Origin of the sequence: Peribacillus sp. AS_2 (assembly GCF_026891895.1) — a bacterium.
Classification (GTDB): domain Bacteria; phylum Bacillota; class Bacilli; order Bacillales; family DSM-1321; genus Peribacillus; species Peribacillus frigoritolerans.
This window is the reverse complement of record NZ_JAPTGA010000005.1, coordinates 1-57,446: the sequence shown is the minus strand read 5'-3', so window position 1 is coordinate 57,446 and position 57,446 is coordinate 1. Positions and strand designations below refer to the sequence as shown.

The 57,446-nt window shown below is 41.6% G+C and carries 59 protein-coding genes, 1 pseudogene and 3 riboswitches (1 of these 63 running past the window's edge); of the genes and pseudogenes, 11 read left to right on the top strand and 49 right to left on the bottom strand.

All coding sequences use genetic code 11. From position 1 onward, the window contains the following. The 6 genes from OTG27_RS10480 to OTG27_RS10455 form a co-directional block, all read right to left on the bottom strand. Positions 1–964: the 5' portion of an acyl-CoA dehydrogenase family protein gene (locus OTG27_RS10480; protein WP_057277806.1), read on the bottom strand. 212 nt of this gene lie to the left of the window's left edge; the window shows 964 of its 1,176 coding nt (coding positions 1–964); its start codon is at positions 962–964; the stop codon falls past the left edge of the window. Between the two features lie 26 nt (positions 965–990). Then, positions 991–2,142 carry an acyl-CoA dehydrogenase family protein gene (locus OTG27_RS10475; RefSeq protein ID WP_268936858.1) on the bottom strand — a complete coding sequence of 384 codons (1,152 nt, stop codon included), beginning with the start codon at positions 2,140–2,142 and terminating at the stop codon, positions 991–993. A gap of 45 nt (positions 2,143–2,187) precedes the next feature. Further along, positions 2,188–3,783, bottom strand: a complete 1,596-nt coding sequence (locus OTG27_RS10470; protein ID WP_268936857.1) for a long-chain-fatty-acid--CoA ligase — start codon at positions 3,781–3,783, stop codon at positions 2,188–2,190. Positions 3,784–4,096: 313 nt separating this feature from the next. Beyond that, entirely contained in the window at positions 4,097–6,541 is a 2,445-nt protein-coding gene (parC, locus tag OTG27_RS10465; RefSeq protein WP_057277809.1) for a DNA topoisomerase IV subunit A, read from the bottom strand. Continuing rightward, positions 6,531–8,516: a DNA topoisomerase IV subunit B gene (gene parE / locus OTG27_RS10460; protein ID WP_241588750.1), complete on the bottom strand. Its 1,986-nt coding sequence runs from the start codon at positions 8,514–8,516 to the stop codon at positions 6,531–6,533. The genes parC and parE overlap by 11 nt, the downstream gene beginning before the upstream one ends. 382 nt (positions 8,517–8,898) lie before the next feature. Next, positions 8,899–9,309, bottom strand: coding sequence for a CoA-binding protein (locus tag OTG27_RS10455; protein WP_063576383.1), 411 nt, complete (start codon positions 9,307–9,309; stop codon positions 8,899–8,901). A 491-nt stretch (positions 9,310–9,800) separates the two neighbouring features. Here OTG27_RS10455 and plsY point away from each other — a divergent pair, with 491 nt between their 5' ends. Then, positions 9,801–10,388, top strand: a complete 588-nt coding sequence (plsY, locus tag OTG27_RS10450) for a glycerol-3-phosphate 1-O-acyltransferase PlsY (protein ID WP_268936856.1) — start codon at positions 9,801–9,803, stop codon at positions 10,386–10,388. Positions 10,389–10,508: 120 nt separating this feature from the next. Here the strand turns inward: plsY and OTG27_RS10445 are convergent. Further along, a pseudogene (locus OTG27_RS10445) lies at positions 10,509–10,987 on the bottom strand (protoglobin domain-containing protein). Between the two features lie 324 nt (positions 10,988–11,311). Between OTG27_RS10445 and OTG27_RS10440 the strand changes: the two are divergent. Next, on the top strand, positions 11,312–11,461 hold the full coding sequence (locus tag OTG27_RS10440; protein ID WP_268565585.1) for a YycC family protein: 150 nt from the start codon (positions 11,312–11,314) through the stop codon (positions 11,459–11,461). Between the two features lie 253 nt (positions 11,462–11,714). Here the strand turns inward: OTG27_RS10440 and OTG27_RS10435 are convergent, their stop codons facing one another. Then, positions 11,715–12,200 (bottom strand): NUDIX hydrolase, encoded by a 486-nt coding sequence (locus tag OTG27_RS10435; RefSeq protein ID WP_145505818.1) that lies wholly within the window; start codon positions 12,198–12,200, stop codon positions 11,715–11,717. 90 nt (positions 12,201–12,290) lie between these two features. Here OTG27_RS10435 and OTG27_RS10430 point away from each other — a divergent pair, with 90 nt between their 5' ends. Next, positions 12,291–12,587 (top strand): HesB/YadR/YfhF family protein, encoded by a 297-nt coding sequence (locus OTG27_RS10430; protein WP_034312410.1) that lies wholly within the window; start codon positions 12,291–12,293, stop codon positions 12,585–12,587. Between the two features lie 36 nt (positions 12,588–12,623). Here OTG27_RS10430 and OTG27_RS10425 read toward each other — a convergent pair whose 3' ends face one another. From OTG27_RS10425 to acnA, 7 genes are all read right to left on the bottom strand, one after another. Continuing rightward, positions 12,624–12,917: a hypothetical protein gene (locus OTG27_RS10425; RefSeq protein WP_063576387.1), complete on the bottom strand. Its 294-nt coding sequence runs from the start codon at positions 12,915–12,917 to the stop codon at positions 12,624–12,626. Between the two features lie 24 nt (positions 12,918–12,941). Further along, complete coding sequence (locus OTG27_RS10420) at positions 12,942–13,373, bottom strand: acyl-CoA thioesterase (RefSeq protein WP_034312417.1); 432 nt, start codon at positions 13,371–13,373, stop codon at positions 12,942–12,944. Positions 13,374–13,530: 157 nt separating this feature from the next. After that, positions 13,531–13,776 carry a small acid-soluble spore protein Tlp gene (gene tlp / locus OTG27_RS10415; protein WP_098865528.1) on the bottom strand — a complete coding sequence of 82 codons (246 nt, stop codon included), beginning with the start codon at positions 13,774–13,776 and terminating at the stop codon, positions 13,531–13,533. A 66-nt stretch (positions 13,777–13,842) separates the two neighbouring features. After that, a complete protein-coding gene (locus tag OTG27_RS10410; protein ID WP_048678620.1) occupies positions 13,843–13,986 on the bottom strand; it encodes an acid-soluble spore protein N in 144 nt (47 codons plus the stop codon). Positions 13,987–14,115: 129 nt separating this feature from the next. Continuing rightward, positions 14,116–14,244, bottom strand: a complete 129-nt coding sequence (locus OTG27_RS10405; RefSeq protein ID WP_072272906.1) for an FbpB family small basic protein — start codon at positions 14,242–14,244, stop codon at positions 14,116–14,118. 558 nt (positions 14,245–14,802) lie between these two features. After that, entirely contained in the window at positions 14,803–15,336 is a 534-nt protein-coding gene (locus tag OTG27_RS10400) for a redoxin domain-containing protein (RefSeq protein ID WP_053534825.1), read from the bottom strand. Between the two features lie 204 nt (positions 15,337–15,540). Continuing rightward, positions 15,541–18,252 carry an aconitate hydratase AcnA gene (gene acnA / locus OTG27_RS10395; RefSeq protein ID WP_063576390.1) on the bottom strand — a complete coding sequence of 904 codons (2,712 nt, stop codon included), beginning with the start codon at positions 18,250–18,252 and terminating at the stop codon, positions 15,541–15,543. 384 nt (positions 18,253–18,636) lie between these two features. On the opposite strand from acnA, the gene sspO reads away from it, so the two are divergent. Continuing rightward, positions 18,637–18,789 (top strand): small acid-soluble spore protein O, encoded by a 153-nt coding sequence (sspO, locus tag OTG27_RS10390; RefSeq protein ID WP_034312428.1) that lies wholly within the window; start codon positions 18,637–18,639, stop codon positions 18,787–18,789. A 162-nt stretch (positions 18,790–18,951) separates the two neighbouring features. Here sspO and OTG27_RS10385 read toward each other — a convergent pair whose 3' ends face one another. Beyond that, on the bottom strand, positions 18,952–19,215 hold the full coding sequence (locus OTG27_RS10385; protein WP_034312430.1) for a hypothetical protein: 264 nt from the start codon (positions 19,213–19,215) through the stop codon (positions 18,952–18,954). Positions 19,216–19,331: 116 nt separating this feature from the next. Between OTG27_RS10385 and OTG27_RS10380 the strand changes: the two genes are divergently transcribed. Beyond that, positions 19,332–19,475: a small acid-soluble spore protein P gene (locus OTG27_RS10380; protein ID WP_063576391.1), complete on the top strand. Its 144-nt coding sequence runs from the start codon at positions 19,332–19,334 to the stop codon at positions 19,473–19,475. 190 nt (positions 19,476–19,665) lie between these two features. Here OTG27_RS10380 and OTG27_RS10375 read toward each other — a convergent pair whose 3' ends face one another. Genes OTG27_RS10375 through tenA form a run of 9 tightly spaced genes read right to left on the bottom strand, consistent with a single transcriptional unit; the run spans position 19,666 to position 26,983 of the window. Continuing rightward, the gene (locus OTG27_RS10375) at positions 19,666–20,685 is read right to left on the bottom strand and encodes a thiazole biosynthesis adenylyltransferase ThiF (RefSeq protein ID WP_268936854.1); all 1,020 of its coding nucleotides are present in this window, start codon (positions 20,683–20,685) and stop codon (positions 19,666–19,668) included. Continuing rightward, positions 20,682–21,449, bottom strand: coding sequence for a thiazole synthase (locus tag OTG27_RS10370; protein WP_057275905.1), 768 nt, complete (start codon positions 21,447–21,449; stop codon positions 20,682–20,684). Before OTG27_RS10370 ends, OTG27_RS10375 begins: the two co-directional genes overlap by 4 nt. A 1-nt stretch (position 21,450) precedes the next feature. Continuing rightward, entirely contained in the window at positions 21,451–21,654 is a 204-nt protein-coding gene (gene thiS / locus OTG27_RS10365) for a sulfur carrier protein ThiS (protein WP_034312438.1), read from the bottom strand. A 14-nt stretch (positions 21,655–21,668) separates the two neighbouring features. Further along, on the bottom strand, positions 21,669–22,793 hold the full coding sequence (gene thiO, locus OTG27_RS10360; protein WP_268936853.1) for a glycine oxidase ThiO: 1,125 nt from the start codon (positions 22,791–22,793) through the stop codon (positions 21,669–21,671). A gap of 1 nt (position 22,794) precedes the next feature. Then, positions 22,795–23,406: a thiazole tautomerase TenI gene (gene tenI / locus OTG27_RS10355; protein ID WP_268936852.1), complete on the bottom strand. Its 612-nt coding sequence runs from the start codon at positions 23,404–23,406 to the stop codon at positions 22,795–22,797. A gap of 40 nt (positions 23,407–23,446) precedes the next feature. Further along, positions 23,447–24,223 (bottom strand): energy-coupling factor transporter transmembrane component T family protein, encoded by a 777-nt coding sequence (locus OTG27_RS10350; RefSeq protein ID WP_268936851.1) that lies wholly within the window; start codon positions 24,221–24,223, stop codon positions 23,447–23,449. Next, positions 24,224–25,687, bottom strand: coding sequence for an ABC transporter ATP-binding protein (locus tag OTG27_RS10345; protein ID WP_268936850.1), 1,464 nt, complete (start codon positions 25,685–25,687; stop codon positions 24,224–24,226). It lies immediately after the preceding gene. A 12-nt stretch (positions 25,688–25,699) separates the two neighbouring features. Continuing rightward, entirely contained in the window at positions 25,700–26,284 is a 585-nt protein-coding gene (locus OTG27_RS10340; protein ID WP_268936849.1) for an ECF transporter S component, read from the bottom strand. Between the two features lie 15 nt (positions 26,285–26,299). Continuing rightward, positions 26,300–26,983, bottom strand: a complete 684-nt coding sequence (gene tenA, locus OTG27_RS10335; RefSeq protein ID WP_034312447.1) for a thiaminase II — start codon at positions 26,981–26,983, stop codon at positions 26,300–26,302. Between the two features lie 135 nt (positions 26,984–27,118). After that, positions 27,119–27,250: riboswitch (TPP riboswitch) on the bottom strand. A gap of 169 nt (positions 27,251–27,419) precedes the next feature. On the opposite strand from tenA, the gene OTG27_RS10330 reads away from it, so the two are divergent. Continuing rightward, positions 27,420–27,602 carry a hypothetical protein gene (locus tag OTG27_RS10330; protein ID WP_268936848.1) on the top strand — a complete coding sequence of 61 codons (183 nt, stop codon included), beginning with the start codon at positions 27,420–27,422 and terminating at the stop codon, positions 27,600–27,602. Positions 27,603–28,067: 465 nt separating this feature from the next. Continuing rightward, positions 28,068–28,796 (top strand): protein kinase domain-containing protein, encoded by a 729-nt coding sequence (locus tag OTG27_RS10325; protein ID WP_268937056.1) that lies wholly within the window; start codon positions 28,068–28,070, stop codon positions 28,794–28,796. Here OTG27_RS10325 and OTG27_RS10320 read toward each other — a convergent pair. The 17 genes from OTG27_RS10320 to OTG27_RS10240 all read right to left on the bottom strand — a co-directional run bounded on the left by OTG27_RS10320 (position 28,793) and on the right by OTG27_RS10240 (position 43,921). After that, positions 28,793–28,960: a hypothetical protein gene (locus tag OTG27_RS10320; protein WP_153246085.1), complete on the bottom strand. Its 168-nt coding sequence runs from the start codon at positions 28,958–28,960 to the stop codon at positions 28,793–28,795. The genes OTG27_RS10325 and OTG27_RS10320 overlap by 4 nt on opposite strands. A 347-nt stretch (positions 28,961–29,307) precedes the next feature. Further along, positions 29,308–29,580 carry an HU family DNA-binding protein gene (locus OTG27_RS10315; protein ID WP_034312477.1) on the bottom strand — a complete coding sequence of 91 codons (273 nt, stop codon included), beginning with the start codon at positions 29,578–29,580 and terminating at the stop codon, positions 29,308–29,310. Between the two features lie 173 nt (positions 29,581–29,753). After that, positions 29,754–31,271 carry a cobyric acid synthase gene (locus OTG27_RS10310; protein WP_268936847.1) on the bottom strand — a complete coding sequence of 506 codons (1,518 nt, stop codon included), beginning with the start codon at positions 31,269–31,271 and terminating at the stop codon, positions 29,754–29,756. Positions 31,272–31,283: 12 nt separating this feature from the next. Beyond that, complete coding sequence (locus tag OTG27_RS10305) at positions 31,284–31,820, bottom strand: cob(I)yrinic acid a,c-diamide adenosyltransferase (protein WP_048678477.1); 537 nt, start codon at positions 31,818–31,820, stop codon at positions 31,284–31,286. 14 nt (positions 31,821–31,834) lie between these two features. Next, positions 31,835–32,398 carry a nitroreductase family protein gene (locus tag OTG27_RS10300; RefSeq protein WP_057275916.1) on the bottom strand — a complete coding sequence of 188 codons (564 nt, stop codon included), beginning with the start codon at positions 32,396–32,398 and terminating at the stop codon, positions 31,835–31,837. Continuing rightward, positions 32,377–33,186, bottom strand: a complete 810-nt coding sequence (gene cobA / locus OTG27_RS10295) for a uroporphyrinogen-III C-methyltransferase (protein ID WP_063593325.1) — start codon at positions 33,184–33,186, stop codon at positions 32,377–32,379. Before cobA ends, OTG27_RS10300 begins: the two co-directional genes overlap by 22 nt. Positions 33,187–33,224: 38 nt before the next feature. Continuing rightward, a complete protein-coding gene (locus OTG27_RS10290; protein ID WP_106026515.1) occupies positions 33,225–34,616 on the bottom strand; it encodes a cobyrinic acid a,c-diamide synthase CobB in 1,392 nt (463 codons plus the stop codon). A 14-nt stretch (positions 34,617–34,630) separates the two neighbouring features. Continuing rightward, a complete protein-coding gene (locus tag OTG27_RS10285) occupies positions 34,631–35,755 on the bottom strand; it encodes a cobalt-precorrin 5A hydrolase (RefSeq protein WP_268936846.1) in 1,125 nt (374 codons plus the stop codon). Then, positions 35,752–36,528, bottom strand: coding sequence for a precorrin-4 C(11)-methyltransferase (gene cobM / locus OTG27_RS10280; RefSeq protein WP_048678465.1), 777 nt, complete (start codon positions 36,526–36,528; stop codon positions 35,752–35,754). Before cobM ends, OTG27_RS10285 begins: the two co-directional genes overlap by 4 nt. Further along, positions 36,525–37,232 (bottom strand): precorrin-2 C(20)-methyltransferase, encoded by a 708-nt coding sequence (cobI, locus tag OTG27_RS10275; RefSeq protein ID WP_057275921.1) that lies wholly within the window; start codon positions 37,230–37,232, stop codon positions 36,525–36,527. The genes cobM and cobI overlap by 4 nt, the downstream gene beginning before the upstream one ends. Next, positions 37,225–38,439 carry a precorrin-6y C5,15-methyltransferase (decarboxylating) subunit CbiE gene (gene cbiE / locus OTG27_RS10270; RefSeq protein ID WP_268936845.1) on the bottom strand — a complete coding sequence of 405 codons (1,215 nt, stop codon included), beginning with the start codon at positions 38,437–38,439 and terminating at the stop codon, positions 37,225–37,227. The genes cobI and cbiE overlap by 8 nt, the downstream gene beginning before the upstream one ends. Next, positions 38,423–39,535: a cobalt-precorrin-5B (C(1))-methyltransferase gene (locus OTG27_RS10265; protein ID WP_268936844.1), complete on the bottom strand. Its 1,113-nt coding sequence runs from the start codon at positions 39,533–39,535 to the stop codon at positions 38,423–38,425. Before OTG27_RS10265 ends, cbiE begins: the two co-directional genes overlap by 17 nt. A gap of 5 nt (positions 39,536–39,540) precedes the next feature. Beyond that, complete coding sequence (locus OTG27_RS10260; RefSeq protein ID WP_034312499.1) at positions 39,541–40,188, bottom strand: precorrin-8X methylmutase; 648 nt, start codon at positions 40,186–40,188, stop codon at positions 39,541–39,543. A gap of 12 nt (positions 40,189–40,200) precedes the next feature. Then, a complete protein-coding gene (gene cobK / locus OTG27_RS10255; RefSeq protein ID WP_063576404.1) occupies positions 40,201–40,971 on the bottom strand; it encodes a precorrin-6A reductase in 771 nt (256 codons plus the stop codon). Continuing rightward, positions 40,968–41,882 carry a sirohydrochlorin chelatase gene (locus OTG27_RS10250; protein WP_268936843.1) on the bottom strand — a complete coding sequence of 305 codons (915 nt, stop codon included), beginning with the start codon at positions 41,880–41,882 and terminating at the stop codon, positions 40,968–40,970. Before OTG27_RS10250 ends, cobK begins: the two co-directional genes overlap by 4 nt. A gap of 18 nt (positions 41,883–41,900) precedes the next feature. After that, positions 41,901–43,538, bottom strand: coding sequence for a precorrin-3B C(17)-methyltransferase (cobJ, locus tag OTG27_RS10245; RefSeq protein WP_268936842.1), 1,638 nt, complete (start codon positions 43,536–43,538; stop codon positions 41,901–41,903). A gap of 14 nt (positions 43,539–43,552) precedes the next feature. Further along, complete coding sequence (locus OTG27_RS10240) at positions 43,553–43,921, bottom strand: (2Fe-2S) ferredoxin domain-containing protein (RefSeq protein ID WP_098866412.1); 369 nt, start codon at positions 43,919–43,921, stop codon at positions 43,553–43,555. A 152-nt stretch (positions 43,922–44,073) separates the two neighbouring features. Continuing rightward, positions 44,074–44,263, bottom strand: a riboswitch (cobalamin riboswitch). Between the two features lie 201 nt (positions 44,264–44,464). Then, a riboswitch (cobalamin riboswitch) is annotated at positions 44,465–44,660 on the top strand. A gap of 177 nt (positions 44,661–44,837) precedes the next feature. Between OTG27_RS10240 and OTG27_RS10235 the strand changes: the two genes are divergently transcribed. From OTG27_RS10235 to OTG27_RS10220, 4 genes are read left to right on the top strand one after another with little or no spacing between them, the layout of a single operon-like run. Further along, a complete protein-coding gene (locus tag OTG27_RS10235; RefSeq protein WP_034312513.1) occupies positions 44,838–45,581 on the top strand; it encodes an energy-coupling factor ABC transporter permease in 744 nt (247 codons plus the stop codon). A gap of 1 nt (position 45,582) precedes the next feature. Next, a complete protein-coding gene (locus OTG27_RS10230) occupies positions 45,583–45,894 on the top strand; it encodes an energy-coupling factor ABC transporter substrate-binding protein (RefSeq protein ID WP_034312516.1) in 312 nt (103 codons plus the stop codon). Beyond that, on the top strand, positions 45,881–46,657 hold the full coding sequence (gene cbiQ / locus OTG27_RS10225) for a cobalt ECF transporter T component CbiQ (RefSeq protein WP_268936841.1): 777 nt from the start codon (positions 45,881–45,883) through the stop codon (positions 46,655–46,657). The genes OTG27_RS10230 and cbiQ overlap by 14 nt, the downstream gene beginning before the upstream one ends. Before the next feature lie 18 nt (positions 46,658–46,675). Then, positions 46,676–47,521, top strand: a complete 846-nt coding sequence (locus OTG27_RS10220) for an energy-coupling factor ABC transporter ATP-binding protein (protein ID WP_268936840.1) — start codon at positions 46,676–46,678, stop codon at positions 47,519–47,521. 104 nt (positions 47,522–47,625) lie between these two features. On the opposite strand, the gene OTG27_RS10215 is transcribed toward OTG27_RS10220, so the two are convergent. From OTG27_RS10215 to OTG27_RS10185, 7 genes are all read right to left on the bottom strand, one after another. After that, entirely contained in the window at positions 47,626–47,838 is a 213-nt protein-coding gene (locus OTG27_RS10215; RefSeq protein ID WP_268936839.1) for a YozQ family protein, read from the bottom strand. 166 nt (positions 47,839–48,004) lie between these two features. Then, positions 48,005–49,432 carry an alanine/glycine:cation symporter family protein gene (locus OTG27_RS10210; RefSeq protein ID WP_268936838.1) on the bottom strand — a complete coding sequence of 476 codons (1,428 nt, stop codon included), beginning with the start codon at positions 49,430–49,432 and terminating at the stop codon, positions 48,005–48,007. Between the two features lie 404 nt (positions 49,433–49,836). Continuing rightward, positions 49,837–51,411, bottom strand: a complete 1,575-nt coding sequence (locus tag OTG27_RS10205; RefSeq protein WP_268936837.1) for a class I adenylate-forming enzyme family protein — start codon at positions 51,409–51,411, stop codon at positions 49,837–49,839. A gap of 27 nt (positions 51,412–51,438) precedes the next feature. After that, positions 51,439–52,611 carry an acyl-CoA dehydrogenase family protein gene (locus OTG27_RS10200; RefSeq protein WP_034312532.1) on the bottom strand — a complete coding sequence of 391 codons (1,173 nt, stop codon included), beginning with the start codon at positions 52,609–52,611 and terminating at the stop codon, positions 51,439–51,441. Positions 52,612–52,779: 168 nt separating this feature from the next. Beyond that, positions 52,780–53,685: a LysR family transcriptional regulator gene (locus tag OTG27_RS10195; protein WP_268936836.1), complete on the bottom strand. Its 906-nt coding sequence runs from the start codon at positions 53,683–53,685 to the stop codon at positions 52,780–52,782. A gap of 84 nt (positions 53,686–53,769) precedes the next feature. Then, the gene (locus tag OTG27_RS10190; protein WP_268936835.1) at positions 53,770–55,008 is read right to left on the bottom strand and encodes an MFS transporter; all 1,239 of its coding nucleotides are present in this window, start codon (positions 55,006–55,008) and stop codon (positions 53,770–53,772) included. A 229-nt stretch (positions 55,009–55,237) separates the two neighbouring features. Next, on the bottom strand, positions 55,238–57,229 hold the full coding sequence (locus OTG27_RS10185) for an alkyl/aryl-sulfatase (RefSeq protein WP_268936834.1): 1,992 nt from the start codon (positions 57,227–57,229) through the stop codon (positions 55,238–55,240). Positions 57,230–57,446: the final 217 nt, after the last annotated feature.

Sequence of the window (57,446 nt, the reverse complement as noted above, 5' to 3'; positions counted from 1 at the left end):
CCATTGAAGCTAAATGGCGGTTGTCTTCTCCATTATCAAGTGTAAAAGCCGCATTCAATACAAGCCATCTAGCAGCTTCAATTTCTACGGCCGAATCAGCTATCTGCCATTGAATGGCCTGGCGCTCAGCGATCGGTTTACCGAAAGTTACTCGTTCTTTAGCGTATTCTATAGCCATTTGCAGCAATCTTTCTGCAGAACCGACAGCACGTGCGCCCACGATCCATCTTGCAAACCCAATCCATTCCAAGCCTAGTTTATAACCGCCATGCACTTCCCCCAAGATGTTTTCTTCGGGTACCCTGACATTATCAAAAACTAAACCGGCCGGTCCCCATTCTCCCATCGTATTGATATATTCTGATCTCCAGCCCATATCACGGTCTACAATGAAACAGGTTACCCCTTCCGTCCCGGTTGCTTGATGACGTTCTTTGTCAGTTACGGCAATGACCATGACGAAATCGGCATCATTTCCTCCAGTGATGAATGTTTTTTCTCCGTTAAGCACCCATTCATTTCCTTCTTTTACTGCCGTCATTTTAATATTTCGCGTATCGGACCCAGCCCCCGGCTCCGTCATGGCAAAACAGGACTTTTTCTCACCATTAATAGTAGGGATCAGATATTTCTGTTTCTGTTCTTCATTTGCATAATAAAGGATGTTATCAGCCGAACCTCCAAAGCTGAATGGTACAAACGTTTTTGACACTTCCATCAAGACAATTGCCATCATGAGCTGACCTAGGTCTGCCCCGCCATATTCCTCCGGGGTATTGATGCCCCAAAACCCCGCTTTTTTTGCTTTTTCCTGTAAATCTTTCAATGTCCCCTCTGGTAAACTAGGTTTCCCTGCCATTTCATTGCGAAGCACTTCATTTTCCAATGGAATCAATTCATTTTCCACGAACTTGCGTATTGTTTTTTGTACCATTTTTTGTTCATCTGATAGACGTAAATCCATATTAACCCCTCCGCTTTCCAATTAGACTAGTTTTGATATTTTCTCTTCAATTGTCCGGTAATGATATTTTTTTGGATTTCGGACGTACCTTCATATATTCTGGTGATTCGGGCATCCCGATAGAAACGTTCAACTGGATAATCCTTCATGTATCCCATCCCGCCATGAATCTGTACGGCTTTATCAGCGACACGATTATATACTTCCGAACCATACAACTTAAGCATGGCCGCTTCTTTAATGATTTTTTCTTTCTGATCGACCATCCATGCGACCCTGTATGTGAATGAGCGAAGTGCTTCTATTTCCATTGCCATCTCGGCAATCATATGGGATACGGCTTGATGATCAATGATCGGGACATTGAATTGTTCACGTTCTGTGGCATATTTGGTAGAAAGATCGAGCAGGTATTGACAGGACCCCAAATTACGGGCAGCAAGGCCTGCCCGGCCATTTGCAAGGATTTTCAAGGCATTTACATACCCTTGGCCGACGTCCCCCAGTACATTTTCAGCAGGAACCTCGCAATCTTCAAAAAATAATTCGGCCGAATGTGAGCCTCGAAGACCCATCTTCCTTTCCAGGCTACCAACTCTAAAACCCGGAAAATCCTTTTCTACTATGAATGAGGTGATCCCTTTCGCCCCTTTATCTTTGTCCGTAACGGCCATAACTGTAAAAATATCTGCTACATCTGCATTCGTTATATAATGCTTGGTACCATTTAAAATATATTTATCTCCATTTTTGACCGCCGTCATTTTGAGATTCGTAGCATGGGACCCCGCTGCAGGCTCAGTTAAAGCAAAAGCGCCAATTCTATTACCGCTTGCCATATCTGGTAGATACTTTTCCTTTTGCATTTCATTGCCCATTTCAACTATCCCTACCGTCCCTATACCGGTGTGGGCCCCTATCAGAGTGGTATATCCATTATGTGTTTTGCCGATTTCCTCATATAAAGCACATTTTCCCACCATCCCGATTCCGAGTCCGCCATACCTTTCCGGGATACTAAGTCCGAATAGCCCGATTTCCTTCGATAAATTTATGATCGATTCCGGGATATGATCATCATCCTCTATCTGCATGGAAAATGGATCGATTTGTTCTTCGATAAACTGGCGTATATTTTCTTTAAGTAGCAGGATGTCTTCATCTAAACGAAAGTCCATTTGCATTCCCCTTTATCTGCGAATTGGTTGTTAACGCTTTCATATTTAGTTCGAATGAGCGATATGTTTTTCTAGAAGCTTGCGTTTTAAAATTTTACCGACCGCCGTCTTCGGAAGTTCACTTTCAAATGTGATTGCTTTTGGGACCTTGAAGGCAGCGAGCTGCTTTCGGCAATAATCCTTCAATTCGTTTTCAGTTATTCTTTCACTTGGTTTAAGAACTACCGCTGCATGTACCGTTTCACCGCGATATTGATCGGGAACGCCAAAGACGGCAGCTTCAAGTACCTTAGGGTGGCTGTATAGTATATCTTCAATTTCAATTGGATAAATATTGAATCCGCCTGCGATGATCATCTCTTTCTTCCGTCCCACAATGTAAAAGAAGCCATCTTCATCCATTTTGGCCATATCACCGGTATGCAGCCATCCGTTTTGAATCGTCTTCTTCGTCTCTTCAGGCATGCCCCAATAACCTTTCATCACCTGTGGACCCTTTATGACCAATTCACCTGGTGTATCAACCAAGAGGGCTGGCTCTCCTGTAATGCTGTCAATTATGGCGGCATCCGTATTTTGTATGGGAATCCCGATACTTCCTGGTTTTTGCAGGCCGCTGACTGGATTCCGGTGCGTGACTGGTGACGCCTCGGACAATCCATAGCCCTCAGCAATCTTTGTTCCACTAAGTTCGCTGAACCTTGACAATACATTCAATGGCAATGGTGACGAACCCGAAACGCAAGATGTCAAAGTATGCAAATCAAATGGATGGGACTGGTAATATTGTAATAAAGCAATATACATCGTCGGTACCCCTGGAAAAATAGTCGGTTTAAGATTAGTGATAATATCGACGATCTCCGTTACCTGAAATCGGGATACAAGAATTAATTCCCCGCCATTATAAAACGTCAGGTTCATCCCTGAAGTCATGCCGTAAACATGAAATAATGGGGAAACGCCCAGTACCCTTTCCTTCCCCTTTTGAGTATTGATTCTTGAAGTGGCTGCACTTTGCAGCGTATTGGCTACGATATTACGATGGGTTAGCATCGCGCCTTTAGAACGCCCTGTCGTTCCCCCAGTATATTGGAGGACGGCGACATCTCTAGCAGGTTCAATCTTCACAGTGAAATCCGCCTCTGTTACAGATAGCAGTTTTTTTGACATTTCACATTTGCCCTTTTCCAGCGACACGCTCAGCACCTTTTCTACATCGGTTTCAGCTATGACAGCTTCAACTATGGGCAATAAATCGTCGAGTACAATGATGTGCCTTGCACCTGAATCTTTCAGGACATGCATTAATTCGTTCGCCTTATACATTGGATTGATTTGGACAACAATGGCTCCATTCAAAAGAGTTCCAAAAAAACCAATAGGATATTGGGGACAATTAGGAAGCATGATAGCCACACGATCTCCCTTTCCAATCCCTTCATCAGCAAGCAAGCGGGCACATTTTTTCACTAACTTCCCCAACTCTGAATATGTATACCTTTTCTCCATGAACGTTATCGCTGTATTATCCGAATACTGTTCGACTGATTGAAAAAAAAGTTCAGTCAATGAAATTTCAGGAATATCAATCTCTATTGGATTTCCGGACGGGATATGCTTTATCCAAGGTCTATCCATTTGTCCTCCCCTTTCTTCATTCAAAAATAAAGAAGTCATACTAACAACATGCAAGGAGTGTGCCAAAAATAAATCGTTTTGATACGTTGATTCAGTTAATGCTAAAATTCAAAATTGAATTATTTGCTGCGTTCTTAATAATTCCAGGTTCATAATACTAGGATTTAAATTTGACTCAATAACTCATTTTTGAATTAAGACATTGCTTTCGTATAAAGGCCCAACTGTAGTACTGGCCTGTGGATATACTGATCATTTTCAAGAAAATAAAACGGGATGCTGATCAAGGTCAGCATCCCGTTCAAAAAGTGATTCACTGCTCCATGGCGGTGTCATCTTCCAATGATATTTTCCATAATTCTTTCGCTTTTCCACTAACCGTTTCATCAAAAACAAATGATCCATTCGTATATCGATCATGATTTTTTAATGAAGCGGCATGAATCGTTTCAATGGTTCCCTTTTCGGAAAGAATGAATAGACTGTCGGTTTTGTTAATGATATCGAAACCAATGACCCTATGAGGATTCGATTTCAATTCCCTCAAGACCACGACTCCGCGTTTTGCCCGGCTCGTTTTTTCAAACTCGGTTAATTTCATTTTCTTAATGGCCCCGCGCTGTGTAACGATAAAGATCGATTCTTTACTATCCTTGGCCAAAACCTTTCCGCCAATGACATAGTCATTTTCTTTCAAGTTAATCCCTTTGACTCCCGCTGCCCGGACACCGACAACACTTACTTCTTCTTCATCAAACCATAAACCATAGCCATTATGAGTGACTAGGAAAAGGTCAGCCTGTCCATTCGTATGATGGACATCGACCAGTTCATCGTCACCTTTTAAATTGACACCAACCAGCGGTTTTGAATGACGCTGAGCTTTATAGGAAGCTAATTCTGTCTTTTTCACCATACCATTTTTCGTGATGAAAACTAAGAATTCCGGCATGGTAAAATCTTTGATTGGAATCGCTTTTATGATTTGCTCTTCCCTGTCGATTGGAATGATGTTAGCGATATGCTGACCGGTTTCCTTCCAGCGAATATCAGGAAGCTGATGAACTGGACAATAGAGGTAGTTCCCTTTGGACGTGAACAGCAACAGGACATCTGTTGTATTCATCTCCAGCCTCTGGAGCAGGCGATCGGAATCCTTCATGCCAAAATCAAGCCCTCCTGACGCTGCATAAGATCGTAACGATGTCCGTTTGACATAGCCTTCTTTCGTCACGGTAACCATTACGTCTTCACTCGCAATCAAGACTTCAAGATTTATTTTGATTTCTTCAATTTCTTTTTCGATTTTGGAACGCCGTCCGTCATCAAAACCCTTTTTAATGAATCGAAGTTCTTTTTTAATTACTTGAAGAAGAACCTTTTCACTTCCAAGAATCTTTGTCAATTCTTCAATTTTGTCCTTCAATTCCGCTGCCTCTGCTTCAAGTGCAGTAATATCCGTATTTGTCAGCCTATATAACTGCAAGGAGACAATGGCTTCAGCTTGCGCTTCTGTAAAAGCAAATTTAGCTATGAGGTTATCTTTAGCGTTCCGTTTGTCTTTGGATGCCCGGATGACAGCGATGACTTCATCTAATATGGATAAAGCTTTCACTAATCCATCGACGATATGTGCCCTGTCATGTGCCTTTTGCAGCTCATAACGTGAACGGTTCACGATTACCTCTTTACGGTGTTCGATATAAGCATCGAGCATTTTAGGCAGGCTCATCAATGTTGGCCGCTTTTTATAAATTGCAACCATATTGAAATTGTAGGCAATTTGGAGATCGGAATTTTTATATAAATAATGCAGGACTCCATTTGCATCTGCTTCTTTTTTCAGTTCGATGACAATGCGCAGTCCTGTACGGTCGGTCTCATCCCTTACTTCGGCGATACCTTCCACTTTCCGGTCTAGACGGAATTCATCCATTTTCTTAACAAGGTTTGCTTTATTGACTTCATATGGGATTTCAGTGATGACGATTTGCTGTTTGCCGCCCCGAATCGTTTCCACTTCCGCCAACCCGCGAATGATTATTTTCCCTTTACCTGTTTCATAGGCCTTACGAATGCCCTCAATTCCTTGAATGATACCGCCAGTAGGAAAATCCGGCCCTTTAATGACAGTCATTAAATCAGCGACTGTCGCTTCCGGCTTATCGATTCGCATAATGGCAGCATCAATGACTTCACCTAGTTGATGTGGCGGGATTTCAGTGGCATAGCCGGCTGAAATTCCTGTAGAGCCGTTTACAAGCAGGTTAGGGAACATTGCAGGCAAAACAATGGGCTCTTCAGAAGTATCATCAAAGTTCGGTACAAAATCGACCGTCCTTTTTTCAATATCCCGCAGCATCTCGGAGGCAATCGATGAAAGCCTCGCTTCCGTATACCGCATCGCAGCAGGCGGATCACCATCAATGCTACCATTGTTTCCGTGCATTTGGACCATTACCTTCCGCAGCTTCCAGTCTTGGCTCATCCGAACCATTGCCTCATAAACGGATGAATCTCCGTGAGGGTGATAGTTACCAATTACATTACCGACCGTTTTTGCGGATTTTCTGAATCCTTTTTCCTGAGTATTTCCTTCGACATGCATCGCATACAATATCCTGCGCTGCACCGGTTTTAAGCCGTCCCTTGCATCAGGAAGTGCCCGATCTTGGATGATATATTTACTATAACGCCCGAAGCGGTCACCAATTACCTCTTCTAGCGGCAAATCTCGAAACGTTTCTTCAAATACCATCGTTAATGACCTCCTCTTCAATCGACATATTTTCATTATCTAAAATATTCGATTCCTCTTCGAGACCAAAAGCGACATTGGCTTCAATCCACTTACGACGCGGTTCAACCTTATCTCCCATCAACGTTGTCACACGTCTTTCTGCACGTGCTCCATCATCGATCTTCACACGTATCAATGTCCTTGTTTCCGGGTTCATGGTGGTATCCCATAATTGATCGGCATTCATCTCACCCAGCCCTTTATAGCGCTGAATCATATAGCCTTTCCCCACCTTGTCTATCGCTCCCTGAAGTTCCTCGTCGCTCCAAGCATATTCAATGACTTCTTTCTTGCCTGTCCCTTTGCTCACTTTATATAAAGGGGGCAAGGCAATGTAAACCTTTCCAGCCTCTATTAACGGCTTCATATAGCGATAAAAGAATGTCAGCAGCAGCACTTGGATATGGGCACCATCCGTATCTGCATCAGTCATGATGATCACTTTATCATAGTTAGTGTCCGGCGTATTGAACTCCGCCCCGACACCCCCGCCGATGGCATGGATGATCGTATTTATTTCCTCGTTCTTAAAAATATCCGCCAGTTTTGCCTTTTCCGTATTGATAACTTTACCCCGCAAAGGCAGAACTGCTTGGAAACGGCGATCCCGCCCTTGTTTAGCCGATCCCCCAGCAGAGTCACCTTCTACAAGATACAATTCATTTCGTTCGGGATTTTTCGATTGGGCCGGTGTTAATTTCCCGGAAAGGATGGCATCGGATTTTTTCCGTTTCTTCCCGCTTCTTGCGTCTTCACGGGCTTTGCGTGCCGCTTCCCTTGCCTGGAACGCTTTAATCGCTTTTTTAACCAATAGGGTACTTGTGGTCGGATCTTCTTCAAAAAAGTAGGCTAGGTGCTCTGATACGATGGAATCGACTGCAGAACGGGCTTCGCTGGTTCCAAGTTTGCTTTTGGTTTGTCCTTCGAATTGAAGAAGTTCTTCAGGGATGCGCACTGAAATGATTGAAGACAAGCCTTCACGTATATCGGTACCTTCGAGGTTTTTATCTTTTTCCTTTAATAGCCCCATTTTTCTGGCATAATCATTGAATGCCCGTGTCATGGCCGTTTTTGCACCAATCTCATGGGTGCCCCCATCTTTTGTACGAACGTTATTCACGAAGCTTAGAATATTTTCTGAATAACCATCGTTGAATTGAAAGGCAAGTTCGACTTCGATCCCATTTTGTTCCCCTTCTAAGCTGACTACACTATGGAGTGTCTCTTTCTCTTCATTTAAATAATCGACAAACGCTTCAATGCCATTTTCATAGTGAAAAATTTCATTATGGTCGTTACGCTCATCCGTCAATTCTATCTTCATGCCTTTTAAAAGAAAAGCTGATTCGCGAAGGCGCTCACACAGGATTTCATAATTAAAAGTCGTCACCGAAAATATTTTAGGATCGGGCTTGAAGTGGATTTTGGTCCCAGCTTGATTTGTTTTGCCGATTTTCTCCAGTGTGGTTTCTGGCTTTCCGCCATTGAAAAAACGTTGTTCGTAAATAAACCCGTCCCTCTTGATTGTCACGACAAGCCATTCAGACAACGCGTTAACGACCGAAGCACCGACTCCATGAAGGCCTCCGCTCGTTTTATATCCGCCTTGTCCAAATTTACCTCCAGCATGAAGAATCGTTAAAATGACCTCAGGCGTCGGTTTACCTAATTTATGCATGCCAATAGGCATTCCACGCCCTTTATCGGACACACTTACACTGTTATCTTTATGTATTTTCACACTAATTTGGTCTCCATATCCAGCTAAAGCCTCATCTACGGAGTTATCTACAATCTCGTACACTAAATGATGAAGTCCGCGTGCATCAGTACTGCCGATATACATACCGGGACGTTTTCTGACCGCTTCGAGTCCTTCCAGTACCTGAATTGCATCATCATTGTACTCGATTGTTTTTACTTTCTTTGCCACAGAAATTCCCCTTTCCTTACTAAACACAATTTCCGGGCCAAATCATACTGCAATGAAATGACTCACTAGCTTAACAAATCCATTAATACGTTATTATCATTATAACAAGTATAATACTTTCACGAACAAAGAACAAGTGTTCTATTTTTTTGTCCTTTTTATTAGCGTTAGCACATTTGTGTGGAACAAAACGTATCATAGCTACCATTCTAATTGTAGCGGTAAATTTTCATTTGGCAAATATACTTTTATATTTAAATCAAATTAAGCTTTAATGGCTTAATTTTGCCCGACCGCTCAATGCCCGCTATGGCTGCCTTTCAGTTTTTCTCCAGAAATAAAGCGATACCTTAAAAAAAGAGCGGAAGTTCCGCTCTTCATTTTACTTAGTAAGGGCGTGTTCGACTTTTATACATCGATTCATGATGACAGTATGTCCTTTTTCTTTCAAAAAATTATAGGCTTCTTCATTTTCCACTCCTAGCTGCGCCCAAAAGATATCTGCATCGATTTCTGCAAATTCCTTGGCTATCTCCGGAAGGAACTCTGAACGGCGGAAAACATTGACGATATCGACGTGCCCTTCAATATCTTTCAGGGCTTTTACTGCCTTTACACCCAGCACTTCAGCTACAGCAGGGTTTACCGGGATGATTTCGTATCCGCTATCCTGCATGGCCTTCGATACCATATAAGAAGTGCGCTCAGGGTTATCAGATAAACCGACGACAGCGATGCGCTTCGATTTTTTCAACATCTTTCCCATTTCTTCCCTGCTTGGATTTTCTATCATTCTTTTCAATCCCCTTTTATAATAAAATGTAATATTTGATTAAAGAGTATTCCTAACAAAGGTATTTTACAGAGAAAAGCTGTTTATTACCATTATTAAGAAAAATCATTATACAAGAAAGAATAAGTTTAGAAAAGGCATGACTCACTTAACTTTCTTATGTTCATACAGACTACCACGTATTGTAACAATTTATACAAGGAGGCATCGTTCATTATATATTTACGAAAATAAGGAAGTCTGAACCTTTTACCGTTCATGAACTTAACGTATATCAAAAGATGTAGGTCCATCAAGGAAAATTCATTTTTTTAGTGGATTTTTTTTGGACAGCCGTACCATTTTGTCACGAAAATGTTACAATAAGAGAAGCTTAACAGGTATTTCAGGGCTGTTTTTAGCTATTTCTACACGTTTATTTTTGAAAAAGGGAACAATCTTCCTTAAACGTGATAAAAAAAGAAGATTTTTCTTAAAGAAAGGGTAATAGAATGCTTACATTTATCACTATACTGGCTGCCTACCTGATCGGTTCGATTCCGTCCGGTTTAATAATCGGTAAAACATTTTACAAAATCGACATCCGGGAGCATGGCAGTAAAAATCTAGGCGGGACAAATACCTTCAGGACACTTGGTGTCAAGGCAGGTCTAACCGTTACTATCATGGATATACTTAAGGGTACCCTAGCAACTTATCTGCCGTATATGCTAGGCGTGGAAATGCATTTATTGCTAGCCGGAGTTATTGCGGTAATCGGTCATATGTTTCCCATTTTTGCAAATTTTCGGGGCGGAAAAGCCGTGGCAACTTCTGCTGGTGTCATTCTTGCTTATGAACCATGGTTTTTTGTCTTTGCCGTCATCATTTTCTTTATATCCTTATACATATCCAAATATGTCTCGCTTTCATCCATGATTGCTTGTCTACTTGCTCTCATCTACAGTTTAGTTTTTCATATTAAAGATTTGCCGCTCATTATTGTAATCAGTTTAATAACGATTTTCATTTTTTACCGGCATCGCGCAAACATCAAGCGGATTATCGATAAAACTGAACCTAAAGTAAAATGGTTATAAGAACATGTGCATTACCATGTGAAGATAGGCCCGTATGCAAGGGCCTATTTTCCATTCTACAATTCATTTGTAAGTCATGCCTCGAAACCTTTTCACTAATTGCTGTTCGAGATTGAGTATCTATCCTATCGCTGATATTAAAGCCCGCTGCTCATCTTCATTCTTGGTTTGTTCAAAGACGATTCTTTGCAAGTGATTCTTTACATTTTGAAAACCGGGTGAATACCACCGGGGCTGTAAGCCAATACAATAATGAGTCTTCGCCACTTTGTCCGCAATTTAACAAAATCATCGTCAATCACACCATTGAATAAAGATAACATATGAGTAATTAACGTTTTTCTCAATCTTCCCACTGTGCTGTGCACCGTTATAATCCCTTTCAATTCAGGAACCTGCAGAATTTTGATAAAAGGCATCAACAACTCCCTCGACCTGGGGTTCGATTGCCTCTCTAAAATATTGATCAGCTTTAAAACATATTCCGTTAAATAGATGATATTAACCTGAAGTTTCACCTGTTCACTGCTTACATCCAATATGCCATCTGTTTCATTTGCTTTTTGAAACCAGTGCTTCACTTTTATGAAAATCCCCATATCCCACTCCCCGGATTTTGAAAATCACGACAAAGCTAATCCATTATACCTGACAATAAAATGAGATCCTTTATACCTATTTAATTGAAATTAAGTCAGGTTACCCTCGAAAAAGCGATTCTTTTGGTCTATTTATATTTCATTCTGGACTCCACACGATTCTTTTGTCAAGGTAAAAGGGCCTGAGTCATTTCTACATTAACTTCCAAACGAATAAATCGTTTGGAATTCGTTTAGTGGAGAAAGAGTCAAGTAAGGATTGAATAATTGTTTAACAGGGGCTACACTGGAACTAGTTATTACATATCGATAGGAGAAAGTGCCATGAAACCATTGCAAATATCACCGGAAACTGCATTAAAGTTATCCAATTCACTAAACTTGCCTTTAGAGCAAATCATGCATATGCCTACACCAGTCTTGCTGAAAAAGCTTGCCGAGGCTGAAGCAAAAGAAAAAGGCAATACAAAATAGCTGCAGGAATCTGCAGCTATTTTTGTGTGTGCTCATATGGGTACGAAACGATCTTACGGGCAATACCATTTCCGGATTTCCTTTTTCAAGCCCCGACTTTATGAGGAAATTAATTAGATGGATTTCGTTTTATCCTAACAATATATAATTTCAGAGTCTTGCTTAACTCATAAATATATCAATATTCCGAATATTCCCCCGCCGCTTTGGCTCAGGAATCAAAAAGGCAAAAAAAACCGCAAATGGGCGGTTTTCAATTGAAAGTCAATTCTTTTGCCATATCATGCAGAGGCTTCTTTTTGACTGATATTAATTGTTCATTTTCATAGGTACATGCAAATTCTTGTGGTGGTTCATCCTGTAATATATCTTTCAGGTAATACTTTATGTTGGACACAACTTCACTTGCCTCCATAACCCATTGAAATGGCTTCCAGGCAAGTTCCCCTTCATCACAGGCAGATAGCCCTCCCCCTTCATCTTCAGCTCTGTAAACATACATTCCACCTGTTTCATTCCATGTCACGATTCCTCGAAAGCTCATCCCCCTTACTTTCAATCCAGTTTCTTCAAGAATTTCGCGTTCCATCGATTCATCGATGGTTTCACCTTTTTCTATTTTCCCGCCTATGCCATTCCATTTATGCCGATTGGGATCCTTTTGGCGAAATAGCATCAACACTTCGACTTCGTTGGATCTTTTTCGAGTTATGAAACAAATATTGTATATAATATCCATTGTTATTTCCTTTCTTAAACGCACATTATTCGCATCTACCGCATAATTACTTTATACTTAAATAACGAACCTCTAGGAAGGAGAATGAGTATGAAACTGACCATTTCCGATCAAGCAGCTAAGTGGTATATTGATGAACTGGGGCTTCAAGAAGGCTCTCATTTGCGCTTTTATGTAAGATATGGCGGACATAGTACCGTCCAAAGCGGCTTTTCATTAGGTATCATGCAAGAAGAACCGGAAAATGCAGCGGCCGCAACGACTATGAACGAGATTAATTTTTATGTAGAAGAAAAAGATTTATGGTACTTTGATGGCCACGATTTACTTATTACTTTTAATGAAAAACTGACTGAACCAGAATTTCAATATGAAAAGAGTGCTTGACAATAAAGCAGCGGTGTAAACTGCTGTTTTTTTTGTTCAATCGAGCAGGCGCTCTTCAATATCCTCCGCCCTAAGAATTTCCGCTTGTTTATCCCCTAAAAGATCAAAATGAGAATAGCCATCCTTCCTGTGATGAATCCACTCTTTTTTTAGCCCGTATTGCTTACCCCACTCCGCTAAACGCCTTAAATCCCTGCATCCGACTTTTGTTACCGTCTTGCAACCGGGAAATCGGTCATCCAGCCAATAATGAGTTAAAAAAGCTATTTGGCCTTGATCGATTTTCTGCTTCCAGGCTACGATGTCTACCCGTTTAATCCCAAAAGCCATTTTTGATCACCTCAATAATTGTAATTAAACCAATTCATCCTGCTTTTTATTTTTCTCATAGGCCTCATGCCATTCAGGATACATGCGTTTAATGGATATTGGGCGGAAGCTCTCCTTTTTAACGCAAACGTGGGAAGAATGACCTGTAGCCGCCACTTCATTTTTCCCATTAACGATCTCATACCCATAAACGACGCGTAAACCGTCATATTTTTCAATCCAGGTTTTAATTTTCACCTTATCACCATATCTAACAGGGGTTTTATACGAAGCTTGAATATCCATAACAGGTGAGAGGATGCCATCCGCTTCCATATCAGCATAATAAAACCCTAAATCATTTATCAATTTTGTCCTGCCTAGTTCCATCCATATTAAATAATTTGCATGGTAAACAACACCCATTTGATCTGTCTCTGCATACCGCACTTCAATTTCGTTTTCAGCTATGAACATTTTGTTTCCCCACTTTCATTTCTCTTGCAATAAACATTTTACCATAACAATTGTGCAAATTTCATTTAAGCTGTCTTTATAGACTGTTTCCCTTCATTGAACCTAAAATGAAAGGGGAGAAAGATTTCTCATCTCTTTCTCCCCTTTACCTAGTTGTTTACATATTATCGTTACTATAACCGTTTTCCCGTGCTTCCTGCTCATCTTGCATTTCTTCCTTCATTCCATCAATGCTCTTTCTTCTTCGTTCATTTTTATCCTGAATTGCCTGCTTTTCTTCCCCTGAAGAAAATGATAACGTTTCATTTGCAGCGATTATGTTTTCTTCCGTATTTTCTATTGCATCTTGAATTTTTTCAACATTATCCAAACGATTATCCGGATTGTGCTTATTTGCGCCCATTATTTTCACCTCATGTTATTTATTTACATAATATTATTACGATTACTTTATAAGCTTGTCCCTTGATTACTCGCCTTTAGTTTGAATGACCTGAGCATGTTTGCCTGATTTGTCCTGCATTTTCTTACCATTGTTCCCGCCCGCTGCTATTGGCTGTGTTCCTTGATGGCTCGGTCTAAAGTGTTTGGAATCTTTTTTTGGATTACCCATTCTATCGCCTCCTTCTCTTATCATGGATAAAAAAGAGGAAATTCATGAATGCCAGTTTTTGAAATAGTTATGAAAAAAGAGCCAGCACCTTGAAGGGACCTCATGGCACTGACTCTTTTTAAGCAAAGACTATTCAGCCTTTTGCATATGTTTTTTTTCAAGACGTTCTTCAAGTCTTTCCATTTGTTTAACGTCCATCAATAATTCCCTTTTATTTTCTTTAATTAATTCTTCAAATGTCCTTTTTCTTTTCTTCATGCTTTTCACCTACTTATTTTTAATATACAATTCAGCATTGCCAAATTAACGTAAAATTATGACTATATGGTTTCCATCCCTTTAATTGTCATAATTATCAGATTTTTAATCTGATAAAAATTCCATATCTCCACTCTTACTTTAACCCTTTTTTCATAAACTTTAACCATAATTTTTTAATTTTTTTGATTTTTCCATAAAAGTTTGACAACTTTGTTAACATACATGAAAACGGAACCTCATAAGGTTCCGTCCAGACTGTAGACAAACTCGCTGAAAATCGAGTTTGTCTATTTTTATGGCTTGTACAATTTGGACGTTAATTGGAACGTAGGGCATTCGCTTTCCGCGGGCGGTCGGCCCTCGGCTTTCGCCTGCGGGGTCTCCCCTAGACGCGCTTTTCTAAGCAGGAGTCTCGTACACCCGCTCCAATCAACTTTGTTTTAACTTATTTTCCGTCCGACTGCCGCCAAGTCTCCTAGCCCCATGCATCTAGCCGGGTTTGGGCACCGAGTTTCGCTAATTCCTTCAATACTATTGGAACTTCATAAAGTTACCCTACTGCATACTATTTATATTTCGTTCCATATCTTTTAAGGTCATGGCCGAAATTACCTTATTCCTGATAATGCCTTTTTTGTCGATGAAGTAAGTTGTCGGTATGCTAAGGATTTTGTAGCGCTCATTCACTGGATTTTTTGCACTTTGACTATCCAGCGGTATGGTAAAAGTAATTCCATTATCCTCCACAAATGCTTGTACATCATTTTCAGGGTCAATATTGACTGCAAGTACGACGACATCATCACCCGCTTGTTGTGTGTATTTCTCCATATCCGGCATTTCCTTCTTGCAAGGCGGGCACCACGTTGCCCAAAAATTGAGCATTACCTTTTTTCCCTCATAATCCGATAATTCAACTTGTTTACCATCCAAAGTTTTCAGGGAGAAATTCGGTGCTTTAGCTCCAATTTTCAATCCGCCCAAAGCATCTTTTTCGTCATTTCCCTTTGATTCATTATCCATCGCCTGCACGATCGCTACAGTAATAAGTGATAGTAAGGCCACCGAAGCAATAATTTTTTTAAGCATACTCGTCCTCCTAGTCCCATTACAATAAAAATATTAGTCCATTTCCAGAATTAGAACAACTTCCCTATTCCATCTTAACAATAAAAGGGTATGCGGAAAAGTGCAATTCCTATAAATCATATCATGATATCTCATTGTTTCATAAACCCGACACAAAAAAAGCGGTAAACCTATAATAGGTTTACCGCTTCCTAAAAGCTGAAATTAGCCTTTTAATTTATTACGTAATACCATTTGAAGAATACCACCGTGACGGTAGTAGTCGATTTCGATTTCGGAATCGAAACGAACAAGTACATCAAATTCTTTTACGTTTCCAGCTTCATCAGTAGCTGTAACTTTTACGATATCACGCGGTTTAACCGTTTCGTCGATTTTAACTGCGATCGCTTCTTTACCAGTCAATCCAAGCGTTTCAGCGTTTTCGCCTTCTTTGAATTGAAGTGGAAGAACACCCATTAATGCAAGGTTAGAACGGTGAATACGTTCAAAGCTTTCAGCGATGACTGTTTTGATGCCAAGAAGGTTAGTACCTTTCGCAGCCCAGTCACGAGAGCTTCCCATACCATAGTCTTTACCAGCGATTACTGCAAGACCTGTTCCATCAGCTTTGTATTTCATACAAGCATCATAGATAGCCATTACATCGCCTGTTGGCCAGTAAGTAGTGTAACCACCTTCTGTACCTGGAGCAACTTGGTTACGGATACGGATGTTTGCGAATGTTCCGCGCATCATCGCTTCATGGTTACCACGACGAGAACCGTAAGAGTTAAAGTCACGCGGTTTCACACCGTTTTCGCGAAGATAGATACCAGCTGGTGTATCTTTACCGATTGCACCTGCAGGAGAAATGTGGTCAGTTGTAACTGAGTCACCGAATTTACCAACTACACGCAAGCCGGAAAGTGGGTTAACTGAACCCGGTTCTGGTGATAATCCTTCAAAGAATGGAGGATTTTGAATGTAAGTCGATTTAGAATCGAAAGCATAAATCGCTTCGTTGCTTGTTTGGATTTCATTCCAACGTTTGTTATCGTTGAATACTGTTTCGTATTCTTTACGGAATAATTCCGGTGTAACTGTCGCTTTAACAGCAGCGTTAACTTCTTCTTGTGATGGCCAGATATCAGCAAGATATACATCGTTACCATCTTTATCTTTACCAAGTGAATCATTGTTAAGATCGAAGTCCACAGTACCAGCAAGTGCATATGCAACAACCAAAGTTGGAGAAGCAAGATAGTTCGCTTTAACTAGTGGATGAATACGACCTTCAAAGTTACGGTTACCAGAAAGTACTGAAGTTACTAGAAGATCTGCCTCAGCAACAGCTGCTTCGATTTCGTCAGCCAATGGACCTGAGTTACCGATACATGTTGTACAGCCGTAACCAACTACGTTGAATCCTAATTGATCAAGGTATGGTTGAAGACCTGCATCACGAAGGTAACCAGTAACAACTTTAGAACCTGGTGCCAATGATGTTTTTACATAATCCGGAACAGTCAAGCCTTTTTCAACTGCTTTTTTAGCAATAAGACCTGCTCCAAGCATTACGTACGGGTTAGAAGTGTTCGTACAGCTTGTGATTGCAGCAATTGCAATCGCACCTGTTTTCATTACCGTTTCTTTGCCATCGGCAAATTTAACAGTTACTTCTTTATCCAATTCAGAATTGTCCATGCCAAAACCTTGGTTGCCCATAGGTGCATTGATTGCGTCATGGAAAGATTTTTTCATTTGAGAAAGTGGAATCAAATCTTGCGGGCGTTTAGGGCCTGAAAGGTTTGGTTCAATCGCTGAAAGGTCGATTTCCACAACATCATTGTATGCTGGATCTTCGTTTTCAGGAGAGTAGAACAAACCATTTTCTTTGCAGTATGATTCAACCACTTTAATTTGTTTTTCATCACGGCCTGTTAAACGCATGTAATCGATCGCTTCTGCATCAACAGGGAAGAAACCAACTGTAGCACCGTATTCAGGAGCCATGTTAGCGATTGTTGCACGGTCAGCAAGTGGAAGGTATCCTACTCCTGGGCCGTAGAACTCAACGAATTTACCAACTACGCCGTGTGCACGAAGAACTTGTGTTACTTTCAATGCAAGGTCAGTAGCTGTTGTACCTTTAGGAAGTTGGCCAGTCAGTTTAACACCAACGACTTTTGGAACTGGGAAGTAAGATGGCTGTCCAAGCATGCCTGCTTCTGCTTCGATACCGCCGACACCCCAACCAAGAACACCAATACCGTTGATCATTGTAGTATGTGAATCTGTACCGAAAACAGAATCAGGGAATACTTCGAAGTCTCCGTTTGGAGTTTCAACAGCATGAACCACGTTCGCAAGGTACTCTAGGTTAACTTGGTGAACGATACCAGTTGCCGGTGGAACTGCACGATAGTTGTTGAATGATTTTTGAGCCCAGCTTAGGAACTGGTAACGCTCTGCATTACGTTCGAATTCAAGATCCATATTGGCATCTAGGGAATCCATTGTACCTGCTTTATCAACTTGTACAGAGTGGTCAATTACAAGGTCAACCGGGATTTCCGGGTTGATTTTGTCAGGATCTCCACCAAGTGCCGCGAAAGCATTACGTAAAGAAGCTAAATCAACAACAACTGGAACACCAGTGAAATCTTGTAGGATTACACGTGAAGGCTTGAACGGAACATCTATATCTTGTTGCTCGCTTGTTCCCCATTTAGCAAGGTTCGCAACATGTTCTTTTGTGATTACTCTTCCGTCTACTTGGCGAAGGACCGCTTCAAGTAATACTTTAATGGAATATGGAAGGCGTGATACTTGGCCATCCCCTGCTTTTTCAATAGCGTCTAGGCTGTAGTAGTTGTAGCGTTGCCCTTCAATTTCAAAGGACTTACGCGCTTGGTATACGTCATTTTTCGTCATGAATATTACCCCCTATTAAACTGTCAGAACGTATTCTGCACATGAAAGTAAAACCTGGTTCACCGAAACCATGTTTACTATAAATATAAGTAAAAAAGTTAGTTTGTCGAATTTTCTCTCTCTTCTCCCACCCTAACTCTTCCTTCAACTTAATACTAATATAGAAATGAGTATAAGTAAATAACAAGAAAGTTATTGTTTTTGATAAGTTTCTCTTATAGAAAAAAATCCCCCACATGGTAAAGTGCATTTAAGAAGACTTGCTGATATGCATTTTCTTGAAAACCCCCTATTTGCGGCCTGATAAATTATTCCATCAAAACATATTGACACTTCATACATAATCATTCGACATTATCACATTCTATGGGTGGAGGTGTCGAAATGACAAAACAAAAGGCAAATCATGTTATACCAGGTATGAATGCAGCAAAAGCGCAAGGTAATGGGGCTGGATACAATGATGAACTGGGAAATGAACCGCCATTATCGGAAATGCAAAGGCAAAACAATAAAAAAAGAAAGAAAAACCAATGATTCCCCTCATTTTTAGACTTTAAATAGGATAGGCTTTTTGAAATGGCAGATGTCCTGCATTTTTCAAAAAGCCTATTCCTTTCTAAAATCAATTAACGCACAAGTAAAACGCGCAAAACCCAAGACTAATGCGCATGGACTCATGACGAAATAACCTGTCACTCAATAGTCCTCAGAATTGACCTCATTGACGATTGCCTGGATATCCTGTTCGAATTTTTTCAATTGTTCTTTCTGGTGTTCGGAAGCGGTGACTAAAGCAGATTGTATTTGTTGGTAGGCCTCGTTCACTTCCTGTTTCACATGTTTCAATTCCGTTCCGTAATTCGGTGCGTTTTTCTCAATGGATGAGTATACATCAAATACTTGTTGATAACTTTGCTGGGCTTCCTGAAAAGACCTTCGCTTATCTTGTTTATCCTGCATTTGGATTCAGCTCCTTAAATATGGTGTCCATCCATAGCATGTACGAGGTTTGCAAATATATGTATGTGAATAAAATTTCACGGACTGATTATCTTAAGAGATAGGAGGGATCGAACATGAACAAAAACGATGGTAAAGATATGCGAAAAAATGCTCCTAAAGGAAATAACCCAGGTCAACCAGCACCGTTAAGCGGTTCTCATAAGGTGAAAAACAGGCAGCACTCCCGTCAGAAGCATAATAGCAGTCATGATATGTAAGCTGCTTAAATAATCGTTCCATAACAAAGCGGTGCCGCCCCAAAAAGGCAGACACCGCTTTCGTTTTATATTTCTGAAGCAAATAAGCCACATTGGGAAAATGTTCGATACCTTCCTATTATAAGGGCATCTTTTTTTTGGCACTCTTTCACGGGTATAAACGTGAATTGCAAGTCGGTGCCATTCCATTTCAGCCAAAATAACGATGATATAACGTTTTTGCTTCTGCAATATCTTTTGTTCCATGAATCAACGCCCGCCCGTCTTTAAAAACGACCAACCGATGGGCTCCAATGGTAAATGAAAGTAAATAAGGATTCCTGTCGATCTTACCACCTTGTGGGATAAGATTATTTTCGAGTTCCGCTAAGTCTCTTTCAACCCTCATTGCCGGCCGGATTTGGACGGAATCCCTACCGCATAAAACGGCGGTCTTTGTTCGATTTGAATAAGAGAGGTGGGGATACGTTCGATTTGACCCACATGACAAACAAGTATCCTTTTTTAATTTCGCTACATTTATCGATGAATGTTCATTTTTCCAAAGATCAAATGAAACGATTTTGTTTCTCAGCGATTCGTGATCTTCGACAAGGATTTTTAAAGCTTCCGCCATTTGATGGGCAACGACCGTTTGAACGGCAGGACTGATGATTCCCGCCGTATCACAAGTCAGTCCTCCAATCGGGACCGTTTCCAGCAAACAATTCAAACATGGTGTCTTCTCTGGGATCACCGTGTAACTTATCCCATAACTCCCTACACAGGCACCGTAAATCCAGGGGATTTTATATTTTTGTGCAGTATCGTTAATAAGCATCCTTGTATCGAAATTATCTGTGGCATCCAATATCAAATCCACGCCTTCAACAAGCTTCGCCAATTCATCAACCGAAACATCCGCCACATGTGATTTTACGATTACATCCGAATTTAGCGCAATCAGGCGATTCTTCGCTGCAACTGCTTTCGGTATTCTTTTTTGTGCATCATCTTCACAATAAAGCTGTTGTCTTTGAAGGTTGCTCCACTCTACATAATCCCTGTCAACAATGGTGAGTTTCCCAATTCCGGCTCGAACAAGGCCTTCCGCAGTTCCCGTACCGAGAGCACCCGCTCCAATCACCAAAACGTGTTTTTGGCGAATTTTCATTTGCCCTTCTTCCCCAATAGGACCAAAAAGTTCTTGACGTGAATAACGCTCATTCATCCAATGCTCAATCCTTCAACTGGGCTGCTTGCGATCGCGTAATCATTTTTTTCGATTCTTCCTGCTTCATACCCCAATCGCCCTGCCTCAATGGCAAGTTTCATTGCTCTCGCCATTTTGACCGGGTCTTTCGCCCCGGAAACAGCAGTGTTAAGCAATACGCCATCCGCCCCCAATTCCATGGCGATCGCTGCATCAGAGGGTGAACCAATCCCTGCATCAACAATTACCGGCACCTCTGATTGTTCCATGATGAACCGTAAGTTCAGCGGGTTTATAATGCCTTGACCAGAGCCAATTGGTGAAGCTCCGGGCATGATTGCATGGCACCCCACTTCTTCCAGGCGTTTAGCGAGCAAGACATCATCCGAAGTATAAGGTAATACGGTGAATCCCAGTTTCACTAATTCTTCAGCAGCTTTCAATGTTTCAATCGGGTCAGGCAGCAGTGTTTTTTGACAGCCAATGACTTCAACCTTAATCATGTCACATAAGCCAGATGCCTTTGCAAGCTGGGCTATGCGCACTGCTTCTTTGGCTGTTTTAGCTCCTGCCGTATTGGGAAGGAGTGTGTATTTCTTCAAATCAAGCTTTTCCAAAAAATTGGGCTGACTGGCTTCAAAAATGTTCATTCTCCGGACCGCGAATGTTAATATTTCCGTCTCCGAAACCTCCACTGATTGTTTTTGAACATCGAAATTTGGATATTTCCCAGTACCTAATAATAATCTTGAAGAAAATTCATAAGAACCAATCTTTAACATATCATCCGCCTCCTACAAAATGTACAATCTCTACCTTGTCTCCATTTGACAAAAGTGTTTCACTTAGACTTTCTTTTGCTAATATTTCATCATTCAATTCAACGATCACTACTTTTTGATGTAGATTAAAGTGTTGTAAAAGCCCTGTAACAGTTGATTCTTCAGCAGGAATCCGTATTTTTTCCCCGTTAATAATCAATTCCAATTCATCCACCTCCATCAAGAAAAAAGGGGCTGTATCGAACGGTCCAATCGAAAAGGGGACCATTCGGGATTTGCCTTCCTTTCCAAAATATCCGCTATAAGTACACCTGTAATTGGAGAAAGCAAGATGCCATTCCTATAGTGCCCCGTTGCAATGAAAAGTCCTTTGCATGCAGGATGTTCACCGAAGTACGGTAAGCCGTCCCCAGTTTGGGGGCGTATACCTGCCCATGTCTTTTCCAATTCGGTTCCTTTAATCGCCGGAAGCAATTGCTTTGCTCTTTCTATTAACGTAGAAATCCCCTCAAGACTTACCTTTTGATCGAAAGTGTTCGCTTTAACCGTTGCCCCGACAATGATTCTTCCACCAACTTTGGGCACAAGATAGCAGCCATGTGAAAAAATTGTCTTTTCAAGCAATGGACGATCGGTCAGGACGGAAAAGCACTCTCCCTTTACTGGATAACTGTCGAGTATGATCCCTGATTTTTCTAGGAGGAAAGCACTCCAAGCGCCACCTGCCACGATGACATTTTCACTTGAAAATCTACCTATGTCCGTGACAACTCCCGTTACACATCCGTTTTCCGTAACCAAATCGGAGACATGAACAAATTCCTTTATATCCACACCAAGGGCAGCTGCAGATTCAGTAAAAGCGAGCGACAGTCTTGTGGCTGAAACTTGTCCATCATTCGGAATGAACATGGCTCCTTTTATCTCATCCGATAAAAGCGGTTCCGTTTTCCTTATTTCGGCAGTCGATAGCCATTCAGCCTCAAGTCCGGCATTTTGCTGGACTTTGATCATGTTCTTCAACTCGGCTACTTGATCACTTGATAGCGCCACCTTATACATGCCCTTATTCACTAATTCGATGTCTATTCCACTTATGTCTTTTAATTCTTCCGCCAGTGCAGGAAACATCGCCCTGCTTCGACTTGCCAATGTAAAAAGGGGATTATCAGGATCTAACTCGGATTGTGCCCCTAACATCCCAGCTGCAGCACTGGATGCTTTACTGGCAAGTCTGTCTTTTTCCAATAAGAGAACCTTCTTACCTCGCTTGGCTAATTGAAAGGCAATGGATCCACCTATTACTCCTCCCCCAACAATGATTGCATCATATATGGAATTCATATTATGTCTCCTTTCCCAAAGACTTCGCATATTCTTTAACGGCTTCAATCGGATTTTCAGCTTCAAGCACACCTGACATGACCGCAATTCCGTGTGCCCCCGCATCCAGCACGTCTTGGCAATTGAAAGGTGTTATTCCTCCTATCGCAATTATCGGAAGATCGACATTTCTTGTGATTGCTTGAAGCTCCTCAACTCCCCTAGGAGGAAGGCCAATTTTTGAAGCCGTTTCAAAAACATGTCCATAAATCGCGTAATCGGCCCCCTTGCTGAATGCGGCTTTCGCTTCATCCATGGAATGGATCGAACAGCCTACATTCATTCCTGGAAAAGCTCCTTTTACGACTTCTGCATCTAAACTATGAAAAGCCAATTGCACACCAAATGCTTTGTGTACCCAGGCTACATCCACCCGGTCATTAATGATGATCTTAGAAAGCGGAATCTTATTATCATGTAATAGCCTCACTGCTCGATAGAGTTCCGAAGCACTCCTATGCTTTTCCCTTAGATAAAAGAAATCAACATGTTCCTGAATGTTTGAAGCGATTTCCACAAACTTTTCAATTGGCTGTTTCCCAGTGGAAATTATATGCAATTCATGTGCATTCATACTAGAACCCCCAACTAGTAAAGTTACAATCTCATAAAAATCAAATAGATACTAACGGGAATTGAATCGATAGGTAAAAGCCGGCCAACAGCAGGATGATAAAATACAGAATGAAACCATGGTCCATTTTTGAAAAACCAAATTCATAATAGTATGTTCGATCCCGAGTGTCTGTAAATCGCTTTGCCTCCATCGCAACCGCGATTCGGTGAGCACGTCTGATGCTTCCGGATAACAACGGGATGGAATAGGCTTTCATTTTAAAATAGACCGACCTTATCCCTTTTCCTCTTTTGAAACCGCGTACCTTCATCGCGTTTCGTATCGTTTGGAACTCCTCCATCATGATGGGAATCAGCCTTAATGCCGCCATGAAACTATAGGCATATTTCGGTTTAAGCTTAACTTGCTGCATTAACGAATAAAACAAGTTCACTGGTCTCGTCGTTAAGGAAAAAGTTAAACCAAGGGCCGCAAAGAACAAAGCTCGAAAGCCTACCAGTAATCCCCTCATGAAACTTTCTTCCGAAATCGATATGAGGCCCCACTCAAACCAAAGCGTCTCACCTTGCCCGAATAATATCATTGCAGAAGAGGTGGATATAAAAATGAAACAAAAGGGAATCGACAAAAGCAGGATGCGTTTTATCGAATGCCCGGTAAAAAACAAAAATAATATCAATACGCCAATGGTGATGTTCATCATATAATTCAGGTCATGAATGAATAACGCCACGATGCATAATACAATCAGTACACCAAGTTTAAGGCTTGGATTAATTCCATGGAGCCATGTTTCTGCGTTTGAAACATTCATCTACATGACACTCCTTTTAACTTTGGTCTCGACAAATCCGGCTTGCGCGATGTTTTTATCACTTATTACGTTTCCGCCCTTAACCGTCCAGATCCTGGTTGCAAAGTTTTTTGAAATATGTTCGTCATGAGTTACCATGATCACGGTTATTCCGCGCTTTCGATATTCCTCGAACCATTCCAATAATGCAAAGGTATTTTTCGAATCTTGGCCAAATGTCGGCTCATCCAGGAGAATGATTTTTTTGTCGATTACGATTGATGCTGCTACGCTTAAGCGACGCTTTTGACCCATTGATAATTGAAACGGATGTTTATCCCGATGTGCCTCAAGGCGGAACACTTTAAGCAATGAGCGGACTCTCTCATCTATTTCTTGTTGCGGCCTTTTATCAATACGCAATGAATAAGCAATCTCTTCATATACAGTATTTGCAACGAACTGAAACTCAGGATTTTGAAAGACAAACGTCATATGATCCGTTGGATTTTTCACCATTTTAATGGGGTTCCCCAATAATTCATACGTACCTTTCGTTTTTATGAACTGCATCAATGCATGCAAAAGTGTACTCTTGCCCGCGCCATTTTCTCCCCTTATCACAATCCATTCTCCTGAATGGACCTTCAGCTCTTCAACCTTGATTTTTTCCTCTTTATTCCGAAAACCGCTAAATCCTTGCACATCCAGAAGGGGTAAACAATTTGTAAATTGGTGTTCCCTAGTGGGTGCATACTTCTGTATATATTCATCCCAAACACCAGGGAACCAAATTCCATGTTCTCTCATTTCATTTTTATATAGGGAAAGAATGGTGTCTCTTGGACCATCAGCTATGATTTGACCGTCATCGTTTAAAAGCACGATTCGTTCGATGAATTCTAAAACATGGTCAATTTTATGTTCGACGATAATAACCGTTTTGTCTTTTCCGACTTCCTTCAACAAGTCCCAGATTTCTTTCGTTCCTTCCGGATCAAGCATGGCTGTCGGTTCATCTAAAAATAGCACTTCTGGTTCAAGGGCCAATACTGAAGCGATTGCCAGACGCTGTTTCATCCCGCCTGATAATGTTTCTATACTTGTATGCCCTAGGTTCAATCCTACATTACGGATTTGATTTTCAATTTTCTCTTTCATTTCTTCTTTAGGGACGGAAAGATTCTCAAGGACAAAGGCAATTTCCTCATCGGCAAATGGCATGCAAAACTGGCTATCAGGGTCTTGAAAAACATACCCCCATGAAGAAGGGCATTTCAATTTCTCCGCTTTCATCGGGACTTCGATGGAATTCGGAATCAATCCGCTTAACACTTGCAACAGAGTGGACTTACCACATCCTGATGGTCCCAACAATAGCACTTTTTCTCCTTGATCAAACGATAGTGATAGGTCCTTGAATATCAAAAATTCATCACCGGGAAATTTCATTCTTAACTTTTCAACAGAAACGATTGGTTCCATGGCCCTCAACCTCTACTTTTGATCCAGTTCTGCATAATCTTTATTGGAAACCGGACGCACAAGATTTGTTACTCCTGTTGCTTCCAGGACTTTAACTAGATAATAAGCGGTCACACCTGCAAATAATATGGAACCCACAAACCTCGCTATCATGAATAACGATAGATTCCAAGTTGAAAGCGCACCTATTTCCCCGTATGCAAAATCCATGATAACTGATGCCAGGCAGGAAGCTATCGCAGCTAAAACGGCCACCGGCATATTGAATTTTTTATATTTGAAAGTCATGAACACCAGTTCCGCTAACAAACCTTGGACCACCCCATATAACAGTACGGTCAGCCCCCATGGTGAACCAAGGAAGAACTCCCCGGAAGCTGCAGCTATCTCCGCCAAAAGTGCCACACCCGGTTTCCGTAAAATTAAGAAGGCGACGGGGCCAGCTATAAACCACATTCCATAAATAAGTTGATCCAGATGTAATCCTAATGGTTTAACGGAATAATAAATCGAACCCCAAAGGATATAAACGATTCCAAATGCTACCGCAATCACGATCGTGACTAATATATCCGTTAATTTCAATCCTTTTTTCATTGTTTCATTCTCCTTTTATACTTCTAATGTTTCCTTATGAACGGGCCATGTCTCTAAACGATAAGCCATTTCCCAAAATGAGTATTCATATTGGCTGCTGAGAATAAAATGCTCTTTCATTCTCGCCTTATCTTCTTCAGTTACTTTTTCAGCTATCTCATCCAGCCTCGCAATTTGTTCTTCCACCAAAGTGCGGAACCACTCTCCTCCGTAAGCCGCTATCCATTCTTGATAAATCGGCTCTTCGGGCATGCACCCTTGCAGCTTTTCACCTATCTCATAATACAGCCAGTAACACGGCAAGATAGCTGCAATAACATCTCCTAAATGTCCCGAATATGCCGCACGATACATATGGGAAGTATAAGCATAGGCAGTCGGGGCAGGCTTGAAATTTTCCCGTTCTTCTTTTGTGATGCCTAATCTCTCGGAAAAATTCTCATGAAGCTTCAACTCCGCTTCATATGTTCCTTGTGCATGGCCGGCAAGCCTGCTTGTTGTATGTAAATCCGTAGCTTTGACTGCCCCTAAGGCTTGAACTCTAGCAAAATGAGATAAATAATAGGCATCTTGCATGACATAAAAACGGAAACACTCCAATGGCAATGTGCCATCTCCTATTCCTGCAACAAAAGGATGATTAAAACTAGCTTCCCAAATGTGATCAACTTCCTTACGGATTTCCTCTGAAAACTTCATGTCCATTACCTCCAAATTGTATTTTTTCATTGAACGTTACAGAAAAAAACACTTATCACCCCTTTTTTTGCAAACAAAAAACCACTTTCTTAAACGTAAAGAAAGTGGTTGTACTTGAAATAATACGGAAATGTATAGTTCCAGACCCCACTTCCCTACGCTGGTATAAACCAGATCAGGTTCTAAGGGTCTTAAAGTCATACTTCAATCTCAGCTTTTGTGGGTAAAAAATCAACTTTTACCTATAAAGCACCCCTAGTGGTACAAATTGTATATTAAATTCATTTGCCTTTATATTAACACGATAAATCCAATTGTCAAACGTATTAGAAAAGTTTTCTTGATTTAGGGTTACTAAACTTTCAATCTTCCATCCCCTCTTTTCCCGTAGCCTTCAAAGAATTTGATCAAAGGGAGCTCAGTTAGTAGTTTACTCGTGAGTTTTACCGGTTTACTCGTGAGTTTTGCAATTTTACTCGTGAATATAATGGTTACTCGTAAGTTTTACCGGTTTACTCGTGAGTTCTACAGTTTTACTCGTGAATTCTACTACTTTACTCGTGAGTTTTGCCGGTTTACTCGTGAATTCTGCTGTTTTACTCGTGAATTGGCCACTTGACTCGTGAATTCAGCTGCTTTACTCGTGAATTTAATGAATTCACAGTAATCCCCTTTTGAACTTTCCATCAATCCAGCTCACTATTATGACGCCGGTTAGGGATTTCCCAAAGCAACTTCTCAACTCGCGCCCATCCACCTCATCACCTCCTACTCTTTTATTATGAATTCATTATAGTAAACTTAATATTTTTAAAAACCATATAATTTCATAATGTGAAATTATATGAAAAATTTATTTTTAATTGTGAACTATCAAAAGATCGCCCCGAAGAAATGACTTTCATTACCGCATTATCAAAAATCAGTGTTAAACTATCCATGTTCATTCATATTTCCAGCTTAATTAATAACGGCCTTTTTTTGTTCTTGACTTGAATAGATGAAAGTGGTGAGGAAAGTTTCAATTTTGCGTACATTTAGAAAGTTATACCAATTTTTTGTGGATATTCCTTTAAAAAAGAGTGTGGTTTTGAATTACCGCTACGAGGTAAAAGCTGTAATCGGAACAGGAAGCTACGGTATTGTTTATCTTTGCAATGATTTGAAAATGAATGAAAATATAGTGATCAAACAGCTCCGGAAAAGTAAACGCCGCAGTAAAAAAGAGCTGAAACAATTTGAAAATGAAATTTCCATATTACGAATGTTAAACCACAGAAATATCCCTAAATTTCACGAGAAATTTTCGCAAGATGGAAATGTTTATTTTGTGATGGATTTCATAGAAGGGAATAATTTAGAAGACCATATTTTCTCGAATCAATTAACGTTCAATGAGAAAGAGTCTCTACATTTTCTGGTTAAGCTGGTCGATTTAGTATGTTATCTACATGAGCATGACATTTTCCATCAAGATATACGTATACCGAATATTCTACTTAAGAACCATCAGCCCATTTTGATAGACTTTGGTTTGTCCAAGATGATCAATTCCGCCAACCTCGCAAAAGAATCCATTTTGCAGCTGAAAAGGCAGGATTTTTACGACTTGGGGGAAATACTTCTATATGTACTTTATACGACGTACGCTTCCAAAAGTAAAAAAGCACTTCCTTGGACAGAAGAGCTTTCGTTAGAAAAAGAAACCGTGCATATACTGAAAAGGTTATTAAGCATCCAAGAACCTTACTCAAATATTAAAGATATCTCAATGGACCTTCAGGCAGTATTGAAGTCAAAGAATTGGAATTAGCTGCTGCTGCCCCGCCCTTTTCTTTTGTAGCGGTCACTTCCACTCATGGGATACCTTTTGTACCCCCGGCTGCTGCTGCTGCTGCCTCGGCGATAATGCCCATGTCTTCGCTCACTGCTGCCTTGGGAAAGCTGTTTGATTTTTTTCATTATTTTCTTCAGCATTTCTTTCACCTCTTTTATTTTGGTTTTAAAGCCTGTTATTCATTTAGCCTAACATAGTCACAGTATAAACCTTATTAATAAGTACTATAATTTTTTTTCATTTGTGTTACAATCCATTACTGCTTCATAGATTCGGCTTTTTTCATTGTTGGTCATGGGAACGCCCTGATCCCTTTAATTTATGAAACTCCAAATGGCTCTTACAACATACGAATCGATGACAAAGTCGATTTTTTATCTTTCCCATTTCTTAGTTACATTCGGAATATATTATCTGTTTTTCGAATCAGTCAGTAAAAAAAACCTGGCGCATATTTCATCGCCAGGTTTTTTTCTTCGTTCACCTTTTATTTTACAGCTTCTTTTAATTCCTTTCCTGCTTTAAAAGCAGGTACTTTACTAGCTGCAATTTGTATTTCTTCGCCAGTTTGCGGGTTTCTTCCTGTACGGGCAGCACGGTCACGCACTTCAAATGTACCAAAACCAACTAATTGGATTTTTTCATCTTTAGCAAGTGTAGCCGTGATTGTTTCAAACAATGCATCCACTACTTTTTTTGCTTCGTCTTTTGTCAGTTCAGCTTGTGCTGCAACACTGCTCACTAATTCTGTTTTATTCATATGAACACCTCATCCTTTTATTTTGTATAAAATATGTAGAGAAGACAACATAACATATCTTGTATGCCTCTGTCACTTATTATGGCTAAATAAAAGGAAATGCAGCTCAAAATTGATCTTTCTTGCAAATAAAAGGGCCTTGATCAACATACTAAGCACGGTCTGACTCTTGTTCAACTTTCTGCAGTTTCGAGCTGCAGCCATTGATAGACGGTATCCATATCAATGTTTTCTTCCAGATGAGAAGCCAAAAGATTATACGCTTCCTCCCTGCGCTCCGAGTCGCTTTGAACGTTTTCCTTCACTTCATCCAACCCCTTGTTCCGTCGAATTTGGTTAACCAGTAATCTAGTGAACAAGCGATTATGGAATATTCCATGGAGATATGTTCCCATAACTTGGTTGTCATTGGAAATGGCTCCATCCTCTCTTCCATCCTTCAATAATAGAAAGGGCCTTACTTGTGACTTCAATGTCGTTCTGCCTAAATGTATTTCGAAACCGTTAAGATTCATTTGACTTTCCATTATCCCAGCAGAAAGGACACCTTCCATTTGTACCGTCTTCTTTTCTGCTTGAAAGACGGTTTCCACCGGAAGAAGCGAAAGCCCTTCTGCGTTCTCACCATCACCCTCGATAGCATCAGGATCGAAAAGTTTAGTCCCTAGCATTTGAAAACCGCCGCATATGCCGAAGATCATCGTTCCTTGTTTCCGCCGTTCATCGATGGCCCGATCAAATCCCATACGTTTCAACCACTCTAAATCTTCCATCGTGTTTTTTGTACCCGGCAAAATTAGCAGATCGGGATTACCTAACTCATGGACACTGCTAACAAGTCGGACACCTACTCCCGGTTCGTCGAAAAAAGGATCCACATCTGTAAAATTGGAGATCCGCGGAAATCTCAGGACGGCTACATCGATCGGAAACTCAGCCTTTTTAGGTTTTTTAAAACGTAAGGAAGAGAGGGCAAGTGAATCTTCCGCTTCAATATTCACGTCTAGATAGGGCAGCACCCCGAGGACCGGAATCCCGGTTTCCTTTTCCACCCATTCAATGCCATCGTCCAACAATTCACGCATGCCACGAAATTTATTGATGATGATCCCCTTTACACTATCTCGTTCTTCTTTATCCAATAAGGCAAGTGTCCCGATAATGGACGCAAATACTCCACCACGATCAATATCGGCCACTAAAATGACAGCCGCATCCGTGAGTTTAGCCATTCGCATATTTGCAATATCCCGGTCCTTAAGGTTAATTTCAGCAGGACTTCCTGCCCCTTCGAGTACTATGATGTCATATTCATCTTGTAGTTTTTCCACCGATTTACGGATGATGGGCATGGCTTCCTGGACAAATTGGGACCGATAGCTTTTTGCATTCATATCAAGAAAATGTTTTCCGTGAACGATCACTTCCGAAACCATATCCTGCTTTGGTTTCAGTAATATCGGATTCATATCAGTCGTTGCCGTTATCCGTGCTGCTTCCGCCTGTACTCCCTGAGCCCGTCCGATTTCACCGCCATCCAAGGTTACATAAGAATTCAAAGCCATGTTTTGTGATTTGAAAGGGACGACACGTAATCCTTTATTGGAAAATACCCGGCAAAACGCCGTACAAATCAAACTTTTCCCTACATCGGATGACGTCCCTTGTATCATGATGGATCGTGCCTTCATTACGCTCACCCCCTAAAACTCTAATCCTTTGACAGCACCGATACCCTCGTCATAATAATGCTTGGTCGCCTCAATCGATGAAACCAAATCCGCCATTTCCATAAGCTCTGGCTTGGCGTCCCTGCCGGTAATGACTATATGCATATGAGCGGGACGATTTCGTATTGCATCGATGACTTCAGCCAATGGCAAGACATCATCAATCGGGAATTTGGAAATGGCTAAAGCATTGTTCAGCTCATCCAAAACAAGTAAATCAATGCCCGGATCAGCAAGGGCAAGTTTCACCTTTTCCCAAGCTAACGCCAATGCATTGCGATGCTCTTCCGGGGTTTTGGTCCATGTGAAACCAATACCTAGCTGTTCCATTTTAACTCCTAACTTTCCCAATGCCAATGCTTCCCCATATGTACGCTCTGGAGATTTTATGAACTGAAGGTATTTGACATTCATTCCTCTGCCGATAGCCCTTAAAGTCACACCTAATGAGGCAGTCGTCTTGCCCTTCCCATTTCCGGTATAAATAAGCATTAATCCTCTGCGTGCCACTCACTCACCTACCCTCATAACCAAACTGTTTTTTCTATGTATGAAGTCCTTTTAGTAGCAGGAACCGGTTGATCTCCTTTTGGGTATCCGACAAAAATGGTGCCGATCACTTTTTTGTTATCCGGTGAGCCGATAAATTCGTGCAGGCGTTCATCCCTGACAAGACCCACTCCTCTAGTCCGCCAAACGAATCCAAGACCTAGCTCTTTTGCGGCAAGCCACATCGAATGGACAGCGCAACAAGACGCGAATACATTGTCTTCGGATGAATCTGGATCATCCGGCAAAATATCAGAAGTCACGACAATGATGAGCGGTGTCGTCTTAACAACTTCCAGTGAACTCTCAATCAATTTTGGTTTGGTAGGGAAGCGCTCATGCAGATACCTTTCTGCCAAACTTTCATACCGGTGCTTCGCTTCTCCCTTGATTACATAAAAACTCCAAGGTTCACGCAATCGGTCGTTAGGGGCATACGTAGCCGCTTCCAATAACTGCCTGATTTTTTGATCTTCCACTTCTTTTTCTTCGTAATTCCTTATCGCCCGGCGTTCCTTCAATTCTTGAATGATGGACATTCCAATTCATTCCCTTCCATAATGGACTCTGATTCAATCACTCTTTCAAACCATTGGATTTTTTCTCTTAATTGGACGACATCCCCTACTAGAAAGATTGACGGATTTTGAATTTCTTCTTTTACAGCCTTCGAAGAAATCGAACTCAAAGTACCGGTGATCGTCCTTTGTTTATCTGTCGTGCCCCATTCAATGACGGCCACTGGCGTTTTACCATCCCTGCCATGCTCCATCAATTTTTCACAGATGAACGGCATATTACCAATTCCCATATAAAAGGCAATGGTATCTATGCCTTGAGCCAACGCCTGCCAATTCAGGTTATCCTGCCCCTTGTAATCACGGCCATGGCCTGTCACAATGGCATAACTTGAGGCATGTTCACGGTGGGTTACCGGGATGCCCGCATAAGCCGGTGCTGCGATTCCTGCTGTGATTCCTGGGACGATATCATATTCAATCCCGTTTGCAGCCAGTATTTCCGCTTCCTCACCGCCCCGCCCGAAGACAAATGGATCTCCACCCTTCAGACGGGTGACGTTTTTCCCCTGTAAGGCTTTCTCCACTAAAAGTTCATGTATTTCATTTTGAATGAGATGATGTTTCCCTGGTGATTTCCCGCAATACACCAGTTCTGCATCTTCTTTTGCATAGTTTAATAGTTCTGGATTGACAAGCCTGTCATATGCAATGACATCCGCCTTTTGGATACATTCCAGTCCATATACAGTAATCAATTTCGGATCTCCGGGACCCGCACCGACCAGATGAACTTTTCCCGGTTTCATGCTCGCGCCTCCTCTTAAGCTTCAAAAAATACCTTTTACTAGTTGATAGTTTCATGGGCAGATCTGTTTTTTTGTTTTAAGCAAGCATCAATCCAGTTCTTTGCAAGTGTTGGATTGGAAGCAAAATGAAAGTGGGTATACCCAGCAACAAGGTTGTCCAATACACACCCCTCTTGTTTCGAACCGAATCTGCCTTTGGCTTCATAAGCATGTGTAAGATCAGCATCCGCTTCAAATGTCGAGTAGTGGAATTCATGACCTTTTGCCTGCTCCATTTCGTTGATCAAAAAATTGCCTGGAGTTCCTGTTATTTCACGATATCCTAGTGCTGCCAGTTTTTTCTGCATTTTAATCCTGCCCGGTATCATTCCTGCCATCTGATGCGTTTCTCCGGAAGTCGTTTCAATCGATTTGCTCAAAAACATGAAACCGCCACATTCCGCAAGAGTCGGCATCCCCTTTTCTATGGTGCTTCTGATGGATTTGATAGCATCCACGTTACCGGAAAGTTCAGCTGCAAATTCCTCAGGAAAACCGCCACCAAGGTATAAACCATCAGCATCCAATGGTACTTCATCCCCGTTTAATGGAGAAAAATACTTGATGTTCGCCCCATATGCTTCAAGCAGCTCAAGGTTTTCCTGATAATAAAAATTGAAGGCTGCATCTTTTGCGACGGCAATGCACACGTCACTTTCATTTTGATGTTGAAATATATTTGAGTTCCCACTGGAAACGGGATCTGTCTTTGACAATCGGTATAACTGATCGATATCGATTGTTTCCATGACCAATTGTGCAAGCTTATCGAAAAACGGATTTAGTTCCCCGCGTTCAATCGCAGGAATTAAACCTAAATGACGGCTTGGAATATCAATATCCAATTCCCGCTTCATATAACCGAGCACCGGTACATCGCATTCTTGCTCAATGGCTGATTTGACGATTTTGTAATGGCCTACACTTCCCACTTGATTGGCAATGACCCCAATGATGTTAGGACCGGTCGAAAAGTCCTGAAATCCTTTTACGATGGCAGCTGCACTCCGAGCCATGCTGGCACAGTTGACTACCAACAGGACAGGGCTTTGCGTGATGATGCTGATTTCAGCTGTCGATCCTGTATTGGCTAACGGACTTTTGCCATCGAAAAAGCCCATGACTCCTTCGATGATTGATATATCAGCTCCGGTACCTGCTTTGTTAAGAATTTCCCGGACAGTGTCATGTTCGAACATCCAACTGTCAAGATTGCGTGAAACCCTTCCTGTAACTGCAGTGTGATAAGTAGGATCAATATAGTCAGGACCACATTTGAACCCTTGAACGGTATAGCCTTTCTTCTGGAGGGCTGCCATGATTCCGATGGTCAATGTCGTTTTTCCGACTCCGCTTCCGGTACCCGCAATTACCAGTCTTCTATCATTCATATTTCTTCTCCCCCTTAAAAAGGAATGACCCCAACTGAAATGGTTACGTTTCCTGATTTTTTCTTAACAAGCTCCAATTGTTCAGCATTGGTATAGATCCTCACAGCCGGTTCACTCACACCATATGCACCCGTGTATTTAAACACTGTATCCGATGGCGCCTCGATTTTGGCTTGATTAAGCTCTTCGGGTTCATAATGCACGAATTCCCAGCCGTATTTTTCAACTACTTCAATCAATCCGAGTTCGTCTTTCTTCAAGGAAATTGTACAGATAGCCTTAACGCTTTTTAATGAAAATGATAATTCGACTAGTGTTTCTGCAATCACCTGCTCAATTTCAGCCGCCGCCGTTCCCCTATTGCAGCCGATACCGAGGGCAATGACCTTTGGACGATATACGATCCCATTTTCAAGGATCCTCATTTCCGACTCGTTAAGCATGCGGTGAGTCACGACCAGAGCTGCTTGCGGCTTTGCTTGAAGCGCTTCTTCAATGGATGGGTATACGATAATTCGTTCAGGTAATGCCGTATCATAATGCCACCAGTTCCGTTCACCTGATTCCTGTACAACGGCAACATGCTCTTCATTTACTACGGACGCACTTACTGGCGTCAATTTTTCTGCTGAATCCCAAATCCAGCCGAAGCGCTGGCCGAATAAGTCGACAGGAATCGTTTTTTGTACATCCGAAGCCGTCGTGATTATGGCTCTTGCATCAAGCGCTGCAGCCACTTCCTTTGTCAGTTCATTTGCCCCTCCCAGATGCCCTGAAAGTACACTGATAACATTTTCCCCTTTATCATCAATGACTACGACACCTGGATCCGTTTTCTTATCCTTCAAAATTGGTGCAATCATCCTGACTACTGCCCCGAGAGAAATAATTAGTATGATTCCTTTATATTCCTTGAACAAAGCTGGTAATAGCATACGGACACTTCCCGAAAAAAGCTGGATCCGTTTATGCTCTTCGTCCCCTTTTTCAAACTTGCTCATGTAATATAGATCGGAATTCGAAAAAACGGTATGTAATTTTCGCGCCATCTCGACACCATGCTTTGTTATCGCCACGATCGCATAAGTATGGGACCGTTTAATGGGAGCAAGTTCCGCTTCTTTCAATTCAATGATCATGGTTTAACACCTTTTCTGAAACCGTGGGTAAAACTCGCATCATATAGTTTGGAACGGTATTCATCTTTATCATGGATGTCAGGGTCCAAAGCCCATCCAGCCAAAATCATCGCGTGCTTGCGGATACCGTTTTGACGCATGGCATCATCTAAGTTCACTAAAGTGGTACGGACAATTTTTTGGTCCGGCCATGTTGCCCGTTGAATGACTGCGACCGGTGTTTCATCCTTCCAACCTGCTTCCTGAAGTTCTTTAACGATTTTTTTTGTCAAGGTCGCACTCAAGAAAAGGGCAATCGTACAATGATGACTAGCCAAATCACGTAATTTTTCAAATTCCGGAACAGGCGTACGTCCTTCAGCCCTCGTTAATATGAGTGTCTGGGTTAAATCAGGGATAGTCAGCTCTGCTCCTATTGCTGCTGCTGAGGCAAATACCGAACTCACTCCAGGGATCACCTCATAACCAATACCCTCTTTCTTCAATAGGACAATTTGTTCCATGATTGCACCGTACATGGCAGGATCCCCTGTATGGATTCTGGCAACCATCTTTCCTTCTTTAACACGATCGACCATGATGCCAACAATTTCTTCCAAATGCATTCCAGCCGTTTTTAGCACCTCAGCATCGGGTTTTGCCTTAGCAATCAATTCTTCATTCACTAATGAATCCGTATATAAAATCACATCGGCCGTTTGGAGAATGTTCAATCCTTTTACAGTAATCAAATCCGGATCACCCGGGCCGGCCCCTACAATATATATCTTCATTTTCTCACCACCATCAATGTTAAGTATTCTAGTTCAAGTCCTTCCAATTCACTCACTTTCCAAATCACTTCTTCATCGGAAGTGACTTTGGTTACGACCGAGGCCTTTTCAAGTAAGTCCAAATCTTTTAAAACGGAAATCATTAAATCGATGACCTTTGCCACTTTGATGAACACCACGGCATCATGATCTTCGATCGCCTTCTTCATCGCTTCATAATCATCCCTTGCAGGAACTATCGCAACATGATCATCACCATCAGCCAAAGCGATGCCCAGCCTTGACGCTGATCCATTAAAGGAAGAAATGCCCGGGACCGTCTTGATTTCGACTTCAGGATGCAACTCCTGCATCAATTTCATCATATGTATGAACGTACTATATAAAAGCGGATCGCCTTCCGTAACGAAAGCTACATCTTTTCCTTCATTTAATTTTTGCCAAACCTTTTCAACCGTTCCATTCCATTCCCGATCCAAGATGGCTTGATCTTTCGTCATCGGAAAAACAAGGCCCAGCATCTCCTTCTCTTCAGGACGAATGTAAACTTCAACAATGCGATGGGCGTAGCTTTTACTCCCTTTTCTTTTTTTGGGATACGCAATGACCGGAGATTCCTGAATCACGCGAAATGCCTTTACTGTAATTAGCTCTGGATCGCCCGGGCCCACGCCAAGGCCATATAATGTACCAAGATTACTCATTCATGTCTTCCTTTCGTTGTGCAGTAATGATATAAACCGGATTAAGAGGTACAAATCTGTTCATTCCCAATATTGGCTTACTTCTGGAGATTTGCGCATGCATGATGGAAGTGTGAAAACCAGCTTCAGCAAATGCCTCATTAGCCCGGTAAAGATTCTCAATCGTCGCAGCATTCAGAACGATCCTGCCGCCAACTTTAAGCCGTTTGCAGCAAGTATTGATCAGCTCTGCCATTTCGCCGCCGGTCCCGCCAATGAAGATTGCATCAGGATCCGGAAAAGTTTCCAATCCCTGCGGGGCTTTTCCATGAATAGCCGTTATATCGGTACGGAATTTATGTTGGTTTTGATAACAGTTTTCTAAATCGGGCTCATTTTTTTCAATTGCGAAGATTTGACCTTCCGATGCAAGCTTGGCCGCTTCAATTGCCATTGAGCCCGTACACGTCCCAACATCCCAAACTATGCTGTTTTTCCTTAGCTTCAACGCATGCAGACTTAGTACCCGAATTTCCTTTTTGGTTATGAGGCCTTTGTCCGGCTTACGCTGCGAAAATTCTTCATCCTCTATCCCCAAGGACCAGCTTGGACCTTCTGATTTTCTTTTCAAAATGACGACATTCAAGGGAGAGAATTCCCGCTCCGTCATTTCATCTAGTTCATACCAGCCAGATTCTTCGGCTTCTCCTTGAAGGTTTTCAGCCACAAATGCCCGGTATTCAGTCATTCCGAATGAAAGGAGATATTTAGCCAGTTGATCAGGACTATTTTCACTGTCTGTAAGTAAGGCCACTTTCGCTTTCCCATCAATTCTTTGGGCCAGCCCTTTCATGCTGCGGCCATGAATGCTGACGAGAAAGGCATCTTGCCAGCTTTCCCCCATTTTTGCGAAAGCAAGCTGAATTGAACTGAAATATGGGTAAACCTCCATGTTGATTTTGCTGGAAAGATAGCCTCCCATTCCATAAAACAGTGGGTCACCGGAAGCTAAGACAACCGTTGGACGAGTTTCATCCTGCAGTTGCTCCACGACCTTTTTCAAGCCGCCCTTTATGACAATCTTCTTGCCAGAATAGTTCGGAAAGAAGGATAAGATCCGTTCACCTCCGACCAGCACTTCACTTTCTTCTATCCATTGGGCATATTGAGGCAGTAAGCTTTCCTGACCGTTATCCCCTATCCCAATTAATTTAATCGATTGACTCAATTCCAACAGCCCTTCCCAGTAATTGTCCTTTCAACGAATAAATCGCCGTTTCCATTTCAATGCCGCCCTTCACCTGGTTAATGGCAGAGAGACAGCAGGATTCACATAGTTTATTAAAAAAGTCAAAGTTATTAATGGCTGACATCATATCCCCGACTTGTGACGCAGTGTTTGCATTCTTGATTTCAAGAACAAGATCATCTTCAGCTCCGACGCTTTGGGCTATTTCCGATAGGAAACCAAAGTCGACCGGGGCACTTTTTGAATGCACCATCATCACACCTTGGGCCACTTTGGAGAATTTACCCATCATGCCGACCAGTGATACCTTTTTAATTCCCTGCCTCTTACATTGCTTAAGTGAGAAGCCCACAAAATCACCCATTTCAATAAAGGCTTCCTCAGGTAGGTCTGGAAGAAGGCCCATTGCATACTTTTCACTGCGCCCGCCAGTCGTTAAGACTAGATGCTCACACCCACTCGCTTTGGCGACACTGATAGCCTGGACGATACTTGCCATATAGGCGGAACTGGAAAAAGGGACGACAGTGCCCCTTGTTCCCAAAATGGAAATGCCTCCCACAATCCCCAAGCGGCCATTTAATGTCTTTTTCGCTATTTCTTCACCTGCGGGTACGGAGATGACGACTTTCACCCCTCTATTGATCTTAAATTCTTCCAATGTTTGCTGCACAGTGGTTAAAATCATTTTGCGCGGTACAGGATTAATAGCCGCTTCCCCTATAGGAACGGGAAGCCCGGGTTTGGTCACACGACCAACTCCGGTCCCTCCATCCAAGATAATCCCAGGTGCATCGGACCAGCTGACAGTAGAGATAATATGGGCCAGATGTGTGGCATCGGGATCATCTCCGGCATCTTTAACCGTTTCTGCACTAACCGCATTTTCCGATATTTCATATTTCTCAATAGTGAAAGTGGCATCTCGGCCAATTGGCAAGGAAATCGTTGCCTCCTCTAGTGCATCCCCCGTGATCAATGCAGTCAATGCCGCTTTGGTCACGGCTGTCGAACATGCTCCCGTCGTATATCCATGACGCATTTGTGAGGGGTCTTTTTTCACTTTCTTTTCCATGTTTTTTAACTATCAGCTAAAAGGGAAATCGCGTTCAATGCGGCAACAGTGACAGTACTTCCACCTTTTCGGCCAATATTCGTAATGAATGGAACTTCTGTGATCTTAGCGAGTTCCTCTTTCGATTCTGCTGCAGAAACAAACCCAACAGGCATTCCAATGATTAAGTCCGGTTTTGCAATCCCTTCTTTAATGAGGCGAATGAGCTCAAGTAAAGCGGTAGGTGCATTGCCAATGGCATAAATGCCCCCTTCATTTTCCTTTACAGCTTTTTGCATCGAAATGATTGCCCTTGTCGTATTCAAACGTTTTGCCTCGACCATCACATCCGGATCTGAAATATAGCAATGAACGTCCCCGCCGTGTTTTTGAAATCTTTTCTTGCCTGTGCCGCTCTCGATCATTTGCACATCAGCAATGACATGCCTTCCTTTGCGAATGGCTTCCACACCAGCTTGAATGGCATTTGGATGGATGATGACACTTCTTCCCAATTCAAAATCCGCTGAAGCATGAATGACCCTGCGGACGATCTTCCATTCATCTTCAGAAAAATCATGATTGCCCATTTCTTCAGCAATGATTGAAAAGCTATAATCATATATTTTGTCAGGGTCTACCGTGAGTGGTTTAAAATCTGTTTTAAAATCCATCTTGCATTCCTCCTATTTTTCAATTAGCTGTTTATTCAACTCGGCAATGACATGATCAAAACTGGAATGAACATTTTGATAGTCGACATCCGGTCGAGATATCATGATTGTCTCAATTCCACATTCCAACGCGGCTTCCAATTTCTCATCAACCGCACCGACCTTGCCGCTTTCTTTCGTTATCATCAATGTGACCCCATATTGTTCATATAGAGCTTTATTTAATTCTTTGGAAAATGGCCCTTGAATCGCAACGATATTTTTTTGTTCAATGCCCAGCTGCGCACATTTTTCCATATTGTCCATGCGTGGCAGCATTCTCGCTATGACTCTGGTATTCTCGAGCCCCACCAATTCTTTTGCAAACACGGCTAGGGTTTTACTTCCGGTCGTGAGCATGATGACTCCCCGTTTTTCTGCGGCAAGCTTGGCAGCTTCCTCATAATCACGAACAACTATCAATTTATCATTCTGAAACCGTTGACTTTCACGCTCATAACGAATATAAGGAACATTTGCTGCCTTTGCTCCGTTAAGGGCGTTTTTGGATGCTTCTTCGGCAAATGGGTGACTTGCATCGACTACAGCCTGAAAACCTTTTGCAGAGATTAAAGATGTCATATCTTCTGCAGATAATCGGCCAATCCGGGTGGATATCCCTGCATCCTGCAAACTCTTAGCAGCCGATTCGGTTACAACAGTTGCCAAAACCTTGTACCCCACCTGCTGCATCTCAATCGCTAATTCCCTTGCATCACTTGTACCCGCCAAGAACAAAATCATTTTGATGTCCCCACCGCTTGCCCATCATGATCATGGTGATGATCATGGTCGTGGTCGTGATGGTGATCATGATCGTGGTCGTGATGGTGATGGTGATGAGCATGTCCATGTTCCTCGACATGTTTACGATAGTTTTCCAAATCACGCGCCCCGCTTGATTTGCCTTCACTGGCTTCAATTACTCGTTCTTGCAGAATGTTCTGTAAGGTTGGATGATATCCAAAATACTTTGCCAATATGAATTCTCGATCATGATATTGCTCTTGATAGCCTTTCAGCATATCCTCCATTCTTTCCATCAACACCCCAGTGAAGAGGAAATATGGCAGCATCACAATTTTTTTTGCCCCTAAGCGGATGCATCGTTCAATACCTTCATCCACGTGAGGGTCCGTTACACCCATGAAGGCTGTTTCGACCCATTTAACGCTTAATTTTTCCCATAATAATCGTGAAATTTTATATATATCACTATTGGCATCAGCATCACTGCCACCTCGGCCAATTAGCAATATCGCTGTCTCAGAATGTTCAGAGGTCGTATCGAATCCCGCTTCCTCAAGACGGTCTGTCAGGATCGTCAATACATCATGGTGGACCCCGATCGTTTGGCCGTATGTGAATTTCACTTCTGGATACTTGGTTTTCCCATCCTCTATTTCAGCTGGGATATGTAATTTCGAATGTCCTGCATGCAACAAAATGATCGGTATGACGATAACTTCAGTAGCCCCTCGTTTTACACAATTATCGATTCCTTTGGATATATTCGGTGCCGCAAATTCCAAGAAGCACGTTTCCACTAGGAAACGCCCGTCCATTGCCGGAATCATATTTTCAATAAAATTACGGACTTCTTCATTTCCCGAAGCCAACCGGCTTCCGTGTCCTACGAACAAAACTGCTTTCATTTACTTTCCCCCTCTTGATTAGTCTTCACAAGGCGCAGGCTCTATGTTTATTTTTGGAGCGATGTCCTGATAAGAAAAATTCTGTATCTTTTTCGACCGTTTGAAGTATTTAAAAAGCCGCTCATTTGGATGGGCATTTTGCTTATACTCGCCGACAATGTCCGTGATCAGTTCTACAAGCTGTTCCGGTTCAATGCCTTCCGCTACCGGCTGACCCGGATGGGCTGTTCTTCCAACCGGTTTAGCTCCAAGAAATAAGTCGAACTTCCCTTTTCGGAAGACAATCCCGATATCATCCATCACAGCACTATAACAAGCCATCCCACACCCATTAAAACCGATGTTCAGTTCCTTGGGCATGCTCATTCCGCCAAGCACCCGGTGTATTTCGTCCGCATAAGGAATGGATTCCGCTTTTTCACCATCACAGAAATCACAGGCTTTTAATGTCAGTACATCCCCAATCGGCGACAAAAGAAAGTTTGCTGATTGCAATTTCCCTGTAATGCTTTCCGGATCCATTGTCGGAATCTTTAAGACGATTTTATGATTTGGCGTATACTCCATCGTTCCCTTTTCCCCGACAACTTCCGCAAGTGTCATCATTTGTTTGGGAGTGAATTGTTTATTCGCCACACCTGGACTAACGGCAAGTTCGAATACCGACTCCATTTTTTGCTGAACAATCGGCTGAATGGACTGCTTAACGGCTTGACCCTTGACTCTTGACAGGGCCTCCATTGCCATTTCATAGGAAGCTGGCTTCTTTTCTGGTGCTTTTGTAAGTAATCCAACTCCTCCAGCGGACTCGGTTAAGGCTTCTTGATCTAATGCCCACGGTTCCGCTTCTTTTTGCAGTCGCTGATGCGGCTTCAATGTTTGCTTTTCCGAATTCAGCGTATATTTTCTCTGATAGCCTCTTGGTGTGATGATTTTGTCATCATATAAAAAGGTGGATGAATTACCGATAATGACGGTTGTCAACATTCCAATATCGTGATTCAACATATCCTGCAAATTGGTTATGACAATATCCTGCCTATCGCGATAAGCACTTTTCACCAACCCGACAGGTGTATCCGGCGAGCGGTAGCGAAGGAGAATCTTCTGTGTTTCAACAATTTGCCGGGTCCGCCTGCCGCTGCGCGGATTATAAAGCGCGATGACAAAGTCTGCCATTGCAGCTGCTTCAACCCTTTTAGCGATCAGTTCCCAAGGAGTTAAATGATCACTGAGGCTGATCGTACACGAATCGTGCATGACGGGCGCCCCAAGTAAAGACGCACATGAGTTGATTGCAGAAATGCCAGGAATGACTTCAATGCCCACTCCAGTTTCTTCTTTCCAGCCTTTTTCAATCAATACTTCATAAACCAACCCTGCCATCCCGTAAACTCCGGCATCCCCACTGGAAATCACCGCCACTTTCTTTCCCAGCTCCGCTTGTTTCACTGCTTCCTGTGCACGTGATACCTCTTCAGTCATCCCCGTACTAATGATCGTTTGATCTGTTAGCAGTCCCTGAATGAGTTCAACATAAGTTTTATAACCAATGATGTAGTCACTTTCTTGAAGGGCTTCGACGGCACGTTTGGTAATGTGTTCAAAATTCCCGGGCCCAAAGCCCACGACGAATAATTTACCGTTTGTACTCATTAAGACATCTCCTTTTACGCTTTGTTCTTTGAAATACCCGTATGAGCAGGAAAATCTGGATTAGGGGCCATTTCCCCGTCATTATACTGATAGATCATCTGTGGAACAAACTCACCATCATCGATATTACTGACGATCTGCCGACCGAAATCAGGCGTTTCCACTCGATACCAGTTTCCTTGGGGATAGGCAATCACAACGCAGGCATCCTTACATCTTCCGTTACAGCGGGTCCTCGTTGTATGGATTTTCAGATCCAGTCCTTTTGAAGCAATTTCATCGCGAATCGCTTGGGTTACTTCTTCCCCGCCCTTTTTCATGCAGCTGCTCCCATTACAAATCAACAGATGCGTATTTGTACCCGTCAAGTTCCAAGTAGTCATGTTCTTCCTCCTGAGTTCAGGGAAAAGGCAAAATAAAAAACCTTAACATAAGAGTCAAGGTTTTAAAAAAACTATATGAATGAGGAGCCAAAGGCAAGCATGCCAAATCCTCCCAAAATCGTCATAGTCCTTCTACCTTTCCCTCCGAAAAGTATCATGCAATTTTAAAAGCAGGTTTCCTGGCTTACGCTTCATTTTACTTTGTCCCTTCCCGGCATCATGCCAGTGGCTATCGACAATTTCATCAGCGTTTACAGTAGCGGGGGCTGCATCGGATTTTCACCGATTTCCCTATTATCCCTTGCTTATTCACACAAGGGCACTTTTAAAATGAAATATTTGGTTTTATTATACATTTCAAACTAACTTAATCTATCATATAACAACTTTGTCAAAATTCAATAGTTTATTCCGACTGTTTAGAAAAGTTTAAACGTGTAAAACCAGTTACAAACCTTTCCTCGCAACAAATTTCGGCCTCAAAAAAAAGATAGTGTAGCTGGAATTATTTCTTTATGGTACACTATACGAGAATTTTCTAAATAATTACATAAGTTTCATGGTGTTGAATTTCTCGGAATTCAGCTTAAAAGGGAAGCCGGTGAAAATCCGGAGCGGTCCCGCCACTGTAAAGGGAAGTTCCATTACGTTAACTTTAATCCACTGTCAAATGAGATGGGAAGGATGTAATGGGATGATGAACCAAAGCCAGGAGACCTGCCATGAAGCGTGAAACTGTTTCAGCCTACGAGGATGGGCGTGCGGATCAGGCAAAATGGCCCATGGTTGGTTCATGCTGCAAAATTCCTGTTCATTACGCACTTCTTTCCTTTGAGAGAAGTGCTTTTTAGTTTGAGCGCGCCGCTTTTCTTCTCAAGATTGATCAGAACAATAAAAAGTGTTGAAAGGAGAAAGAATGAAAAGAACCAATTGGAAAATTATTTATTTTGTCATTTTACTGCTTTTTGTCCCGAAACGGGCATTGGCCATGCATATCATGGAGGGCTTTTTACCCATAGAATGGGCTATATTCTGGTGGGCCGTGACGCTTCCATTTTTAATCTTGGGTTACCGGTCCATTAGGTCCAAAGTAAGGGAAAACCCTGAAACAAAAATGATACTTGGCCTATCGGGCGCATTTGTATTTATATTATCGGCCCTAAAGATTCCTTCCGTTACGGGAAGTTCTTCGCACCCTACCGGAGTTGGTTTAGGTTCCATACTATTCGGACCATTGGCCATGAGCGTGGTCGGCTCCATCGTTCTGTTATTTCAAGCTGTTTTACTGGCACACGGAGGATTGACGACATTAGGGGCCAATGCATTCTCCATGGCCGTTTGCGGACCCTTCATTGCTTACTTTGTCTTCAAGGGCGCAACTAAATTGGGATGGTCTTTTTCACTTGCCGTATTCTTGGCAGCTGCTTTTGGGGATTTGGGCACCTATGTGGTAACTTCCGTTCAACTTGCTCTTGCTTTCCCTTCCGAGGTAGGAGGATTCATGGCCTCTTTCAGTAAATTTGCAGGGATTTTTGCCCTGACCCAAATTCCCTTGGCCATCAGTGAGGGGTTATTGACAGTCGTCGTAATGAATTTCTTGAAAAAATACAATCTAGGCGAATTGAAATTGCTGCGAGTTTTATCTAAGGAGGCCCGTTAAAATGAAAAAAAGTTTACTGCTGCTTTTCCTGGTTGTCATTCTTGCAACCTTACCGTTAATCACCCAACAAGGAACGGAATTTGGCGGTGCCGACGGCGAAGCTGAGGAAGCCATCACTAAGATCCATCCGGAATACAAGCCATGGTTCAACAGTATTTGGGAGCCGCCAGGTGCAGAAACCGAAAGCTTATTATTTGCGCTTCAAGCTGCAATCGGAGCCGGTTTCATTGGATACTTCATTGGTGTGATGAGACAAAGGAATAAGCAAACCAAACAAGAATTGGCCGAAAAATCGAAGCATGTTACTCATTGATAAATATGCCTATTTCAATGGGCTAAAGGATGTACATCCGTTGGAAAAGATGGTTTTTGCACTCTCTCTTTTGCTGTTTTCGTTAACGGTAAGGGATATGGCCGTTTCGCTCATCACTTTTACGGTGATGAGCGCTTTAATCATTTTCGCGGCAAAAATCCCGCTTTCTTTTTATCTTAAATTACTCCTATTACCAGGATTTTTTATACTATCAGGAACCATTACCATCCTTTTTTCTTTCACTAGTAAATTCACTTCGATTTCGAATATATGGTGGTCCTGGAAGATCGGGAATTGGCAAATATTCATCAGCGATGACAGCTTTGGTACGGTGGCCAATTTGATCACTGTCGTATTCTGCAGCATCAGCTGTTTATATTTCCTTACCTTAACTACACCCATTACCGTCATCCTATCCGTGCTGCGAAAACTTAAAGTGCCTTCGTTATTGGTCGATTTAATAGAATTGACCTATCGATTCATCTTTATTTTTTTAGATACGGCTTTGGCCATTCACCAATCACAAGCTTCACGGCTGGGGTATGGTTCGTTTAGGAAAGGCATTCGATCTCTCGGATTACTAATTTCATCATTATTTTTAGGAGTATTGCAGCGCTCTGGACAGTTGACGATGGCCATGAACGCAAGAGGCTATCAGGAGAACCTTTCCTATATCGAGGATACTTACACCTATTCCTCACGCAATTGGCTGATCGCGATTGTCATACTAGGAAGCTTAATCCTTATTAATGGATATTTGTAAATTGGAGGCAACCCAACAATGGACGAGCATATTTTTCATATAGAAGGCCTCACCCATCAATTCGCAGATGGAACCTTCGCTTTAAAAGGACTTTCGCTAACGATCCAACAAGGTAAAAAAATTGCATTATTAGGCAATAATGGTGCTGGCAAATCGACTTTATTCCTCCATTTAAATGGTCTATTACAACCTACTGCAGGAAAGATCAGATTTAAGGGCAAGAAAATGAAATATGACCGGAAAGCATTATTATCATTACGAAAGCAAGTCGGTATCGTTTTTCAAGATCCCGACTCTCAGCTCTTTTCCGCTAATGTACAACAGGATATATCGTTTGGACCAATGAATTTAGGATGGGATAGAATTACAGTGCAGGAGAAAGTAAATTGGGCAATGGCTGAAACGGAAGTAACCGAACTAAAAGATAGACCTACCCATTTTTTGAGCCTTGGGCAAAAAAAACGGGTCGCCATCGCAGGGGTACTTGCCATGGAGCCCGATGTCTGGCTACTGGACGAGCCTACCGCTGGATTGGATCCTTATTTCTCAAGACAGATCATGAATCTGCTGGACAGTATCCACCACCCTGATAAAACGATAATCCTCTCAACCCATGATGTTAATTTTGCTTACCAATGGGCAGATGAAATCGTGGTCATGAACGATGGTAAGGTCATATACCAAGGGGACCCTGTTTCCGTTTTCCATGATGAAGACGTTTTGCTGCAGGCACATCTGGAGAAACCGTGGATTTTTGAAATGTTTCAAGCCCTTCTTCAATCAAGGAATCTTGCAGAAAGGGACCTTTTCCCAAGAACGAAGGAAGAATTGCTTCAAAACTTGGAAACAGAAAAAATTTATTAATTAAGATCCCCTAGCTTCTGTTTCACCTTTCCAGAAGCTAGGGGACCCGATATATCTTTAAAATATTCAGCGATAATCCTTGTTCAAAAGCAAAAACCTCAGTATTACTTTTCTTCCTTTTCTTTTTTAATCTCAATATCCCTTCCGTTCACATCATCAATGACTGCCTTTTTCTCGCCTTCCGCATAAGTATCCGAGACTTGTTCGTGGGTTTGAGCCAGTCCAGAAGATAAAGGATCTTCCCGTTTATAATCGCTGACATCATATATTCTCCCGGCAACTTCTGAAGATTCATTTTTTGATTGCTTCCTATCCATTTGTTTCACTCCTAGTTTTTAAATTATCATTGCAGTATTAAAGACAAAGGTATTTTGTGTAAAAAACGAAGCAATATTCAATAATGATGAAAAAAGGGGGAAAAGACGAAAAAAGCTTACAAGTAAAATCCCCTTTCAAGGAATTACTTGTAAGCTTAATGAGAACTTAGGCTTCCTTTTTCACATCCACATTATCGGATGGGTCACCCCAACATTCCACATTCTTCAAACCTTTAATATTGTTCACATGGAAAACTGGATTTTTCCCACTTTTCTTTTGCTTTTGATAATCCGCCAGTGCAGCAAAAGCAATTTTCCCTAGTAATGCTATGGCAATCAGGTTGATAATCGCCATAAGGGCCATAAGCAAGTCAGCCAGTCCCCAAACAAAATCCAGCGAGGCAAGCGAACCGAATATCACCATTCCTACGACTGCGACACGATAGACATTCAGCCAAAACTTATTTTCATTGATGAAGCCGATGTTCGACTCTCCATAATAATAGTTGCCCACAATGGAACTAAAGGCGAATAAAAGTACGATAATGGCAAGGAAAATACCTGCCCAAGATCCCAATGCCGTTCCGAGGGCATTTTGGGTAAGGACGATACCGTCCGTTTCCTTCGATGTATAAAGACCGGAAAACAAAATGATGAAGGCTGTCGAGCTGCAAATGATGAGCGTATCGACAAAAACACCTAGAGACTGAATGAGCCCTTGTTTGACGGGATGACTGACATCAGCCGTCGCACCAGCATTTGGTGCACTACCCATCCCGGCTTCATTTGAAAATAGGCCGCGCTTGATTCCCTGCATCATGGCAGCTCCCAGTACTCCGCCAGCCACTTCTTTTATTCCATCGAATGCACTTTCAAAGATCAAAGCAAAAACACCAGGTAACTCGGTAATGTTCATGATGATGATAATCAACGCCACTATTACATAGGCTCCTGCCATGATCGGAACGATGACTTCAGAGACTTTTGCAACCATTTTTATCCCGCCAAAAATGATGACAGCCGTGACCATAGCCAAGATGATTGCCGTAACCCACTTTTCAATCCCAAACGATTCATTGAATGCGCTTGTAATCGTATTGGCTTGTACCGAGTTGAAAGCTAGTCCAAATGTAAGCGAAATCAACACGGCGAAAGTGATTCCCATCCAACGGGCATTCAATGCCTTTTCCATATAATAAGCAGGACCGCCGCGGAATGCATCCCCATCCTTGACTTTATAGATTTGAGCAAGTGTACTTTCAATGAATGCGGAAGCAGATCCGATCAATGCTATTAACCACATCCAAAATACGGCTCCAGGTCCGCCCGTCGTGATTGCGATGGCAACACCTGCAAGGTTACCCGTTCCTACCCGCGATGCCGTGCTTATGCAAAATGCCTGAAAGGATGTTACACCTTTTTTATCCGCTGTGGCCCCTTCTCCCAAAAGCCTGAACATTTCCCCTACCATTCTGAATTGGACAAACTTCGTGCGGATGCTAAAATAAAGACCCAATCCAACCAACATGATGATCAATATGGAAGACCATAGCACACCATTAGCCTCACTAATAAATTTTTCTAAGAACTCCATTAAATCAAACCCCTCTACTCAACTCTAATTATTATTATAAAAACATATACAACTATAATTTATTTCCCGGTTCAATGGGGAGATAAACAAATGAAACCCATAAAAAAAGGAAATTCCACAATGAATCTCCAATACAATAATATATTATATCCTAACACACGATTTTTTTCATTCATGAATTGGTGGAATCAATCGAAAAATATAATATTTCAGTATCATTTCCTTTAGATAATAATCATACTTCCTCACTTCATTTAACACTTCAATGTTAAATTTTATTCATATTCCAAACACATCTTGGATATAGCACATAAAAGCCTCACACGTCCTGATTCCAGGTTAACGTGCGAGGCTTATTTGCATTCCTCTGCTCAATCTTATATTTGCTATAAGTCTCAATTTTGCTAGATGGTTAGAATACCTTGTGAAAACATCTTTCTTAATTCTTTTTTATCTATTTTTCCAATCGGCGTTAATGGGAACTTATCAAGAAAATAGGCAATTTTAGGAACCATATACTTAGAGGTCCTTTGTTTGCAGAAATCAATTAATTCCTCACTAGTACAGCTCAGTCCTTCATGCAATGCTATCACGACACACACTACTTCTCCCCAATCTGGATGGGGAACGCCAATGCATGCGCTTAATGCAACAGAAGGGTGCTGGTTCACCACTCGCTCCACTTCTGAAGAATATACGTTCATCCCGCCTGTAATGATCATATCTTTCTTCCTATCTACAATATAAAGGTAACCGCTTTCATCCCATTTACCAATATCCCCCGTGTAGAACCAGCCATCACGGATGTATTCATGGGTAAGATCCGGTCTTTGATAATAGCCAACCATCATGGCTGGGGACTTTACGATGATTTCTCCAAACTCGGTTGGTTTTACATCATTTCCATTCTCATCAATCAGTCGAACTTCGGTAAGAATGCACGGTTTTCCACAGCTTTTCAAAACTTCCGGATTATTATGATAAGCCCATACATGAGCGCTCTTCGATAGTCTTGAAATGACAATATTACATTCTGTCATGCCGTATTGCTGGCGCATGATAGGCCCGAATACTTCAAAAGCTTCTTTAAGGCGCTTCTGTGAAATCGGTGACGCACCATAGAAGATATTGCGCATGGAGCTCATATCATATTCCATCTTCTTGGTCTGATCAAGAAGCCTGTATAACATGGTCGGTACCATGAATGTCGTCGTGATTTCATGTTCCTTTATCGCCTGTATGAATGCTGCAGCGTCGAATGAGCCCATCACATAAACATGGACGCCCGAAACAAGGGATCTCCAAAGTAGTGAACCGGCTGAATGCACAATGGGCGTACTTAGCAATACCCGGTCCCGGTCGTCCAGCGGGTCTTCGATAGCTGCAGAAAGTATCGCGGCGCCGAGTCCTTTCTGGGAATGCATGACGCCTTTGGGTGTACCCGTTGTCCCGCCTGTATAGGACAGAAGGGCAATGTCATCTTCTTCAGCTGTTGGCAAGTCTAAATTATTTATTTCACCAGGACATTTAAATAGTTCAAACTCCTCCGGATAATTACTATTAAAGCCAGGGAGCCCAATAACATGGACCTCCTCCTTCTTCATTTCTTCCAAATACTCTAAGAAGGTGTCAAAGTGTGTCTGTGTAGCAATTATGACCACTTCTGGTTTTGCTTCCTTTAAAATGAATTGTATTTCTCGTTTTCCGAGTTTTTCACTTAATGGCACCAAGGTAGCCCCGCATTGCTGGACGGCCAAACCAAACATCACACTTTCCAAACTGTTTGGAATGATGGTCGCTATGCGGACGCCCCTTCCTGCACCTAAACGCATTAAATAAGAAGTGATACGTTCTGTTTTCTTCCATAACTCGTCGTAGGTTATCATTTCTCCGTTTGGCAACAAGGTAATAGCCGGCAGGTCACCGAATCGTTTCATTCCTTTATTCATCAGTGACTGAAATGTCAACTTATGCAGCATGAATTTTTTCCTCCCCCGAAAAAGTTTTCATCCTTTTAATAGTGCTTTGGCAATTGTATTTTTTTGAATCTCTGAGGTACCGCTCAGAATCCGATACATCCGTGCACTCCTGTACATTTTTTCTACTGGATGGCCTTTTACCAAGCCTTTGGAGCCAAAGATTTGGATGGCCTTGTCAGCCACACGGCTATTTACCTCTGAAGCAAACAGCTTGGCCATGGACGTACCGGCCCGATCCTCTTTTCCCTGATCAATTTTATCAACCACATCATAGACCATGCATTTTGCTGCATAGATTTCCGTCGCCATATCTGCGAGCATATGCTGAATTGCCTGGAAGTCACCGATGGGCCGGCCATACTGGACTCGCGTTTTGGCATGTTCAATAGATAAATCGAGAAGGTGTTGAGCCATTCCGATAAAGCCGGCGGCATGGGAAGCGCGATTTGTGTTTATTCTTTTCAATCCGAGCAGCAACCCTTTTCCTGGTTCTCCGATTATATTGGCGGCAGGCACTCGACATTGATTGAAATTCAATTCGGCATGTATGCGTTCTCCTGATAGGGGAACTTGAATGTCTCCTAGTTCAAACCCTGGATGTTGTGGTGTTTTTTTATCAACTAGGAAAGCAGTGATCCTTTCTTTTTCTCCTTTCCGGGATTCTTTCGCTATGACAATGGCGAAATCAGCATAGGGGGCCGCACTGATAAAATGTTTCTTTCCGCTTAATATATAATCATTTCCGTCTTTAACGGCTGTTGTTTCGATAGCGAATGCATCCGACCCGGCATTGGGTTCTGTAAGGGCAAAGCAGCAACTCACTTCTCCCGTCACAACGGGCATCACATATTTTTCTATTTGCTCCGGTGTAAAACTTTCCAACATCTGACCAATTCTTAGCGGCCCGCCAATCTCCCCTATAACCTGCCCCCATAAAACCGCTCCGGAACGTGCCAATTCTTCCTTGAACATGCATAATCCTTTTAAGCTTACTTCTTGTCCGCCATATTTTTCAGGGAGGTTAATTCCGTAAAAGCCCAATTCCCTGGATCTTTTCCTTGCCCATTTTATGGCTTCCATCGGAATATCCTCTTCAGCGTTCAAGCCATGCTCCTGTTCATATGGAAGCAATTCATTTTGGATGAAATCCTGCAACTTTGTTTGAAGTACCTCTAATTTCTCTTCCTGGGTCGTAACCATATGTTTCCCCTTTCGATTTTTATTTTCGTCTTAATTTTTAAATATTTGAAATGTTATAAAATCAATTTTAAATGTAAATAATATTTAAGTAAAATAAGGATATATGATATAAATATAAAAAATATTGATGTAAATAAAAAAATATTAGTTCCCTATCATCATAGGAAACTAATATTTAAGAGTGGTGTAGAATTCGAGACATTTTATAAACTCCCTGGCAGCTTTTGAAAAATACTGCTTCTTAGAGCAAACGTAACCGAATTCCATTGTATTATTTTCCATCTCCACCAAAGGAATGGCCACAAGCTCCCCGCTTAGGAAATAGGGGTCGCTGTTAACTCCAATATCATAAGAAAAGGCAATCGCTAATCCCTCAGCGACGGTTTTTTTGATGATCTCTGTATTATTTGTGAAAAACAAAATATTCATCTCACCGTATTGATCAAAAAAACCTTTAATGAACGACTTCATTCTTGGTCCATTGTAAATGACCAAATTTTGGTCCATAAGCTCTCGTGGGGTTATGCTTTTACGGTTCACTAATGGTGAGTTCTTACTGACCATCACAATCACTTTTGCTTCCATCAAAGGTTGGAATTCCAACTCAATTTCTTTTGGTTTAACCTTTGGGATATTCAATAGCCCGATGTCTATCTTACCATTCCGTACTTCTTCGGTTATCTCTTGTCCCCCTTTTTCTTCAATGACAATTTTCACCTCGGGATACTTCTTCTTAAATAAGGCCAAGGATTTAGGCAAAACCGTTAGAAATAAACCTTGTGTTGATGAAAGGCGCAACTCTTTTTCCATCGTATCTGAATGTATTTGGGCACTGTCTCTTATTTCTTCCAATTTGCTTAATACTTCAAGAGCTTTCTGGATGATTTCCTTTCCGTCTTCTGTAGGTATGGTTCCTAACCTTGACCTCTTGAAGATTTTTATACCTAATTCCTTCTCCAAACTCGTAATGGCCATACTGATTCCAGATTGAGAGATATGGAGGCTTTCTGATGCAGTGGAAATCGAGTTAACCTCGGCTACCTTAATGATATATTCCAATTGTTCAATATTCATGGTTTATTCTCCTTCTAGCCTATTACTACTATCATACCTCGAACAGAAAGCCCTTTCAATTTTAGAGAAGTAAATCAGAATACCTTATACAATGGTAGATGTTTTTTCGTATTCTTTAGCGGGTTGTGCCTGATTATTTTTAATAGATACGGCAACAATCGTTCCCAATAACGCTATTATCACCAAAAACAGGAAAGCGGCATTATAGGAGCCATTAAACAGACTGATAATCAAACCGAGGGCTAAAGGAGAAACAGCACCTGCAATTTGACCGGCGAAAGTTACGAGTCCGGAGGCAGAGCCCGTTAGTTCCTTTGGTGAGTATTTTATGATGATCGTATATAGAACGGTTCCAAAGAAAGATAGTGCTACGGAGTTGAGGGTGAGATACGTGATGATAAGTCCTATAGACGTGGCGTTAGACATTAAAAAGAGAAAAATTGCCGATAATAAAGCGCCTGCAGCGGCAAGATACTTCTCCCGGTTAGCCATATGTTTATCCAGAAGCCACCCGCTTACATTAAACATCAAGAAACCAAAAATATAAGGGATTGCCAATAAACCTCCGGCGGCTATTAAATCCACTCCTTTTTCTTTAACCAAATATATAGGCATCCAAGTGATCAAACCATAGTTGATAATATTTGATATAAACTTGAATGTTATGAGTTTCCAAATATTTTCGATTTTAAATAACAGTTTCAGAGCAACCTTTTTTTGTTTCGGTTTGTCTTTTTTAACCTCTTGATTTCCTTGAGGCTTGAGAATGAACCAAATTCCGAGAGAAGCCAATATCCCTAGAATTCCGGAAATGGTAAACATGCCCCGCCAACCGAATGCCACCACCATTGAAGCAGCAAGTGCAGTACCTAATATCCCGCCAATATTTTGGGCAGACAGGAAAAACGAATTTGCCCGGCCCCGTTCTTCTTCCGGGAAGTTATCTCGTATAGTGGACATACTGGCAGGATAGAAAGGCCCTTCACCTAACCCGAACAGAAAACGGATGAATAATAAAGACATGAACGACCAAGCAAACCCAGTCATTACAGTGAACAAGGACCAACTAAACAAAGAAACAGTAACCATGACCCTGGCGCCATACTTATCGGTCATCCATCCACCAAGCGGTTGCATGAGTGAGTAGCTAACAAAAAATATACTAATTAAAATACCTGTCTGGGACGTAGTGAGATGAAACTCTTCTGCAATAGGGATAATCCCGACATTTATGGCAACGCGATCAAAAAAACTTAAGATCATTCCAACAAATAAAAGGCCGCTAATCATTATTTTTCGTTTCTTACTTGCATATAACTGCATTCCCCATCACTCCATTTTTTTATATTTTCACAAAACCTCAGCCTCACAGGAAGCGCTTACAATTCTTTTCGAATTACAAAACTTGTTCTGTAACTATTAGGAGCGTTTTATAAAAAATTAAAAACGAAACAAGTTGCCTTCAGGATTAATTATTCAAACCCACGAGACTGCTAAGTAGACTCGTGGGTAACTGATCCATCCTTGTTTCAGAATATGAAGTGTTTGATTATCACGGAGTTACGATATTAACCTTAGGTTGGAATTGATCCAGCAAAGTCAGGAAATCTTCAAACTGTTTTTTATCACCGGAAATGGCAACTTTACCGGCTGCTTCCATTTTGGATAAATCTTCCCGTCCCAGAGCAATCTGATAGAAGGTTATTCTATCTAATGTTAATGCTGCATCAGGGTTGGACGCCATTTTCCCTTTTTTGAAGTTCAATACAGAATTATTCAGATCGATCGTGTAATTGGTTTTCGAATCTGTAAATGTCAAATTGAAAGTCATATTTTTATTTTCCGCTTTCATTCCGTTTAATTTAATGGACAAGAATTTGAGGAAATCATCCATTGGCATATTGAGCAGCGTATCTAGATTCATCATTCCGCCACTTCCCTTTGAGTCTGCCACACCATTCCTTAACTCGTCTGCGCCAGTAAGATAGAAATTACGCCACACAGAAGATTCTGCTGTGTATCCTAATTGCTCATAAGCTTTAGCCAGTAAATTTTTTGCTTCTGTATTTTTCGGGTTAGCCATGACGACATGCTTTAAGACTTGAGCCACCCAGCGATATTCCCCTTTTTTATAATCAAGTTTTGCCTGTTTAATGATCTTCTTTTCCCCACCCATATACTGTACATATTTAGCGCCCGATTCCTCTTGTGGTAATGGATCCAAGTCGGATGGATTACCGTTGAAATATCCTAAATAAAAGTTGTACACCGCTTTTACGTTATGTTTCAATGTTCCGTAATACCCCCGATTGGCCCAGACTTTATCCAACTTTTCAGGAAGCTTTAACTCTTCCGCGATTTCGTCAGGTGTGAGACCTAAATTAGCTAATCGTATGGTTTGGTCATGAATATATTTGTATAAATCACGCTGACTTTCCAACTGCTCCAAAACATTGTCCCTTCCCCATATGGGCCATGTATGGGCCGTAACCATAGCATCTATATCTTCGTTTCCGAACAGATCAACAGTTTCATCAAGTGCTTTCACCCATTTTAGCGTATCTCTGGTTTTAGCTCCCCTTAATGTATAAATATTATGTAACGTGTGTCCGGTGTTCTCCGCTACCACTAAAGTTTTGTAATCATTGATATAATAATGCATTTCAGATGGAGCTTCCGAATCCGGCGCCAATAAAAATTTAAATGTAATTCCGTCTATTTCCACCGTTTGAATATCATCCTTCACTTCCATTGTTGGAGGTAAATAGCTAAAAGTTCCGTTACTTAATCCTGGGCCAATACCAGAAGTAACAAATCCCCTTTCACTTGCGGGTAAGAGATTTCCAAACATATAACCTGCACGGCGAGACATTATATTGCCTAAAAGAATGTTTTCACTTAGCGCTTCATCGTTAAAACCTGCTGGGACAATAATCGGCACCTTAGCTGGATTTTCAGCATATTGAGCAATGCCTTTCATACCACCAAAGTGATCCGCATGACTGTGACTAATAACAATTGCACTTACTGGGGATTTAGGCCTGTGTTCAAAATAAAGCTCCATGGCGGCTTTGGCCGTTTCAATTGTAGAAAGTGTATCCAAAACTATTAATCCTGTTTTTCCTTCCACAATGGTAAGCACTGATAAATCCTGGCCCCGAACTTGATAAACGCCATCTACCACTTTAAATAAGCCTGTTATATTTTGTAACTGAGCTTGCCTCCACAAGCTTGGGTTTACAGTAAAGCTTGCCGGCTTATCTTCTTTGATGAATGAATATCGATTACTATCCCATACCACGTCACCTTTTGAATTTTTAATGGGATTCATATTCAAAGGCGCTATAAATCCTTTATGTGCATTCTTGAAATCTTCTTTATCTGTAAAATTCAACTGTTCATAAATAGCCTTATTTGCTGAGATTGTTGCATCTGTTGCCGGCATTGGCTCATCTGAAGCAGCATTTGTAACAGAAGAACCTGCCAGTAAAACAAAAACAATGGGAACGGTTACAATTCCTTTAATAAAAGATATTTTGGACATTTCATACCCCTTTCTAAGTAGATATCTTGTATCTATTCCGAATGTCGAAGTCGTTTTTTGGGATTTTTTTGAATAATATGAATTTATCTTATAATTAATTTGCCATTAAGTATATTTCCTATTTCTAATAGTAACTTCAATTTTATTTATATAAAGGCAATGTTATATTCTAATGTTGATATTTGACCATAAGGAAACCGCCTTGGTGAAAAGGCGG

What these genes read in the sequence shown, in the direction of transcription:
- OTG27_RS10475 (WP_268936858.1), bottom strand. Translation starts at nt 2,142, where the DNA reads ATGGACTTTCGTTTAGATGAAGACATCCTGCTACTTAAAGAAAATATA.
- OTG27_RS10470 (WP_268936857.1), bottom strand. Translation starts at nt 3,783, where the DNA reads ATGGATAGACCTTGGATAAAGCATATCCCGTCCGGAAATCCAATAGAG.
- parC (WP_057277809.1), bottom strand. Translation starts at nt 6,541, where the DNA reads ATGGTATTTGAAGAAACGTTTCGAGATTTGCCGCTAGAAGAGGTAATT.
- OTG27_RS10455 (WP_063576383.1), bottom strand. Translation starts at nt 9,309, where the DNA reads ATGATAGAAAATCCAAGCAGGGAAGAAATGGGAAAGATGTTGAAAAAA.
- plsY (WP_268936856.1), top strand. Translation starts at nt 9,801, where the DNA reads ATGCTTACATTTATCACTATACTGGCTGCCTACCTGATCGGTTCGATT.
- OTG27_RS10440 (WP_268565585.1), top strand. Translation starts at nt 11,312, where the DNA reads ATGAAACCATTGCAAATATCACCGGAAACTGCATTAAAGTTATCCAAT.
- OTG27_RS10435 (WP_145505818.1), bottom strand. Translation starts at nt 12,200, where the DNA reads ATGGATATTATATACAATATTTGTTTCATAACTCGAAAAAGATCCAAC.
- OTG27_RS10430 (WP_034312410.1), top strand. Translation starts at nt 12,291, where the DNA reads ATGAAACTGACCATTTCCGATCAAGCAGCTAAGTGGTATATTGATGAA.
- OTG27_RS10425 (WP_063576387.1), bottom strand. Translation starts at nt 12,917, where the DNA reads ATGGCTTTTGGGATTAAACGGGTAGACATCGTAGCCTGGAAGCAGAAA.
- OTG27_RS10420 (WP_034312417.1), bottom strand. Translation starts at nt 13,373, where the DNA reads ATGTTCATAGCTGAAAACGAAATTGAAGTGCGGTATGCAGAGACAGAT.
- tlp (WP_098865528.1), bottom strand. Translation starts at nt 13,776, where the DNA reads ATGGGCGCAAATAAGCACAATCCGGATAATCGTTTGGATAATGTTGAA.
- OTG27_RS10410 (WP_048678620.1), bottom strand. Translation starts at nt 13,986, where the DNA reads ATGGGTAATCCAAAAAAAGATTCCAAACACTTTAGACCGAGCCATCAA.
- OTG27_RS10405 (WP_072272906.1), bottom strand. Translation starts at nt 14,244, where the DNA reads ATGAAGAAAAGAAAAAGGACATTTGAAGAATTAATTAAAGAAAATAAA.
- OTG27_RS10400 (WP_053534825.1), bottom strand. Translation starts at nt 15,336, where the DNA reads ATGCTTAAAAAAATTATTGCTTCGGTGGCCTTACTATCACTTATTACT.
- acnA (WP_063576390.1), bottom strand. Translation starts at nt 18,252, where the DNA reads ATGACGAAAAATGACGTATACCAAGCGCGTAAGTCCTTTGAAATTGAA.
- sspO (WP_034312428.1), top strand. Translation starts at nt 18,637, where the DNA reads ATGACAAAACAAAAGGCAAATCATGTTATACCAGGTATGAATGCAGCA.
- OTG27_RS10385 (WP_034312430.1), bottom strand. Translation starts at nt 19,215, where the DNA reads ATGCAGGATAAACAAGATAAGCGAAGGTCTTTTCAGGAAGCCCAGCAA.
- OTG27_RS10380 (WP_063576391.1), top strand. Translation starts at nt 19,332, where the DNA reads ATGAACAAAAACGATGGTAAAGATATGCGAAAAAATGCTCCTAAAGGA.
- OTG27_RS10375 (WP_268936854.1), bottom strand. Translation starts at nt 20,685, where the DNA reads ATGAATGAGCGTTATTCACGTCAAGAACTTTTTGGTCCTATTGGGGAA.
- OTG27_RS10370 (WP_057275905.1), bottom strand. Translation starts at nt 21,449, where the DNA reads ATGTTAAAGATTGGTTCTTATGAATTTTCTTCAAGATTATTATTAGGT.
- thiO (WP_268936853.1), bottom strand. Translation starts at nt 22,793, where the DNA reads ATGAATTCCATATATGATGCAATCATTGTTGGGGGAGGAGTAATAGGT.
- tenI (WP_268936852.1), bottom strand. Translation starts at nt 23,406, where the DNA reads ATGAATGCACATGAATTGCATATAATTTCCACTGGGAAACAGCCAATT.
- OTG27_RS10350 (WP_268936851.1), bottom strand. Translation starts at nt 24,223, where the DNA reads ATGAATGTTTCAAACGCAGAAACATGGCTCCATGGAATTAATCCAAGC.
- OTG27_RS10345 (WP_268936850.1), bottom strand. Translation starts at nt 25,687, where the DNA reads ATGGAACCAATCGTTTCTGTTGAAAAGTTAAGAATGAAATTTCCCGGT.
- OTG27_RS10340 (WP_268936849.1), bottom strand. Translation starts at nt 26,284, where the DNA reads ATGAAAAAAGGATTGAAATTAACGGATATATTAGTCACGATCGTGATT.
- tenA (WP_034312447.1), bottom strand. Translation starts at nt 26,983, where the DNA reads ATGAAGTTTTCAGAGGAAATCCGTAAGGAAGTTGATCACATTTGGGAA.
- OTG27_RS10320 (WP_153246085.1), bottom strand. Translation starts at nt 28,960, where the DNA reads ATGCTGAAGAAAATAATGAAAAAAATCAAACAGCTTTCCCAAGGCAGC.
- OTG27_RS10315 (WP_034312477.1), bottom strand. Translation starts at nt 29,580, where the DNA reads ATGAATAAAACAGAATTAGTGAGCAGTGTTGCAGCACAAGCTGAACTG.
- OTG27_RS10310 (WP_268936847.1), bottom strand. Translation starts at nt 31,271, where the DNA reads ATGAAGGCACGATCCATCATGATACAAGGGACGTCATCCGATGTAGGG.
- OTG27_RS10300 (WP_057275916.1), bottom strand. Translation starts at nt 32,398, where the DNA reads ATGTCCATCATTCAAGAATTGAAGGAACGCCGGGCGATAAGGAATTAC.
- cobA (WP_063593325.1), bottom strand. Translation starts at nt 33,186, where the DNA reads ATGAAACCGGGAAAAGTTCATCTGGTCGGTGCGGGTCCCGGAGATCCG.
- OTG27_RS10290 (WP_106026515.1), bottom strand. Translation starts at nt 34,616, where the DNA reads ATGAATGATAGAAGACTGGTAATTGCGGGTACCGGAAGCGGAGTCGGA.
- OTG27_RS10285 (WP_268936846.1), bottom strand. Translation starts at nt 35,755, where the DNA reads ATGATCATTGAATTGAAAGAAGCGGAACTTGCTCCCATTAAACGGTCC.
- cobM (WP_048678465.1), bottom strand. Translation starts at nt 36,528, where the DNA reads ATGAAGATATATATTGTAGGGGCCGGCCCGGGTGATCCGGATTTGATT.
- cobI (WP_057275921.1), bottom strand. Translation starts at nt 37,232, where the DNA reads ATGAGTAATCTTGGTACATTATATGGCCTTGGCGTGGGCCCGGGCGAT.
- OTG27_RS10265 (WP_268936844.1), bottom strand. Translation starts at nt 39,535, where the DNA reads ATGGAAAAGAAAGTGAAAAAAGACCCCTCACAAATGCGTCATGGATAT.
- OTG27_RS10260 (WP_034312499.1), bottom strand. Translation starts at nt 40,188, where the DNA reads ATGGATTTTAAAACAGATTTTAAACCACTCACGGTAGACCCTGACAAA.
- cobK (WP_063576404.1), bottom strand. Translation starts at nt 40,971, where the DNA reads ATGATTTTGTTCTTGGCGGGTACAAGTGATGCAAGGGAATTAGCGATT.
- OTG27_RS10250 (WP_268936843.1), bottom strand. Translation starts at nt 41,882, where the DNA reads ATGAAAGCAGTTTTGTTCGTAGGACACGGAAGCCGGTTGGCTTCGGGA.
- cobJ (WP_268936842.1), bottom strand. Translation starts at nt 43,538, where the DNA reads ATGAGTACAAACGGTAAATTATTCGTCGTGGGCTTTGGGCCCGGGAAT.
- OTG27_RS10240 (WP_098866412.1), bottom strand. Translation starts at nt 43,921, where the DNA reads ATGACTACTTGGAACTTGACGGGTACAAATACGCATCTGTTGATTTGT.
- OTG27_RS10235 (WP_034312513.1), top strand. Translation starts at nt 44,838, where the DNA reads ATGAAAAGAACCAATTGGAAAATTATTTATTTTGTCATTTTACTGCTT.
- OTG27_RS10230 (WP_034312516.1), top strand. Translation starts at nt 45,583, where the DNA reads ATGAAAAAAAGTTTACTGCTGCTTTTCCTGGTTGTCATTCTTGCAACC.
- cbiQ (WP_268936841.1), top strand. Translation starts at nt 45,881, where the DNA reads ATGTTACTCATTGATAAATATGCCTATTTCAATGGGCTAAAGGATGTA.
- OTG27_RS10220 (WP_268936840.1), top strand. Translation starts at nt 46,676, where the DNA reads ATGGACGAGCATATTTTTCATATAGAAGGCCTCACCCATCAATTCGCA.
- OTG27_RS10215 (WP_268936839.1), bottom strand. Translation starts at nt 47,838, where the DNA reads ATGGATAGGAAGCAATCAAAAAATGAATCTTCAGAAGTTGCCGGGAGA.
- OTG27_RS10210 (WP_268936838.1), bottom strand. Translation starts at nt 49,432, where the DNA reads ATGGAGTTCTTAGAAAAATTTATTAGTGAGGCTAATGGTGTGCTATGG.
- OTG27_RS10205 (WP_268936837.1), bottom strand. Translation starts at nt 51,411, where the DNA reads ATGCTGCATAAGTTGACATTTCAGTCACTGATGAATAAAGGAATGAAA.
- OTG27_RS10200 (WP_034312532.1), bottom strand. Translation starts at nt 52,611, where the DNA reads ATGGTTACGACCCAGGAAGAGAAATTAGAGGTACTTCAAACAAAGTTG.
- OTG27_RS10195 (WP_268936836.1), bottom strand. Translation starts at nt 53,685, where the DNA reads ATGAATATTGAACAATTGGAATATATCATTAAGGTAGCCGAGGTTAAC.
- OTG27_RS10190 (WP_268936835.1), bottom strand. Translation starts at nt 55,008, where the DNA reads ATGCAGTTATATGCAAGTAAGAAACGAAAAATAATGATTAGCGGCCTT.
- OTG27_RS10185 (WP_268936834.1), bottom strand. Translation starts at nt 57,229, where the DNA reads ATGTCCAAAATATCTTTTATTAAAGGAATTGTAACCGTTCCCATTGTT.